This is a genomic window from Pseudomonas putida (assembly GCF_050989985.1).
In the GTDB taxonomy this organism is placed as follows: domain Bacteria; phylum Pseudomonadota; class Gammaproteobacteria; order Pseudomonadales; family Pseudomonadaceae; genus Aquipseudomonas; species Aquipseudomonas putida_AI.
In genome coordinates, this window is record NZ_CP158815.1 from 4215656 (window position 1) to 4273326 (window position 57671).

Sequence of the window (57671 nt, forward strand, 5' to 3'; positions counted from 1 at the left end):
GGCGGGACAACGCGCGACTCAATGCAACTCGGCAAAGTCGCTCAACACGTCATCGCGCAAGGCGATGAAACGGCTGTCGCTGCGATTGCGCGGACGTGGCAGATCGACGTCGACAATGCGCCGGATACGTCCCGGGTTGGGCTGCATCACCACCACCCGATCGCCGAGGAACACCGCCTCGTCCACATCGTGGGTGACCAGGATCATGGTGATTTTTTCCTTGGCCCAGATGTTCTGCAGCTCGCCCTGCAGGCGCGCGCGGGTCAAGGCGTCGAGGGCGCCCAGTGGTTCATCCAGCAGCAGCACGCTCGGCCGATTGACCAGGCCGCGGGCGATGGCCACGCGCTGCGCCATGCCACCGGAAATCTGATGCGGATAGGCCTCGATGAAGTCTTGCAGGCCGACCAGTTCGATGTGCTCACGCACGGTGTCGCGCTTCTGCCCGGCGCTCAGGGGCGAGTTTTTCAGGCCGACGGCGACGTTCTGCTCGACGTTGAGCCAGGGGAACAAACGGTGGTCCTGAAAAACGATGCCGCGTTCCAGGCCCGTGCCCTTGATGGGTTTGCCATCGAGCAGGATGCGCCCGTCGAACTCTTCGTCCAGGCCGAGGATCAGTCGCAGCAGCGTGGATTTGCCGCAGCCGCTGGCGCCGACGATGCTGATGAACTCACCAGGGGCGATGTCGAGGTGGATGTTGTCGAGCACCTGCAATTGCGTCGAACTGCCAGGTTGGGAGCTGAAGCGCTTGCTGATGTGTTCCAGGGTGAGGCTATTGCTCATGTCGCGATCCTTTTCAAAGTGGCAATCAATGCGCTAATCAATGGGCAGCAATGCCGTACAGGCGCTGCATCCGCCGCTCAAGGGTCCGGGCCAGGGCGTTGAGACCCCATCCCACCAGGCCGATCACCACCATTCCAAACAACACCAGATCCATCATGAAATGTTCGCTGCCATCGATCAGCGTGTTGCCGATCCCCTCCCCCGACACCAGCAGGTATTCGGCGCCGATGGTCGCCAGCCAGCTGTAGACCAGCGCCAGGTAGAGCCCGGTGAAAATCGACGGCAAGGCGGCGGGCAACATCACGCCGATAATGGTTTGCCAACGGGTGAAGCCGTAGACCCGCGCTACTTCCAGCAGGTTGGGCGGGACGTTGCGCAAGCCGTCGCAGGTGTTGACCACCACCGGCACCAGCGCGGCCAGTGACAGGAACACCACCTTGGCCACATCGCCCAGGCCGAACCACACCGAGATCAGCGGGATCCAGGCGAATAGGGAAATCTGCTTGAAGGTGTTGAAGCTCGGGCCAACCAGACGCTCGAAATGCCGCGAAAGTCCCAGCAGGCAACCCAGTACCAGGCCCAGCGCGGTACCGATGAAAAAGCCGCTGAGGTTGCGCGCAAGGCTCGCCGAAATCGCCCGCCAGAATTTGTCCGAGGTGATTTGATCCCAGGCGGTCGCCGCGACTTTTTCCGGCGAAACGAACAGTCCCGATTCGCTCCAGCCCAGGTTCGAAGCCAGCCACCACAGGGCAATCGCTGAGAGGGGCAAGACCCAACCGCGATAGCGGTGGCTACTGTTTGCTGATGACAAAGCTGCACTCATGACTGGCGCCCTCCAACCGTTGGCCGACCGCGATTGAGGCGTTTCTCCGCGTAGTCGAAACCGCGATCGATCAGCAGACCGAGAGCCCCCACTACCACGACAGCCGCCATCACCAGGTCCAGTTGAAACAGCTGGCGTCCATAGACGATCAGGTATCCCAGCCCTTCACTCGACGCCACCAACTCGACCACCACCAGCGACAGCCAGGCCTTGGTGAAGCCCAGGCGAAACCCGGTAAACAGCGTCGGGATCGCCGCCGGCAGGACGATGGAAGTGACGCTTTGCCGACGGCTGAAGCCGTAGGTCCGGCCGACTTCCAGCAAGCCTTTGGGCGCCTGGCGGAAAGCCTGCAAGGTACACAGGGTGATCGGCACCAGGGCGGCCTTGGCAATCAGCACATACTTGAGCGTCTCGCCAATGCCGAACAGCAGCAAGGCAAACGGCAGCCAGCCCAGTACCGGAATTTGCACCAGTGCGTTGAAGGTCGGCAGCAGGTAATCCTCCAGCGTCCGCGACAATCCCATGGCCAGGCCCAGCGCCACGCCGAGCAATGCACCCAGGCTGAAGCCGACGACCACCCGCTGCAGGCTGGCCGACGCGTTCATCCACAGATCGCCGCTGCTGACCAGGTCCGACAGCGCCTGGTAAACGTAGGCTGGCGGTGGCAGTACCTGCTCTGAAAGCCAGCCACGTTCCACCCCCAGGTACCACAAACCCAGCAACAGCAATGGCAACAGCCAGGGCAAGGCCTTGTCACCCAGACTCAAGGACCAGGCCGAAGTGCGCGGCACTTCGACCTTGCGCACCGGGCGAGCGGGTGCCGGTGGAAGACGTTTGACGTTGTCGCTCGGCAAGGCCGGCGCCCCATACTTCTCGAGTCTTGCGGTCTGTGCCCTGGCCATTTGCCTAGCTCCCTTGCTTGCTGGTCGTCGCGGCCGCTACCGCGTTACCCGCCGGTTGCTTGCCATCCGGGCCGTAGGGCGTCCAGTAGTTTTCCAGCCCCTTGGCCTTGAGGGATTTCTGCAAATAACTGGTCTCGAACCAGCCATCGAGACTGACCGGGCGCCGGATGAGTTTTTCTTCCTTGGCCTGATCCGCCACGGCCTGATAGCGGCTGATCAGGAAGTTGTCGACCAGGGGCGATGCCCTGTCCCTGAGGGGGACCCCGGTGAAGTCGGCACGCAGCGAGCTCGCAGGGTCATTGCTCTTGGCCCATTCGGTGAAGACTTCGTCGCGATGGCTGTCATCCGATGTCCATTTCGCTGCGTCCACCAGCGTGTCGACGACTTTTTGCACCTTGTCCGGATTCGCTTTTTCATAGTCCCCGCGAACCACCAGGGCGGTCTGCCGGGTGTAGCGCACGTCCTGTTGGGGATTGTCGTAAACGATGTCGATCAGCCCCTGGTCACGCAGCTTGAACAACTCGCGCCCACCGAATGCGGCATCCACGCCATTGGAAATCAATGCCGCCTGGGAGCTGCCGGTATCGAGGTTGATGGCCTTGATATCGCGCTCGGTCAGCCCGTGCTCCGCGAGCAGATTGATCATCACCAGATGGCCGTTGGTACCGCGGAAGATCGCGACTTTCTTGCCCTTGAGGTCCTCGATGGTTTTCAGGGGGGAGCCCTTGGGCACCGCCAGATACAGGTTGGCGCGTACACCCAGTGCCGCCAGCAATTTGGTGTCCAGTCCGTTGGAACGCCCGACGACCGCAGGCAGATCGCCCTGGTAGGCGAAGTCCAGTTGCTGGTTGGAAAAGGCCTCGTTGACCGCAGGCCCTGCCCCCTTGAAGAAGAACCACTGCACTTCGGTCCCGGTACCGGCGAAGGCTTTCTCCAGCAACTGCTGATTGCGCACGATGCCCAGGGTCGAACCGCTGAAGGTCACCGGGTCACCGCCACCGGCGGTTGCCACTCCGATGCGCAACACATCGGCCTCGGCTACGGGTATCGCAAGAATCGCAGCCAGTGCTGCAGCGATGCTGCCTGTTTTGAACAGGCGAATGCCATTGAGCTTCATGTCAGCCTTCCTTAGTACCAATGAGAGTCGCTCGTCAGGCGGCGAGGTGTTTTTTGTCGGCTTCGGTTTTCGGCGAGCGCGCGTCCGGGCTCGGCTTGAGTGCCTGGCTCAGGCGACCATCCACCCCGACCGGCACATCACCGTCGATGGTGGTGCGGCGCACGATGCGCTGGGCATCGCCGTAATCGTTGATCGCAATGTGCTGGGTGGCGCGGTTGTCCCAGATCACCACATCGCCCTCCTGCCAACGCCAGCGCACGGTGTTGTCGACATGGGTAATACGGTCGTGGAACAGGCGAATCAATTGTTTGGAATCGTTGGTACTTACACCCTGGATTTGTTTAACGAAGTGCCCCAACAACAAACTTCTTTCACCCGACTCCGGATGTACTCGAACTAATGGATGTTCGGTTTCGTAGATTTCGGCAGTGAACTGTTCGCGATAACGCTTGAGTCCCGATTCATCGGTATTACGCGGTGCTGCGTAGTCATATAAGTTGGTGTGCAACGCGCGAAGATTGTCTGCCAGTTGTTTTAACGGTTCGGGCAGATCGGCATAGGCCGCTGCCGTATTGGCCCATACCGTGTCGCCGCCAAAGGGCGGAATGACCACACCGCGCAAGATGGAAATCTTCGGGTAATTGGCGACGAAGGTCACATCGGTGTGCCAGGAATTGGCGCGGGTTTCCTTGGCGTCCAGATGCAGGATCGCGGCGCCTTGCTCGGCGGAACGCACGGTGGGGTGCGGGACCTGATCGCCAAAGCGGCGGGAAAAAGCCTCGTGTCCGGCGTCATCCAGATGTTGGTCGCGAAAGAACAGCACTTTATGTTTCAACAGTGCCTGATTAATGATTTCGAATTCCTCGGCGCTGATGTCACCCCCCAACTTCACGCCTTCCAGTTGTGCCCCAATTCGACCTGCAACGGGTTTGATTTGAATAGTCATCGAGCTACCTCCTGTCTCACGAGTTGTTGTGGGACAGATCATAAAGACATAAAAGCGACGATGACTAATCACAAATTATTCTAAAGATAGAATAAGCGTCATATAACTTTCGCGTTATCAAGTGCAACTAAAAGACATATGCCATCAGTTATTAGCTAATAACTTATATACAAATAACCAACTGTAGGGGCGAGCCTGCTCGTGATGGTCGTCAACGATCACGCAGGCATAACTGACACCCCGCGGCGCCTGCGCCTCCATCGCGAGCAGGCTCGCTCCTACAAGGTCCGTGTCGGCCACCAATCATCCAATCCACACAAAAACCTGTGGGAGCGAGCCTGCTCGCAATGGTCGTCAACGATCACGCAGGCATAACTGACACCCCGCGTTGCCTGTGCCTCCATCGCGAGCAGGCTCGCTCCTACAGGGTCCGTGTCGACCACCAATCATTCAATCCACACAAAAACCTGTGGGAGCGAGCCTGCTCGCGATGGTCGTCAACGATGACGCGGGCATAACTGATACCCCGCGGCGCCTGTGCCTCCATCGCGAGCAGGCTCGCTCCTACAGGGTCTGTGTCGACCACCAATCATTCAATCCACACAAAAACCCGGTGGGAGCGAGCCTGCTCGCGATGGTCGTCAACGATCACGCAGGCATAACTGATACCCCGCGGCGCCTGTGCCTCCATCGCGAGCAGGCTCGCTCCTACAGGGTCTGTGTCGACCACCAATCATTCAATCCACACAAAAACCTGTGGGAGCGAGCCTGCTCGCGATGGTCGTCAACGATCACGCGGGCATAACTGACACCCCGCAGTGCCTGTGCCTCCATCGCGAGCAGGCTCGCTCCTACAGTTGGCGGGTTTCACTTGAAGAAATGACTGGGCGTAGTCCCGAACTGTTTCTTGAACATGGTGCTGAACGCGCTCGGGCTGTCGTAACCCAACACCCCCGCCACATCGATGATTTTCTCTCCCTGCGCAATGCGCTCCAGCGCCGAGAGCAACCGCGCCTGCTGGCGCCATTGACCGAAGGTCATGCCGGTTTCCTTGTGGAACAGGCGCTGGATGGTCTTGGCGTCCAGGCTCAATCGATCGCTCCAGTCCGCCAGGGTCGAGCTGTCCCCCAGGTCCTGGCGCAGGGCCGCACAGATTTCCTGGATACGTTGATCGGCCGGTTGCGGCAGGTGCAGCGGCAAGGTCGGCAGCAGGGTCAGTTCGTCGACGATCAGACGCATGATCCGGGCTTCCCGGGAATCCTCGTCGACGGGACCTGAAATGCTCACCGAGGTTTTGATCAGCTCGCTCAACAGCGCCGAGATGCTCACCGCCCGGGTCTCATCCGGAAGCGTTGGAAAATACTCCGGGCGCACGAACACGCTGCGCATTTTCAGGGCCCCCACGCAGCGAATCGAGTGCACGTGGCCACAGGGCATCCAGATGCCGCGGCTGGGCGGCACCGTCCATTGGTTCAGGCCGGAATGCACCACCATCACGCCCTCGATGGCGTAGATCAGCTGATGCTTGGCGTGACTGTGGGGCTCGATGAACCAGTTCTCCGGGTAATCGGTGGCGCTGGTGCACACGGGCCAGTCCACTTCGTCCATGGCCAGCAGAAATTCTTCGAGTGATTTGTCCATGATGCCCTTTTTACGAAAGTCGTCGCCCGAATTGCGCGAGACAGGCAATTTTGCGAAATCTAGCATAGCGGCTGATCTACGCAATGCCCCTTTTCCCCTGCCTGGATGATGTGCGATGTCCTCACTGACAACCCCTTCGGCGACCGCTTCGGTGGCCAACCAGACGAGCCCACTGGTCATGCGCGTGATCGGTGCCTGCGCCCTGGCGCACCTGATCAACGACCTGATCCAGGCCGTGCTGCCTTCGATCTACCCGATGCTCAAGGCCAGCTACGGCCTGAGCTTCACCCAGGTGGGCCTGATCACCCTGACCTTCCAGCTCACCGCATCCCTGCTGCAACCCTGGGTCGGCTACCACACCGACCGCCACCCCAAGCCCTGGCTGTTGCCGGCGGGGATGGTCTGCACCCTGATCGGTATTTTGATGCTGGCGTTCGTCGGCAGCTTCCCGGCGATTCTCGTGGCCTCGGCGCTGGTGGGGATCGGCTCCTCGACCTTCCACCCGGAAACCTCGCGGGTCGCGCGCCTGGCCTCGGGCGGTCGCTATGGTCTGGCGCAATCGACCTTTCAGGTGGGCGGCAATGCCGGTACCGCCTTCGGCCCGTTGCTGGCCGCGGCGATCATCATTCCCTACGGCCAGGGACACGTGGCCTGGTTCGGCCTGTTCGCGGTGTTCGCCATCCTGATTCTCTTCGGCCTGAGCCGCTGGTACCGCTCGCACCTGAACCTGTTCAAGCTCAAGCAAGGCGGCAAGGCGACCCACGGCCTTTCCAAACAACGGGTGACCTTTGCCTTGGTGGTGCTGGCGCTGCTGGTGTTCTCCAAGTACTTCTACATGTCCAGCTTCACCAGCTACTTCACCTTCTACCTGATCGAGAAGTTCGACCTGTCGGTGGCCAGTTCCCAGTTGTACCTTTTCCTGTTCCTCGGCTCGGTCGCCGCGGGCACCTTCTTCGGCGGCCCCATCGGCGACAAGATCGGCCGTAAAAAGGTGATCTGGTTTTCCATTCTCGGCGCTGCGCCCTTCACCCTCGCCCTGCCCTACGTCGACCTGTTCTGGACCAGCGTGCTGAGCGTGATCATCGGCTTCATCCTCGCCTCGGCGTTCTCCGCCATCGTGGTGTTCGCCCAGGAACTGGTGCCGGGCAACGTCGGCATGATCGCCGGCGTGTTCTTCGGGCTGATGTTCGGTTTCGGCGGCATCGGCGCCGCGCTGCTGGGGCATCTGGCGGACATTCACGGCATCGAATACGTGTACAAGCTGTGCTCCTACCTGCCGCTGCTGGGCATCCTGACCATCCTGCTGCCGTCGACCAAAGGGGTGTGACACAGAGCGGTCAGACGAGGACGGGCCACCGGCAAGTGGCCTATCCTGTTGTCTAAACCCTTCACGTCGGTCGACACCATGCCCGCCCCCGAAACCAGCCTGCTGCAGAGTTGGCAGCACAACGCCCAAGCCTGGATCGAAGCCGTGCGCAGCGGCGCCATCGAAAGTCGCCAGCAAGTCACCGACCGGGCCATCCTGCTGGCCATCCAGAGCCGCCAACCCGAACGTGTGCTCGACCTGGGCTGTGGCGAAGGCTGGCTGTTGCGGGCACTGGCGGAGCGCGGCATCGAGGGGGTCGGGGTGGACGGCGACGCGACACTGGTCGAGGCCGCGCGCGCAGCGGGTGCCTCGAATGTGCATCTGGCGAGCTATGAAGCGCTGGCCGAAGCGCAGGTCGACATTGGCAGTCATTACGACGTGATCTGCGCCAACTTCGCCCTGCTGCACCAGGACATCATCCCCCTGCTCGCCGCCATGAACGCCCTGCTCGCCCCCGGTGGCGCGCTAGTGATCCAGACGCTGCATCCATGGACCGCGGCGGCGGGCGATTATCAGGATGGCTGGCGGGAAGAAACCTTCGCCGGGTTCAAGGGCCAGTGGCAGCCCATGCCGTGGTACATGCGCACCTTGTCCAGCTGGATCAGGGCGCTGGACATGGCCGGTTTGCAACTGGCCGAACTGCAAGAGCCCCAGCACCCGCAAAGCCCGGTGCCGCAGTCGTTGCTGCTGGTGGCCGAGGCCCACCCCCTGTAGGAGCGAGCCTGCTCGCGATGGTCGTCAACGATAACGCGGGCATAACTGACACCCCACGATGCCTGTGCCTCCATCGCGAGCAGGCTCGCTCCTACAGAGGCTCACACATCGGGAGAACACCATGCGCAAACTCATCGTTGCCGCGTTCATGTCTATCGATGGCGTCATGCAGGCCCCCGGCGGGCCTGAGGAAGACCGTAGCGACGGCTTCCACTTCGGCGGCTGGATCGTGCCCTACGCCGACCCGGTGTCCGGCGAGGCCGTGATGGATCTGTTTGCCCAGCCGTTCGAACTGCTGCTGGGGCGTCGGACCTACGACATCTTCGCCGGGTATTGGCCGCAGATTAAGGCCGAAGCCCAGAACGCCATTGCCGACCTGTTCAACGCCGTGCCCAAACACGTGGCCACCCATCGGCCGGATTCGCTCACGTGGCAGAACAGCCAGGCACTGGATGCCGACATCATTGGCGCGGTACGCGCGCTCAAATTGCAGAACGGCTCGCTGTTGCTGACCCAGGGCAGCGGCGATCTGGTGCGCCAACTGTTGGCGGCCGGGCTGGTGGATGAACTGCGCTTGATGATTCACCCCGTTCTGCTTGGGCGTGGCAAGCGCTTGTTTGGCGATGATGCGCAGGCGTCGGCTTTTACCCTGGAGCATTCCATCACCACACCTGGCGGTGTGCTGGTCACGCGTTACGTGCGTAGCGGCGAAGTGCAGACCGGCAGCTTCGGATAAATCTCCTTGCCCCAGGGGCAACCGTCAGGCCTGGGTATCGAGCAATGAGATCAGCCGCGGCTCAAGCGCCTGTGGATGCACCTCGATCAACGCCAGCGTCACCGGCAATTTGAATCGTCGCGGACCGGCGCTCCCCGGATTGAGGAACAACCGGTCACCGCGCCATTCGATGAGCGGCTTGTGCGAATGACCGGTGATCACCAGCCTCGTCCGCGCCTCCAGCAATGCCGGAACATCGGCCATGTCATGCACCAGCAACACCGGCCAGCCGTCGAGTTCGAAACGCAGATGATCGGCAATGGACTGCGCCCAGGGCAGGTTCAGATCGTTATTCCCGCGCACCACCTGCAACGGCGCGATGGCTGCCAATTGCTCGAGGATTTGCGGCTTGCCGATGTCACCGGCATGGATAATCCGCTCACAGCCTTGCAACGCCGCCAGGGCTTCGTCGCGGAGCAAACCATGGGTATCGGAAATCACGCCCACCTTCATGCAGCACTCCTGAGCGGATGCGGAAACATGCCCCCAAGTATTCGCGTCGACCACCAATCATTCAATCCACGCAAAAACCTGTGGGAGCGAGCCTGCTCGCGATGGTCGTCAACGATAACGCAGGCTGCCTGAGTGAACGCGTTGTCCGAGAGTTTTTCGCGAGCAGGCTCGCTCCCACAATCGAACCGCCAAAAGGAACGTGCTGCTGCACTCAACCCGAGGTACGCATCAAGATCGCCCAGGCCTCGGCAGTGAAGCGATAACTCTTGTCCGCCTGATAATCGATGACCCGCTCTTCGCACAATCGCTTGAGCACTTCGCGCACGCTGATGAACGAGCACTCCACCGCCGACGACTCCAGCCAGGCGTGGGTCCCGTTCACGCCTATGGCGCGACCCTCCCTGGCGGCGACCAGCAGGGCGTCGATCACCTTGAGGCGGATCAGGCTGGTGCGCAGGCCATAAAAGCCCAGCAACTCGCGGATCGGTTTATTGCTTTTGCGCTCCAGCGCACAGGGTTCCTGAACGGTCGTTGCCAGGCGGTCGTACATGCGAACAGTCCTTTTCGATTACGTTTTTGCAGATGAATTGGTGATGTTGTTTTTGACGTTTTTTTACCAATTGCTCCGTTAGAGTGCCGACTTCGGTCACACAGGTAACGGTTGATGAAACCTTCCAGCCCTCACGAAACAGACGACGAAATCCTCACCCAGGCCGCGCACTGGTGCCTGCGCCTGAACGACGAAACCTGCACCGCCGACGAACGTGCGGCGTTCGGGCAATGGGTCCAGGCCGATCCGCGTCACGCGTTCGAGTACGCGAAGATGCTGGAGATCTGGGACCTCAGCGAGGCGCTGCCGAACAATCCGCGCACCTCGAAAAAACTGCTGACCGATCCGTCCTCCCGCCAGGACGGTGTGCGCGAGATGTAATCCTCTTAGCGCACACCTTCCAGGGCGCTGACCGCCCGCCGCTGGCGCAGGCGCTCGGCCAGCGTCAGCACCGAAACGAAAAACACCGGCACGAACAACACCCCGAGCACCGTCGCCGCCAGCATCCCGCCGATCACCCCGGTGCCGATCGCCCGCTGGCTGGCTGCGCCCGCCCCGGTGGCCAGCGCCAACGGCACCACGCCCAGGATGAACGCCAACGAGGTCATGACAATTGGCCGAAAGCGCAGGCGCGCCGCCTGGGCCGCCGCCTCGGCCAGGCCCGTACCCTGAGCGTGCAGCGCCCGGGCGAACTCGACGATCAGAATCGCGTTCTTCGCCGCCAGACCGATGATGGTGATCAGCCCCACCTTGAAATACACGTCATTGGGCATGCCCATGACCGTCACCGCCGCCACCGAGCCGAGCATGCCGATGGGCACGATCAGCAACACGGCGAAGGGAATCGCCCAGCTCTCATACAGCGCCACCAGCACCAGCAACACCATGGTCAGCGACAGGCCCACCAGCATCGGCACCTGATCGCTGGCCTGCTGTTCCTGCAGCGACAGGCCAGACCACTCCAGACTGAAACCGGCCGGCAACTGGCGGGCGATTTTCTGCAATTCCTCCATGGCTTGCCCGCTGCTGTAGCCCGGCGCAGGTTCACCGGAAAAACGCAACGACGCCGAGCCGTTGTAGCGACCGATCTGCAACGGCCCGACCTGCCACTCGAACCGGCTGAAGGCTTCCAGCGGCACCAGGCGGTTCTGCCGGTTGGGCACTTGCAGGCGCAGCAACGCTTCGGGGGTCTGCCGGCTGCGGCCATCGGCCTGGACGATCACCCGTTGCATCCGCCCCTGATTGGCGAATTCGTTGATCTGTTCCGAACCCAGCGCCGAAGACAGTGCCGCGCTGATCACATCAAAACTCACGCCCAGGGCCTCGGCCTTTTCCCGGTCGATGCTGACCTTGATCTGCGGCGCATCGGCCAGGCCATCCTCGCTCAGATGACCGATCACCGGTGAGGCCTTGGCCGCCTCGAACAACTGGCTGCGAGCCGAAAGCAGCGCTTCGTGCCCCTGCCCCGCCAGATCCTGCAAACGCAGATCGAAACCGCTGGCGGTGCCCAGGCCATCCACCGGTGGCGGCACCACGCTGTACAGGGTGCCGTCGGCCACGTCCTCGAAGGCATCGTTCGCACGCCGCGCCACCGCCTTGCTCGACTCCCCGCTACCGCGCAGCGACCAATCCTTGAGGGTGACGTAGGACATGGCCGCGTTGGCGCCTTCCCCGGAAAAACTGAAGCCCATGATCGCCAGCACGTGATCGGTGGTCGGCTGCGCCAGGGCATAGCGCTCCCAGGCCTGCACCGTAACGTCGGTACGCGACGCCGAAGCCGCAGGCGGCAACTGGATGTCGGTGACGATGTAGCCCTGGTCTTCGGACGGCAGGAACGAAGTCGGCAGCCGCGCATAGGCAAAGGCCAGCACCAGCAGCAACAACAGGTACAAGCCCGTGCTGCGAGCACCGCGTCGAACCCAACTCGCCCCCAACCGTTCGTAGCGCTGCGCCAGGGCTTCGAATCGTCGGTTGAAGGCGTGCATCCAGCGATTGCCACGGACCTGATGTGCCGGGTCGAACGGCTTGATCAGCGTGGCGCACAGGGCCGGCGTCAGGGTCAGCGCGAGGAACCCGGAGAACAGGATCGACACCGACAGCGCCATGGCGAACTGCTGGTAGATAATGCCCACCGAACCGCCCATGAACGCCAGCGGCAGGAACACCGCCGACAGCACCAGCGTGATGCCGACAATCGCCCCGCTGATCTGCTGCATCGCCTTGCGGGTCGCGGCCTTGGGTGACAGCCGTTCCTCGCGGATCAGGCGTTCGACGTTTTCCACCACCACGATGGCGTCGTCCACCAGAATGCCGATGGCCAACACCATGCCGAACAAAGTCATCATGTTGATCGAGAAGCCCAGCGGCGCCATCACCGCGACGGTCCCCAGCAGGCAGACCGGCACCACCACCGCCGGAATCAGTGTGTAGCGCAGGTTCTGCAGGAACAGCAGCATCACCAGAAACACCAGGACCATGGCTTCGATCAGGGTGTAGATCACTTGCCGGATCGCCACGTCGACAAAGTACGAAGTGTCGTAGGGCACGCTCAGGGTCATGTTCGCCGGCAAGGTGCTCGACAGCTGTTCAAGGCGCAGCTTGATGGCCTTGGCCGTTTCCAGCGCGTTGGCCTGTGGTGCCAGTTGCACCGACATGGCCGCCGCCGGCTTGCCGTTCAGGCGCGCGTCGAAGCGGTAGTCCTGGCGCCCCAGCTCGACCCGTGCCACGTCGTGAATGCGCACGCTGGAGCCGTCGTCATTGGCCCGCAGCACGATGTTGCCGAACGCCTCCACCGATTCGAGCTGCCCCTGCACCATCACTGTCGCGGTGATTTGCTGGTCGGCCGGCCCCGGTCGTTCGCCCATGCTGCCGGCGGGCACCTGGGCGTTCTGCGCGGCAATGGCCTTGCCGACATCGGCCATCGACAGGTTGTAGCCCACCAGTCGCTGTGGATCGACCCAGATGCGCATGGCCCGTTCGGCGGTGTACATCTGCACCCGCCCGACCCCGTTCACCCGGCGTATCTCATTGTTCACGGCCCGGGCGGCATAGTCCGCAAGGCCGATGGAATCCTGCTGGTCGTCGGTGTAGGACAAGGCATACACCAACAGGAAATTGGAGCGCGACTGCTCCACATTCAGGCCTTGCTCGATTACCGCCCGGGGCATGCGACCGATCACCCGTTGCAGACGGTTCTGCACGTCGACCTGTGCCATGTCGGCATCGGTACCGGGCTTGAAGGTGATGGTGATGTCGGCCCCGCCGTTGGCGCTGTTGGACTCGTGATAGATCAGGCCTTTGAGGCCGTTGAGCTCTTCTTCGATCAGGCTGGTGACGTTCTGGCTGACGATCTGTGCCGATGCGCCCGGATAGCTGGCGCTGACCACAATCTGCGTCGGCGCCACGTCCGGGTACTGGTTGACCGCCAGGGTCCCCAGGGTCAGCAAGCCCGCAAGGGAAATGAACAGCGCGATGACCCAGGCGAAGTTCGGACGGTTGATGAAAAAATCGGGCATCGAAGGCTTCCGTCAGTTACGGGCTTGCTGCCCGACCAGAGTGTTGTCGTTGACCACGGCATCGGTCTTGACCTCTGCTTCGGCCTTGACCAGCGCACCGGCGCTGACCTTGTCGACGCGCTCGATCACCACCTGCTCGCCGGCCGCCAGCCCCTGGGTGATCTGCCAGTCTGAGCCGACCATCGCACCGGTGCTGACCACCCGCTCGCGCACCACGCCGCCGTCGTCCACCAGCATCAACCGCGCCTGGCCGTCGGCACCGCGCTGCACCGCCTGTTGCGGCACGAACAAGGCTTGCGGGTCGACACCGGCCGGCGCCACTACCCGCACGTACATGCCCGGCAGCAGCAGGTGGTCCGGGTTGCGAAACTCGCCGCGCAGCGTCACCTGCCCGGTGCCGCGGTCCACGGAGATATCGGAGAACATCAGGGTGCCACGGCGAACCTGCGCCGGGTTGCCCACCTGCAGCGTGACTTCGGCAGAACTGCTGTCGCCGCTGCCGTTTTCGCTGAGTGTCAGGCGCCCGCTGGACAACGCCTGCTGCAAGGCCACCACCTGTTCGGCGGGTTGGGTGAAGTCGGCGTAGATCGGGTCCAGTTGCTGGATCCGCGCCATCTGCGTCGCCTCGTCCTGCCCCACCAACGCGCCTTCGCTGACCAGGGCACGACCGACACGGCCACTGATCGGCGCGCGCACCTGGCAGTAACCGAGGTTGAGCCGGGCGGTGGTCAGGTCGGCCTGGGCAGCCAGGCGATTGGCCTGGGCGCTCTTGAGGTCGGACATGGCGTCGTCGAAGGCCTGCTGGCTGACGGCGTTGATTTGCACCAGTTGCTTGAAGCGCTGGACCTGGGCGTTGGCGCGGAAGGCATCCGCCTCGACCTTGGCCAGTGCGCCTTCGGCGCGCATCACGGCGGCCTTGAACGGCGCCGGGTCGATGCTGAAGAGCAACTGGCCGGCCTTGACGTCGCTGCCCTCCTGAAAGTGTCGGGTCAGCACCACGCCGGCCACCCGCGCGCGCACCTCGGCAATGCGCACCGGCTCGATCCGACCGGGCAAGTCCGTGGTCATGGCAAAGGAACGCGGCTGGACCGTCAGCGTCTTCACCTGCGGCACCGCTGCACTCTGTTCGGCAGGCGCCTTTGGCTCGCCACAAGCGCTCAATCCAAGCACCGTCAGCAACAGCCAGGTGGGTTTCATCGATGCAAACACCTTATGCATTACCACTCCCTACCCAAAAAATCTGCACCGCATCCCCCTACTGGATTACGCATTCCCCTGTGGGAGCGAGCCTGCTCGCGATGAGGCCGGCACATTTCAACATCAATGGCGCCTGACACGCCGCCATCGCGAGCAGGCTCGCTCCCACAGGTCCCGTGCCTGTACGCAAAATCACTGTAGGAGCTGTCGAGTGCAACGAGGCTGCGATCTTTCAAGCCAAATCAAAAGATCGCAGCCTGCGGCAACATTCCCCTGTGGGAGCGAGCTTGCTCGCGATGAGGCCGGCACATTCAACACCAATGGTGCCTGACACGCCGCCATCGCGAGCAAGCTCGCTCCTACAGAGAAGAACATTGGCGCTCATTGATCGCAGCGGCCGCGCGGAACAGGATTTGCGCGACGAAATCGATTTCCTGCTCGGTGATGATCAGCGGTGGCAGCAAGCGCACGGTGGCGCCGTGACGACCACCCAGTTCCACGATCAAACCGTGTTGCAGGCACGCCTGCTGGAAGGCCTTGGCCCGGGCGGTGTCCACCGGCGGATGGCCCTGGACATCGCGGGCACCCTGCGGGTCGACGATTTCCATGCCGAGCATCAGGCCACGGCCACGCACGTCGCCGATCCAGTTGAATTCACTCTGCAATGCCAGCAGCTGCTTGCGCAGATGCGCGCCAGCGCTTTCGGCGTGAGCCACCAGGCCCTGATCGCGGATAAAACGCAAGGTCGCGGTGCCGGCCGCCATCGCCAATTGGTTGCCACGGAAGGTGCCGGCGTGGGCACCCGGTTGCCACACATCCAGGGAGTCGTTGTAGACCATCACCGACAACGGCAGGCCGCCGCCGATGGCTTTAGACAAGGTAATCACGTCCGGGGTGATGCCCGAGTGCTCGAAGCCGAACATCCGCCCGCTGCGCGCGATGCCGCACTGGATTTCGTCGACGATCAACGGAATGCCGTGAGCCTGGGTCAGGCGCCGCAGTTCCTGCATCCAGCGATCGGGCGCGGTGATCACTCCGCCTTCGCCCTGGATCGGTTCGAGGATCATCGCCGCAGGCTGGGTCACACCGCTTTCCGGGTCGTTGAGCAGGTGCTCGAGGTAGCGCACGTTCAGGGTCACGCCCTGCTCGCCCGCCACGCCGAACGGGCAGCGGTAATCGTGGGGGAACGGCAGGCGTTGCACGCCGGCCATCAAGCCGCCCAGGGCATTTTTCGGCGACAGGTTGCCGCTGATCGACAGCGTGCCCAAGGTCATGCCGTGGTAGGCCCCTTCAAAGGCCAGTACCGAATGCCGGCCAGTGGCGGTGCGGGTCAGCTTCAGTGCCGCTTCCACCGCATCGGCGCCACTGGGGCCACAAAACTGGATGCGCGCGTTCCGCGCAAAGTCGGCTGGGAGGCAGCCGAAGATTTCCTGGACGAATGCGTCCTTCACCGGGGTCATGAGGTCCAGGGTGTGCATCGGCAAACCCGAGGCCAGCACCTGGGTGATGGCTTCGACGATCACCGGATGGTTGTGCCCCAGCGCCAGGGTGCCGGCACCGGCCAGGCAATCGACGAACACCTGGCCGCGACTGTCCTGCACATAGATGCCATGGGCCCGTTCCAGCACCAGCGGAATGCGCCGAGGGTAACTGCGGGCGTTGGATTCCTGCTGTTGCTGGCGCTCCAGCAGCGGCGTCGGATCAAGGCAGTACGGGTTCGACAGACCGGTGTGCGACAGGCGTAGCTGTTGCGCGCCACCCGATGTGGCATTCGAAAAAGCACTCATGATTTCCTCCACGGAGGCTGGATTTGGAAAGGAACGGGGCGCCTGAAATCGAACGTTCCAGGAAAAGAAAGCCGTGAAACCGGACGCGGGGAATCCTTTCCCCAGTCCAAGGGTTTACATGTCGTAGCGCAGAATCAGGCCTGCAGTGCGCGGGGCACCGACATCGATGATGTCGCCGCTGCGGTTGTTGGTGACGTATTCCTTGTCGAAGGCGTTTTTCACGTAACCGGATACCGAGACGTTCTTTGTCAGCTTGTACTCGGCGTTGAAGTTGGCCAGCCAGTAGTTGTCGGCCTTGCGTTCACCGATCACCTGACCTGCGTCATCGAACTCGTACTCCGACGGGGACGTGCTCTGCCAGACGACGTCGGTGTTGAGGGTCACGCGGTCGTTCCAGCGATAGGTAGCGCCCATGGTCATCTTGTACTTGGGCGAGAAAAGGAAATCTTCGCCGCTCATGTCGCGGCCGTCGCTGGTCACGAAGTCCTTGTACTTGCCATCAGTCACCGAGGCACCGGCGTTCAGGGTCAGCTGCTGGCCGAAGTCTTTTTCAACGGAAACTTCCAGGCCCTTGATGTCGCTACGACCGGCGTTGAACACGTCAAAGAATTCGGTTTGCGGGTTCACGACACTGACCTGCTGATCCTTCCAGTCGGTGTAGTAAAGGTTGGCGCGGGTACGCAGGGTCTGATCCATGAACGAACCACGGTACGACAGCTCGTAGTTGGTGGTGTATTCCGGATCGTAGGAGGTGTGGCCGCTACCGGCACGGACGTTGACGCCGCCGCCACGATAGCCGCGCTGCACCATGAAGCCGACGAACTGATTGTCGGCCAGCTCGTAGTCGATACCCAGTTTCGGCAGGACCGCATCGGAGGTCTGCTTGTCTTTGCCAGGCTGCGAGAAGTCATCGATCTTGACGTCGGTGTCGTTGGTCTCGTGGTCGTAGCGCAGACCGGTGATCAAGGTCCAGCGCGGGGCGAAGGTCCAGTTGATTTCACCGAACACGGCCTTGTTCTCGATCGTCGTATCGCCCTTGACCGTGCCGAACGGATCGCCTTCGAAAAACAGCCGGTCGTGGAAATTGTTGGTGTTGTGGCCGTAGTAGAGGCCGACAAAACTCTTCACCTCGTCCGAGGTGTAGTTCAGGCGCAGCTCCTGGCTGAACAGGTCGCCATACTGCTTGCGCAGCACCACCTGGTCGTCGACCGAGGTCTGGTCGAAGTCCAGGCGGGCGTCGTAGTCGGAGTCGGTGTTGGCCGTCAGGCTGGTGATCGACCAGTCGTCATTGAGGCGGTAGTCGACCTTGGCGCTGACGGTGTCCTGCTTGAGCTTGTCGTAGGCGTCGGTGTTGGAGTCGATCTTGTAGTAACGGATCCTGTCACCCTGGCGAACCACCGAGTTATCGCCCTTGCGGCTTTGATCGTGGGCATAGGTCAGCAGCACATCGAGATCGTCGTTGGGCAGGATCAGCAGCTTGCCGCGGTAGTTCGCGTTGCGGGTCTTGTTGGCATCGCTATCGTCGAAGAGGTTGTCGATGTAGCCATCGCCTTCCTGGTAATCCACAGCGATACGGCCGGCGATCTTGTCTTCGACAATCGCACCGCCACCGGCCACCGCGCCACCGCGCTCACCGTAGGTACCGCCGTTGGCCTGCGCCGAAAAGCTCGGTACAAAAGTCGGGTTCTTGGTCTGGATGACCACCGCACCGGCCAGGGAGTTACGGCCCTGGGTGGTGGATTGCGGGCCCAGGAACACTTCGACCTGCTCGACGTCCCACAGCGGCATCGGGCTCAGGGTCAGCGCACGGTTGGGCTGCACCGCGCCGTCGACGAATACCGAGACTGCGCCATTGAGCGCGGCCGGGCCCTGATCATCGAAACCGGAGACCGGCACGCCGCGGATACCCCAGTTTTCGTTGCCGGAGGTGTTGTAGACACCCGGTGTGCGGGCGAATACATCGACCAGGCTGTGGTCTTCCTTCTCGCGCAGTTGCTTATCCGTGACGACGGCTACACTCGACTGGGTTTTTTCCAGGGAACGGTTGATTTTTTCGCCCGTCACCGTGATCGGCGCGATCTCCATTGTGTTCGCCTGTTCGGCTGCCCATGCGCTGTTAGCCAGGCACACAGCCGACCCCACAGCCAACGCAATTGTATTCTTTTTGAAATTCACGCCCCGCTCCCCTGCGACAGATTTTGTAGATTTTTCGTACGCAAAAAACGCTCTATGCCTACGGCCGGCGGGAGTCTAATCCAAAAAAAAAATTAATGGAATAAGATTGATAACGACTCTCATTTGTAATAAAAATGCCGCACTGTACAAACGCCGATACATTTCAGGCGGATGCCAAGCCTAGCGACCTCTGCCCGGTTTTCCAGGTTCGCCAAGGCCCACTGCCTGACTGAAGAAGAAAAAAGGATGCGCAGGATGACTTCAATCGAACACTTGAGCGTTCGTTCCGAACCCTTGCCCAATGCTCGGACGCTCGACCAGGAATCGACGTTGCCCTTGCTGATTCAAGCGACACCCGGACAGTCGATCCATGATCTGCAAGCACAGATTCGCGACACTCTGGATCAGGCATTGAGCACCGTCGGCGGTGTCCTGTTTCGCGGTTTCAACGTCCCTACGCCCATCGATTTCAAGCGCTTCGCCGCCAGCTTCGGCGCACCGCTGGCCAGCTACGAATTCGGCTCCACGCCGCGCAGCAAAGTGTTCGCCGGGGTCTACAGCTCCACCGAATACCCGGCCCACCAATTCATTCCCCTGCACAACGAACAGGCCTACACCCGGCCCTGGCCGTCGCGCATCTGGTTCCACTGCATCAAGGCCAGCGAAACCGGTGGCGAAACGCCGATTGCCGACAGCCGCCTGATCTACCAGCGCATGCCGGCCGAGATCCGCGATCTGTTCGCCAGCCGCGAGCTGCTCTACGTGCGCAACTACAGCGGCGCGCTGGACCTGCCATGGCAAAAGGTCTTCAACACCGAGGATCGCGCCCAGGTCGAGCGTTACTGCCAGGACAACGACATCCAGTGGGAGTGGAAAGCCGATGGTGAACTGCGCACCCGCCAGCGTTGCACAGCGGTGCTTGAGCACCCCGAGACCGGCGAGTGGGTGTGGTTCAACCAGGCGCACCTGTTCCATGTCTCGGCGATCGAACCATCGGTGCGCGCCAGCCTGCTGGCTGCGGTGGGTGAAGAGAACCTGCCGCGCCACGTGTACTTCGGCGACGGCTCGGCCATCCCCGACGCGGTGCTCGACACTGTGCGCGAGGTCTATCGCGAGACCGCCATCAGTTTTCCATGGCAGCCCGGCGACATCCTGATGCTCGACAATCGACTGGTCGCACACGGCCGCAACCCTTACACCGGTGACCGCAAAGTCATCGTTGCCATGGCGTGAATTGCACATGTTTTCTTTCAAACACTGGATCGAAGTGCTGGAAACCAACGCCCGGCATTTTCCACAGCGCGCGGCCCTGCACTTTTTGCCGGACGGCGTCGAGATCGGCGAAACCCTGACCTTTGCCCAACTGCACGAACAGAGCCAGTCCCTGGCGGCGGCGCTGCAAGCGCGATATGCGCCGGGTGAGCGCGTGCTGTTGATGCTGCCCAGCAGCCTCGACTACGCCCGCGCCTTCTGCGCCTGCCAGTACGCCGGGCTGATCGCCGTGCCACTGTTTCCGCCGCCCTCGCGAAAACCGCGTCACCTGGACCGCGTGCGCAATGTGGTGGTGGATGCGGAACCGGCGTTGATCCTCGCCCCGGCCGAGCATTGCGAAAACCTGCGTGAGCTGGTCGAGGGCCGGGTCGATGTCGCGACGGTCGAAGACCTCGGCACCCCGCCCGCCAGCCAGTGGACGCGCCCGGATGTCGACGGCGCGACCGTGTCCTTCCTGCAATACACCTCCGGCTCCACCGGCACGCCCAAGGGCGTCGAAGTGCGCCAGCGCAACCTGATCGCCAACGTCGAGCTGATGCGCCAGGCCTACGGTTTCGACGAGCACGGCGCCATGGTCAACTGGCTGCCGCTGTACCACGACATGGGCCTGATCGGCGGGATGCTGGCGCCCTTGTACAGCGGCATGCCGTGCTATCTGATCGCCTCGCAGACGTTCGTCAACGCGCCATCCACCTGGCTGCAGGCGTTGAGCCGTTATCGCGCCACCGCCAGCTTCGCGCCCAATTTTGCCTATGCCCTGTGCAACCGCGTGGTCAGCGACAACCTGATCGCGCAGCTCGACCTGAGCGCCTGGCAACACGCGATCAACGGCGCCGAGCCGATTCACCCCGGCACCCTCGAAACCTTCGCCCAACGCTTCGCCGCCTGCGGCCTGAATCCGCTGGCGATCAGCCCCGGCTACGGCCAGGCCGAAGCGACGCTGTGCGTCAGCGCCACGCCGGCCGACGCCTTGCCGGTGGTGCTGCGCCTGGACAAGGCGGTGCTGGAAACCGGACGCGTGGCCCTGGCGGCAGACGAAGCCCCGGCGGTGGAGTTTGTCGCCTGCGGTTACCCGCAAGCCTTGCACGGCATCGCCATCGTCAATCCACACAACCATGAACGCTGCGCCGCCGACCGGATCGGCGAAGTCTGGCTGCAAGGCCCGAGCAACGCCGAAGCCTACTGGAAGAATCCCGAAGCGACCCGCGAGGCCTTCCAGGCCAGCATTCTTGGGGAAGAAGGCCATTACCTGCGCTCCGGCGACCTGGGTTTCATGCACGAAGGCCAGGTGGTGATTTGCGGTCGGGTCAAGGACTTGCTGATCCTCAACGGCCGCAACCTGTACCCCCACGACATCGAATTCGCCATCACCGATGCCGAGCCGGGCATCCGCACCGGGCGCATCGCCGCCTTCTCCGAGATGGACCCGGTGCTGGGCCGCGAGAAGCTGGTGATCGTCGCCGAACCCCAGCGCAAATTCGTTCACCCCTCGCGTCATCCGGAGCTGTTCGCTTCGATGCAGAACGCCGTGCGCGAAGCCGCCGACTGCGGCATCGACCAGATCGTGCTGGTGGAAGCCGGGACCATTCCCATGACCACCAGCGGCAAGATCGCCCGCCAGGGCGCGCGCAAGCAGTTGGCCGTGGGCACTTTGAGCATCATTGCCCAGTACGGTGGACAGGCCACGGCCGACGATGAACTGATCGAGCGTGGGCAACTGCTGGAGCAGGTTGCCCAGGGCGACGAAAGCGCCCTGCCCGCCTGCCGCCAATGGCTCAGGCAAACCCTGCGCGAGGTCAACCCGTACCTGAAGGTGGACTTCGACCTGAGCCTGATCAGCCTGGGCCTGGACTCCATCAGCGTCGCCGACTTCGCCGCCCGCCTGCATCAGGATCTGGGCCTCAATCTCGATACCCAGCGTCTGTTCGGCGAGCAGACCCTGGAGGAATGGGCGCAGGCGCTGCTGGATTTCCTCGGTGAAGCCGCTCCGCAGGCCACCGCCCCGAGCGAAGGTTCCAGCATCGATCTGGATCATGGCCGGCAGTCTTTCGCACAGAGCCGCCTGTGGTTCCTGCGTCAGCTGGACCCAACCGACACCCGCCACAACCTGGTGCTGCATCTGCGCCTGCACGGCGCGCTCGACAGCGAGGCGCTGGCACTGCGACTCAATCATCTGGTCGAGCGCCACAGCGTCCTGCGCACGGTCTACCACGATGGCGTCGACGGTCCGCAACAACGGATCCTGCCGACTGCGGACGTGCCGCTGACTTTGCATGACCTGCGCTATCACCCCATCGCCATGCAACAACAAGCGCTGGCTGATCACCTGGCCCGCGAGCACACGACACCGGTCGATCTGCAAAACGGTCCGCTGCTGCGCGCGCAATTGCTCAGCCGCGAAGACCAGCAACACGACCTGCTGCTGACCCTGCACCACATCGCTTTCGACGGACGCTCGACGCAATTGCTGCTGACGGAGCTGGCCGCTTCCAACGCCGGCGAACGCCCGCTGCAGTACCTGGATTTCGCCCGCTGGGAAGCCGCTCACTGGAGCGCCGAACGCATCGCCGCCGAACAACAGTTCTGGCGCGAGCATCTGGCAGGCGTGGCGCAAACCGTGGCGCTGGGTGGCAACGGCCAGATGGCGGGCGAACACAGCTTCAACTTCAACCTGCCCCAGGCCAACTGCGAAGCGCTGACGGCACTGGCCCGCGAACAAGGCATGACCCTGTTCATGCTGTTGCTGGCCAGCTATCAACTGGTGATCAAGCAACTGGGCGGCCAGCAGCAATTCCTGCTGGGCACCGACGTCAGCGGCCGGCCATTGGCCGCGCATAACGACGTGATCGGTTTCTTCGTCAACCAACTGACCCTGCGCTGCGACCTGCGCGGTGAACCGACCCTGGCCGGTTTCCTCGGGCAAGTGCGCGATCAGGCCCGGCTGGCCTATGCCCACCAGGGCCTGCCGTTCGATCTGGTGGTCTCGGCCCTGGCGCCGCAACGCCGCGCCGGTCACTCGCCGCTGTTCCAGGTCAAGCTCAACTACCAGCCATCGCGGGTGAACCCGACTGACATCGCCGGTGCGCAGATGACCTCGCTGGACGCGGCGCAGGCACCGGGGGATTTCCATCTGGTGCTGGACCTGACCCACGGCAGCGCCGGCATCGAAGCCAACCTGAAATTCCGTGGCGAGCATTTCGATCAGGACCGCGCGCTGCGCCTGCAACACCTGTGGACCCGCCTGCTGGGCGAGAGCCGCGATCTGCTCGACCAGTCGCTGCCCGCCGTGGCCGAACGCCTCGACGCCTGGGACCAGGCTTTCCAGCGTGAACGCCAGCAGTCCCAGGCTTCGGCCGGGCGCAGCCAGATGCTGCAAACCAAACGTCGCTCAATGCCCCTCTAACCGAGTTGAATACCTTTATGTCTATCGTGCCCCCACCGTCCCGCGCCCTTGGCGGCGTGCGTCGCAAAGCCATGAACGTCTCGGAACAGCAACTGGTCAGCGAGCGCCTGCTCAGCCCCGATCATGCCCTGCCACTGGTGATCGAGCCGGCGGTCAGCGGTGTCGACCTGGTCGCCTGGGCGGCCAGGGAACGTGAGAACCTTGAGCAGAAACTGCTGCAATACGGTGCGATCCTGTTTCGCGGGTTCTCCGTGCTGTCGGTGGAGCAGTTCGATCAGGTGATCGCCGCGCTCTCCCCCGGCGCCCTGGAATACATGTTCCGCGCCTCGCCGCGCACCCGGGTCGGCGGCAATATCTACACCTCGACCGACTACCCGGCCGACCAGATGATTTTCCCGCACAACGAGCACTCCTACTCGCCGCGCTTCCCGCTGCGGCTGTTCTTCTACTGCCACATCCCGTCCGAGACCGGCGGCGAAACCCCGATCGGTTCGACCCGCGCGGTGAAGGCAAAAATCAGCCCGCAGGTCGAAGCGCGCTTCCGCGAGAAAGGCGTGCTGTATGTGCGCAACTACGGCGACGGCTTCGGCCTGCCATGGCAGACGGTGTTCCAGTCCGAAGACCGCGCTGAAGTGGAAGCCTACTGCGCCAGCGTCGGCATCGAGGTGGAATGGAAAGCCAATAATCGCCTGCGCACCCGCCAGCGCGGTCCCGCCGTGGTCCGCCATCCGCGCACCGGCGAAGAGGTGTGGTTCAACCACGCCACCTTCTTCCACATCAGCACCCTGCCACCGGCCATCCGCGACTCGCTGCAAGGCAACTTCAGCGATCTCGACCTGCCCACCAACACCTTCTATGGCGACGGCGAACCGATCGAACCCGAGGTGCTGGAATCGCTGCGAGCGGCCTACCTCGATTCGCTGGTGCGCTTCAGTTGGCAGCAGGGCGACGTGTTGTTCATCGACAACATGCTCGCGGTGCACGGTCGCGAACCCTTTACCGGCAAGCGCGCCATCATGACCGGCATGGCTGAGGCCCTGCTGCAAAGTGACGTCGCCGTCTGATTTTTTCCACGGGCAAACAAGCTGATGTGCACAGGCTCACCTGATTTCGATCAGTGGGCCTGCGGGCCTCTGTCGCCCCGGTTTATCCCCATTTCCAGTCGAGTTGAACATGAGCGGACTCCAAGGTTTTCGTATTTCGCCACAGCAGGCGTCGGTTTATCAGCACACCCACGGCGCCGCCGAGCATCCATTGAGCTGCCGTTTGCAGTGGTCGGTGGCCTCACCCGTGAGCGCCGACCTGCTCAAGCAACGCCTGTGCGCCCTGATCGCCGACAGTGAAATCCTGCGCACCCGACTGGCGCCCGTACCGGGCCTGCGTTTTCCGGTGCAGGTGATTCACGACACCATCGAGCTGCCGGTCGCAGTGCAGGACTTGCGCGCACTCGACCAACACCAGCAAGACGCCGCCCTGAGCCTGCTGGCCTCGCAAACTCGCGACTGGACGCTGCCGCTGGCAGTGACCCTGGTGCAACTGTCGGATGAACAATCGGTGCTCGACCTGGCCGGGGCCAGCAGCCACTTCGACCTGGGCAGCCTGAAACTGCTGGCGGCAGCGTTGCTGCAAGACGCCAGCCCCGCGTCGACTGAGGCGCTGCAATACGCCGACTACGCCGAATGGCGCTGGAGCCTCACCGAAGACGAGCCCGACCATCCGGGGGTGACCTTCTGGAAAGCCCAGGCGCTGAGCGAACAACCGACCCTGCAGCTGTCGCTGGAGTCGGCTTCGGGCAAGGGTTTTGCCCCAGCGCGGGTGGACTTGGACCTGCCGCCAAACCTCGCTGCTCATCCGGGCCTGACCTCGAACCTGATGCTGACCGCCTGGGCCGCCCTGCTCGGCCGCCTCGCCGGGCAACAGCAGGTGGCGCTGACGGTGGTCCATGAAAGCCGTGGCCCGGAACTGGAAAACGCCCTGGGCCTGTTCGAACAATGCCTGCCGGTGCGCCTTGACCTGGACCTGCAAGCCAGCCTGCTGGAGCAAAGCAAGACCGTCGCCGCCAGCGTCGAACTCAGCGCCGGCTGGCAGGACTACTACACCCACGACCTCAATGGCGGCTATGGCTTCGCCTGGCGTCAGGCCGATGCCCGGGAACGCCATGCCAGCGCCGTGTTGAACCCGGTGAAGGCCTGCCTGAACGTGCACCAGACCCCGCACGCCGTGCAGGCCCATCTGATTTACGACCGCCACACCCTGAGCGCCAATGCCGCCGCTTGCCTGGGCGAGCAATGGCTGCAACTGCTGCAAGGCGCATTGGCCGAACCGCAACGCAGCTGGATGCAACTGCCGCTGACCGGCCCGCTGCAACTGCAAACCATCGACAACGCTCCCACCTCCCCTGCGATTGAAGCGGTGTCGCTGGTGGAGCTGATTGCCCGTCAGGTGCAGCAACAACCCGACGCCATCGCCCTGAGCGACAAGGATGGCGACCTGAGCTATGCCGCCCTCGATGCCTGCGCCACCCACCTGGCCCATCAACTGCGCGCTGCCGGAATCGGCGTCGGCGTGCCGGTGGGCATTCTGTTTGCCCGTGGCAATGCCGCCATTGTCGCCATGCTCGCGGTGTTGAAGGCCGGTGGCGCCTACGTGCCGGTCGACCCGACCTATCCGGCGGATCGCCGCGCCTACATGCTGGCCGACAGCGCCATCGCCCACATCGTGGTCAGCGCCGAACTGGCCGACAGCGTGCCGGACAGCCTGCAACGCTTCGTGCTGGATGACCTCAGCGTGCCCGACACGCGCGACCTGCCTGCGCTGCCGATACCCCGGGCGGACGATCTGGCCTACCTGATCTACACCTCCGGTTCCACCGGCGCGCCGAAAGCCGTGGAAATCAGCCACGGCGCCCTGAGCTTCTCGACCCAGGTGCGCATGGCCGCCTACGCCACGCCGGTTCGCGCTTACCTGCTGCTGTCGTCGTTCGCCTTCGACAGCTCGGTGGCGGGGATTTTCTGGACCCTGGCCCAGGGCGGGCGGCTGGTGCTGCCGGCCACCGGCGAAGAGCTTGAGATGCAGAAGCTGGCGCAGTTGATCGCGCAACACCGGGTCAGCCACGGCCTGTCGTTGCCATCGTTGTACCAGGCATTGCTCGACCAACTGCAACGCAACGCCGACACCGCCAGCCTAGAATGCTGGATCGTCGCCGGCGAAGCCTGCCCGCCGGCCTTGATCGCCCAGCACAGCCAGGCCTTGCCCAAGGCAAAACTGGTCAATGAATACGGCCCCACCGAAGCCACGGTCTGGGCCAGTTATGAAGTGTTGGAGCCAGGCCGTGCGCTGACCATCGGCCGGCCGATTGCCGGCATGGACCTGCGCGTTCTCAACGAACACGGGTTGGCCAGCGGTGTCGGCGAACCGGGAGAAATCGTCCTCGCCGGCCCGACCCTGGCCCGGGGCTACCGCAACAAGCCGGATGAAACCGCCAAGGCCTTCGTCACATTGGCCTGCGGCACCCGCGCCTACCGCACCGGCGACCTGGCCTGCTGGCTGGCGGACGGGCGCCTGGCGTTCCTCGGCCGCCGTGACCATCAGGTCAAGCTGCGCGGCTACCGCATCGAGCTGGGTGAAATCGAACGGCAACTGTGCAGCCACAGCGATGTGCGCGAAGCGGCGGTGATCGTGCAGGAACACGCCGCCGGCAAGCGTCTGCTGGCCTATGTGCTGGCGGCCCACGGCTACGCGCCGGACTCGGAAGCGATCAGGGGCTTCCTCGGCGAGCGCCTGCCGTCGTACATGGTGCCGGCCCGGGTGCTGACCCTGCCGAGCTTCCCGCGCACCCCCAACGGCAAGCTCGATCTGCGCCAGTTGCCAGACCCGGACCAGTTCGACGAAGGCGCCTTTGTCGCTCCGCGCAACGCCATGGAAAGCACCCTGCAAGCCATTGTCGCCAGGGTCCTGAAGCTTGAGACCGTGAGTGTCACCGAGAACTTCTTCGCCATCGGCGGCGACTCGATTCTCAGCCTGCAAGTGGTGGCCCAGGCCCATGAACAAGGCGTCGCCCTGTCCGCCAAGCACGTGTTCGAAGGCCAGACCATCGCCGCCATGGCCGAAGTCGCCCGGCCAGTGGCCCCGGACAGCGCCCAAGCGCAGGCCGAGAGCACCGCGTTCAGCGCCTCGGGCCTGTCCGATGACGAGCTGCAGGCGCTGATGGCCGAACTCGACGAAAACGAATTCTGACCGGCCGCGCAGCTATTCGCACAGATCAGCACGCCGTCACCCCTTTTTCCGCAGGACGTTTTTGATGACCACCGAAAAGAACAACAGCAATCCGATCGAAGACATTTACCCGCTGTCGCCGTTGCAGCAAGGCATGCTGTTCCACTCCCTGCTGCACGAAGATTCCGGCGTGTACCTGATGCAGGATCGCTACCGCATCGGCGGTGCCATCGACGAAGCCGCGTTCCTCGAATCCTGGCGTCAAGTGGTGGCGCTGCACCCCTCCCTGCGCGCCAGCTTCCAGTGGAAAACCCAGAAGCAACCGGTGCAGGTGATCCATCGCGAGGTCAAGGTACCGCTGGACACTATCGACCTGCGCGGCCTGGCACCCGCCGAGCAGGAAGCGCGGATTCGCACCCTGCTGGCGGACGAACAGAAGGTCGGCTTCAACCTGTCGAAGCCGCCGCTGATCCGCTTCCGCCTGGTACGCCTGGGCGATGAATCCTACGAATTCATCCGCAGCTTCCACCACATCCTGATGGACGCCTGGTGCATCTCGCTGGTGACCGTGGACTTCCTCAAGGTCTACGAAGCGCTGTGCAACGACCGCACCCCGGGGCTCAAGGCCCCACGCCCGTTCCGCGACTACATCCAGTGGCTGCAACGCCAGGACGCGAGCAAGGCCGAACAGTTCTGGCGCGGCCAGTTGCAGGGCCTCAATGCGCCGACGCCGCTGACCGTGGACAACGGCGTGACCCGCGACCGCTACACCGACGCGGTGCTGGTGGACGACCAGCTGGTTCGCCTGAGCGAAGAGGAAACCCAGGCGCTGGCGGCCTTCTGCCGCAGCCAGCGGATCACCCCGAACACCTTCTTCCAGGGTGCCTGGTCGCTGCTGCTGTCCCGCTACAGCGGGCAGCGCGACGTGCTGTTCGGTGTCACCGTGGCCGGGCGTCCGGCGGAGCTGACCGGCGTGGCGGAGATGATCGGCCTGTTCATCAACACCCTGCCGCTGCGGGTTTGCGTGGATCCGAAGGCGTCCCTCGGCCAGTGGCTGAGCGCGCTGCAAGGGCTGAACGTCGACATGCGCGACTATGAGCACACACCGCTGACCGACATTCAGGGCTGGAGCGATTTCCCCCGGGGCGAAACCCTGTTCGACAGCATCCTGGTGTTTGAAAACGCGCCGATCGACGAGCAGATCCTGGAGGGCGGTTTCCAGTTCAGCCTCGATGGCATGGACCACAGCGTGCACACCCACTACGGCCTGACCGTGGTGATCCTGCCGGAAGCGGAGCTGGGCATTCGCGTGTCCTACGACCGTGAGCGTTTCGACGCCGCCACCGTGCAGCGCCTGCTCGGCCACCTCGCCTGCCTGGTGCGCGGTATGCTCGGCGCGCCAGATGCAGTGCTCGGCAGTTTTGAACTACTGGCCGGCGACGAGCGCCAGCAACTGCTGGGGGAATGGGCGGTAAACCCCCATGAATTTCCGCTGGAGCAAAGCTACGCGCAGCTGTTCGCCGCACAGGTCGCCCAGCGCGGCGAGCAGGTCGCCGCTATCTGCGATGGCCAATCCCTGACTTACGCCGAACTGGATAAGCGCGCCACCCGCCTGGCCCACGCCCTGCGCGAAGCCGGTGCCGGCGAGGACCGACTGGTCGCGCTGGTCGCCCCTCGCGGCCTGCCCTTGCTGACCATGATGATCGCCGTGTTCAAGGCCGGCGCGGCGATGCTGCCGCTGGAAGTCAATCACCCGCCGGAGCGCCTGCGGGAGATTCTCAAGCTGTCCCGCGCGCCACTGCTCGTGGCCAGTGAAGCGTGTAGCGGGCTGCTCGATCAGTTGCTCAGCGGCCTGGAGCAGGCGCCGAACGCGCTGTTCGCCGAAGCCTGCTGGAACGCTGGCAACGATGCACCGCTGCCGCTCCTCGGTGGCCCGGACAGCCTGGCCTACGTGCTGTTCACCTCGGGTTCGACTGGGACGCCCAAGGGCGTGATGATCGAACAACGGGGCATGCTCAATAACATCTTCGGCAAGGTCCCGGCCCTGGGCCTGAACGCCGGTGACCGCATCCCGCAGACCGCCTCGGTGGCCTTCGACATTTCGGTGTGGCAGTTCCTCGCCGCGCCGGTGCTGGGCGCCACCGTGCAGATCCTCCCGGATGAAGTGGCCCACGACCCGCAGCGCCTGTTGCAGGTGCTGGCCAGCGAGCACCTGAGCGTGCTGGAAATCGTCCCGAGCCTGATGCGCACCTTGCTTGCGCTGTGCCCGTGCGAGCTGCAGTTGCCTGATCTGCGCTGGGTATTGCCCACCGGTGAAGCGCTGCCGCCGACCGTGGCCCGCGACTGGTTCGCGCGCTTCCCGGACATCGCCCTGATGAACGCCTACGGCCCCGCCGAGTGTGCGGACGACGTGGCCTTCCAGCCGATCTTCGAAGCCCCGGACGCCGATGTCAGCCACATGCCCATCGGCCAGCCGACCGCCAACAACCGCCTGTATGTGCTGGACGAAGCCCTGCGACCGGTGCCGGTCGGCGTGGCCGGTGAAATCTGTGTCGGTGGCGTTGGCGTCGGCCGTGGCTACCTGCACGATCCGCAACGCACCGCTGATGCTTTCATCGATCACCCGGCGCTCGAAGGGCGCATCTACCGCACCGGCGACCTGGGTCGCTGGCGCGCCGATGGCGTGATCGAATACCTCGGTCGCCGCGACCAGCAGGTCAAGCTGCGTGGGCACCGCATCGAACTGACGGAAATCGAACACCGCCTGGCCCAGCACCCGAACGTGCGCGAAGCCGCGGTGCTGCTGCGCGAGAACGGCGTCGGCGAAGCCTGGCTGGTGGCCTACTGGTCGGCGCATGACGAGCGCCTGGGCAGCGACGGCCTGAGCGAGCATCTGCGCACGCAATTGCCGCCCTACATGGTGCCGGCGGCGTTCGTCTGCCTGGAAAAGTTGCCGCTCAACGCCAACGGCAAGGTCGACCGCAAGGCCCTGGCCGCCCAGGAATTGAACTGGCAGGCCGACACCCGGGAAAGCATTGCCCCGCGCAATCCACTGGAAGCGGCCGTGGCCAACGTCTGGGCCGAGGTACTGGGCCGTGACAGTGTCGGTGTGGAAGACAACTTCTTCACCCTCGGCGGCCACTCGCTGCTGGCCACGCAAATCGTTGCGCGGCTGCGGGCGCACTTCAAACTCGACCTGCCATTGCGGGTGCTGTTCGAACAGCCGACCGTGGCACTGCTGGCGGTGGCCATCGCCGCACGCCAGGCCGAGGCCGCCGCGCCGAAATCGGCAACCAGCCAAGGGCCCAAAGCCCAACCACGTCCGGCACTGTTGCCGCTGTCGTTCTCGCAACAGCGCCTGTGGTTCATCGAGCAACTGACGCCGGGCACCACGCTGTTCAACATTCCCTTTGCCCTGCAATTGAAGGGTGAGCTGAATGTGCAAGCGCTGCACGCCAGCCTCAACGATCTGCTGGCGCGCCATGAAATCCTGCGCACCGGCATCCGCAGCACCGACGGCGTGCCGTGCCAGCACATCAGCGCGGCGCTGACTATCGAACTGCCCTTCGACGACCTGTCCGGCCTGGCCGCCACCGCCCGCGAAGGCGCGCAGTTCAGCGCCCTGCAAGCCACCTTCGAGCAACCGTTCGACCTGAGCAACCCGCCCCTGCTGCGCGCACGTTTGCTGCGCCTGGCGCCGAATGAACACGTACTGGGTATCGCCTTGCACCACCTGGTCTCCGACGCCTGGTCGGCAACCATCGCCCTGCGCGAACTGGCCCTGGGTTACGAGGCCCGTTGCAACGGCCAGGCGGCTGAACTGCCGGCCTTGCCGGTGCAATACGCCGACTTCGCCCTGTGGCAGCGCGAGCACCTGCAAGGCACGGAACTCAAGCGCCAGCTCGACTACTGGACCCAAACCCTGGACCGCAGCAACAGCGAAAGCAGCCCGTTGCTGGCGCTGCCGACCGATCTGGCGCGGCCGTCGGTGCAGACCTACCGCGCCGGCATCGTCCAGCGTGAACTCAGCGCCGACCTCAGCGCGCGGGTGCAGGCCTTTGCCAGTCGCCTCGGCACCACCCCGTTCACCGTGCTGTTCGCCGGTTTCGCCGTGCTCATGCACCGTTTGAGCGGCGATGCCACCGTGTTGATCGGTACGCCGGTCACCCATCGTGAACAACCGGGCACCGAAGGCTTGCTCGGCATCCTGCTGAACAATTTGGCGATCCGCGCCGACTTCGCCCCTCAGGCCGATTTCAGCGCACTGGTGGAGCAAGTGGCCAAGCGTCTGCGCGAGGGCCTGCAACATCAGGACCTGCCGTTCGAGCAATTGGTCGACAGCCTGCAATTGCCGCGCAGCCTCAGCCACGCCCCGCTGTATCAGGTGATGGTGGCCCAGCAATTGGCGATGGAATCACGGCTGCGCTTCCCTGGCCTTGAGTTCCAGGCCCTCGACACCCCGCTGAAGCAGTCCGAATGCGACCTGGACCTGCACGTGCTGTGCCCGGCCAATGCGCCGATCCAGCTGGAGTTGATGTACGCCCTCGATCTGTTTGTCGCCGACAGCGCACGGCAGACCCTGGCCCGCCTGGAACACCTGCTGGAGCAGATGCTCGCCGAACCGCAACGCCCGGTGGCCGCCCTGCCACTGCTGATGGCGACCGAATGGCAGCGCACCGTGGTCGAGTGGAACCGCACCGACATGGAAGTGCCGCAGCACCTGACCTTCGCCCAGCTGTTCGAACAGCAGGCCGCACGTACCCCGGATCGCGACGCCCTGAGTTTCGAAGGCCGCAGCCTGAGCTACGGCGAACTCAATCGCCGGGCCAACCAGCTCGCGCATTACCTGCGCGCGCAAGGCGTGGTGGCCAACCGTCCGGTGGCCCTGTGTGTCGAGCGTTCGCTGGATCTGCTGGTGGGCCTGCTGGGCATTCTCAAGTCCGGTGGCGCCTATGTGCCGCTCGACCCCACCTACCCGGTAGACCGCCTGGCCTACATGCTCGAAGACGCGCAACCGGCGCTGTTCCTCAGCCAGCAGGACTTGCTGGAACAGCTGGGTGCCGACCTGCCGCGCCTGCGCCTGGACAGCGACGCCGCCTTGTTCGCCGACCAGCCAGACGGCAACCTCGCGCCCCTGGCCGGGCCCGATGACCTGGCCTACATCATGTACACCTCCGGTTCCACCGGTAAGCCCAAGGGCACCCTGGTCACCAACGGTTCGGTGGTCAACCTGGCCTGGGCGCGTATCCATGGCCTGTACCGTCGCTACACCGACCAGCCGATGCGCACCAGTTTCAACTACTCGTTCGCCTTCGACAGTTCGGTGGCCGAACTCATCCTGCTGCTCGACGGCCATAGCCTGTACCTCACACCGGAAGACGTGCGCTACGACCCAGAGGCTCTGGCGCAATTCTTCGCCGAGACCCGCCTGGACGCCTTCGAGTGCACCCCGGCGCAGCTCAAGGCCCTGCTCGAAAGCGACGGCGTGCGCCGTGGCGAGGTGTACTTGCCGCGCTTCGTGCTGTTCGGCGGCGATGCGGTGGACGCGCAACTCTGGCAGCGCCTGCCGTCGATTGCCGGCAGCCGTTTCTTCAATACCTACGGCCCGACCGAATGCACCGTGGACGCCACCGGTTGCGCGGTGAACGACTTCCCGGCGCGGCCGATCATTGGCCGCCCGATTGCCAACGTGCGCACCTACGTGCTCGACGCCTGGCTGAACCCGATGCCGGTAGGCGTGCCAGGAGAACTGCACATCGGCGGTGCCGGCGTGACCCTGGGCTACCTCAACCGGGCCGAACAGACCGCCAAGGTTTTCATCGACGATCCGTTCTCGGCGCAGCCCGGCGCGCGCATGTACAAGTCCGGCGACCTGGTGCGCTGGCTGCCCGACGGCCAGCTCGAATACCTGGGCCGCATGGACCATCAGGTGAAAATCCGTGGTTTCCGCGTGGAGCTGGGGGAAATCGAAGCGCTGATCGGCGCCCAGCCCGGCGTGCGCCAATCGGTGGTGCTGGCCCGTGAAGACGTGCCCGGCGACAAGCGCCTGGTGGCTTACGTCACCTGCGACGCCCAGGCCGATATCGACGGCTGGCGCAAGGCAATCGGCGCCGCCCTGCCCGACTACATGGTGCCTTCGGCGTTCGTGGTGCTCGACGAGTTGCCGCTGACCGACAACGGCAAACTCAATCGCAAGGCCCTGCCGCCCCCGGACATCCAGGCCGCGCCGGACGCCCAGGACCCGCCACGCACGCTTGCCGAACAGCAGCTGGCGGCGCTCTGGTCGGAACTGTTGAACGTGCCGCTGACGCAGATCGGTCGCGACAGTCACTTCTTCTATCTGGGCGGTCATTCGCTGCTGGCAGCGGTGCTATTTGCCCGCCTGCGCCAACAATTCGCGACGGTGCCGGCGCTGCGTTCGGTGTTCGAACAGCCGACTCTGGAAGCCCTGGCCGCCTTGCTCGGTGAACCGCTGCAAGCCCCGGCCGCGACCTTGACGGCGGCGGCTCGTCCGACGCGCCTGCCGCTTTCGTTCGAACAGCAACGCTTGTGGTTCCTCGAACAACTGAGCGCCGGTGGCGGTGAGTACAACGTGGTCAGCGCCGTGCAGTTCGACGGTGAGCTGAACGTGCCGGTCTTGCAGTCGGCTTTGAATGCCGTCATCGCCCGCCATGAAAGCTTGCGCAGCCGCATCGTGCGTGATGCTGACGGCGAACTGGCGCTGGTCATCGATCAGCAAGCCGAGATCCAGCTGCACCTGACCACGCTGGATGCCGACAGCGACGAGGCATGGCAGCAACTGACCGACGCGGCGATCCACGCCGAGACCGGTCACCGTTTCGATCTGGCCACGCAAGTGCCGGTTCGCGCCACATTGATGCAACGTAACGCTCAGGCCCAGGCACTGCTCCTGCTGAACGTGCACCACTGCGCCACCGATGATGCCTCCAGCCAGAACCTGCTGGATGAACTGGCCCGGCTTTACGCCGCCCAGTGCGAAGGTGCTGTCGCCTCCTTGCCGGCGCTGGCCCTGCAATACCCGGACTACGCGCTGTGGCAGCGTGAACCGGCGCAGCAGGCGCTGTTCCGCAAGCAGCTGGATTACTGGCGCACACAACTGGAGGACGGCGACTACCTGCTGGACCTGCCAACCCGGCAGGCGCGCCCGAACCAGCTCGAACCGGCGGCCGGCGCGGTGCAATTGCAACTGCCCCGGGAGCTGGCGGCACGCTTGCGCCAGTTCGCCCAGCAGCGCGGCGCCACCCTGTACATGCTGATGCTCAGCGCCGCGCAGTTGCTGCTGGGGCGTCATGCCAACCAGCGGGACGTGCGCTTCGGCAGCCCGGTGGCCCAGCGTCCACGGGCCGAGTTGCAGCCGCTGATCGGTTGCTTCGTCAACACCGTGGTGATGCGCAGCGACCTCGACCCGGCCCTGGATTTCGAAGGCTTGCTCAGCCAGGTTTGCGACCGCGTGCTGGATGCCCAGCAACATCAGGACGTGCCGTTCGACCAGGTGGTCGAAGCCTTGAACCCGTCGCGCAGCCTTTCGCAGACGCCGCTGTTCCAGGTGCTGTTCGTCATGCAGAACGCCGACGCCGCCGCCAGCCAGTGGCCGCAGTTGCAGGTGCATGAGCGAGCGGTGACCGCACAATCCACCAAGTACGATCTGAACTGGGAAGTGCATGACGGCGAGGTGCTGTCGGTGCTTCTGGAATACCGCGCCGCGCTGTTCAGCGAAAGCACGGTCAAGGCCTGGCTGGGGCAATGGCAACAGCTGCTGGAAGCCATGCTCGACGCGCCCCGGACTCGCATCGCCGACTGGTCGCCCTTGACGCAAGCCGAGCGTCGCCAGCAACTGATCGAGTGGAACGCCACCGAGCGTCACTACCCAGGCCCGACCAATCTGCACACCGCCCTCAGCCAGCAGGCGGCCCTGACACCAGACGCCCCGGCACTGGTGTTCGAAGGCCAGCGCCTGAGCTATGCCGAGCTGGATCAGCGTGCGCAGCATTTGGCCTGTGCCCTGCGCGCCAACGGTATCGGCCGCGAATCCATCGTGCCGGTGTGCATGGAGCGTTCGGTGGAGATGGTTGTCGCCCTGCTCGGTATCGTGCATGCCGGCGCGGCCTGGTTGCCGCTGGATCCTGAACTGCCGGCGGCGCGCCTGGCGTTCCTGATCGAAGACGCCGATGCACGCCTCACACTGACCCAGCCGCAGTGGCTGGCGCGCCTGCCGACTGACCACAACACCTGGACCCTCGACGCCCTTCCACAGGCGCCGGCGGCGGAACCGCTAAGCGTTGAGGCGGGTGATCTGGCCTACGTGCTCTACACCTCCGGCTCCACCGGCCAGCCCAAGGGCGTGATGAACGAACACGGCGCCCTGATGAACCGCATCCATTGGATGCAGGACGCCTTCCCGATTGGCCCGAATGACCGCGTATTGCAGAAGACGCCGTACAGCTTCGACGTGTCGGTGTGGGAGTTCTTCTGGCCGCTGATCACCGGCGCCACGCTGGTGGTCGCCCGTCCGGACGGTCACCGCGACCCGGCGTATCTCAGCCAGTTGGTCCAGCAGGAACAGGTCACCACCCTGCACTTCGTGCCGTCGATGCTGCGCGCCTTTGTCGAAGAGCCGAGCCTTGCCCAGTGCCACAGCCTGCGCCAGGTGTTCGCCAGCGGCGAAGCGCTGCCGGCGGATCTGGTGCGGCGCTTCATGGGCCAACACCCGGCGGCGCTGGTCAACCTGTACGGCCCGACCGAAGCGGCCATCGACGTCTCGGTCTGGCGTTGCTCGGTCAATGACCTGATCGTGCCCATCGGCAAACCGATCGCCAACCTGCGCCTGTACATCCTCGACGCGGCCATGCAACCGCTGCCCATCGGCAGTATCGGTGAGCTGTACATCGGCGGTGTCGGCGTGGCCCGGGGTTACCTGAAGCGCGCGGACCTGACCGAGGAACGCTTCCTCGCCAGCCCGTTCATCAAGGGTGATCGCCTGTACCGCACCGGCGACCGTTGCCGCTTCCTCGCCGATGGCAACATTGAATACCTCGGCCGCCTCGACCATCAGGTGAAACTGCGTGGCCAGCGTATCGAGCTGGGCGAGATCGATGCCGAATTGCTGAACCAGTCCGGCGTTCGCGAGGCCGCGAACCTGTTGCTCGACCAGCGTCTGGTGAGCTTCTGGTGCGGTGACGCCGACGAAGCCGCACTGCGCGCGGCGCTCAGCGACAACCTGCCGTCGCACATGGTGCCGAGCCTGTTGGTGCAACTGGACAGCCTGCCGCTCAACAGCAACGGCAAGCTCGACCGCAAGGCACTGGCCGCCACGGCGCTGCCGGACACCGGGGGCGAGCGCCCGCAAGTCGCACCGCGCAATGCCACGGAAACTGTGCTCTGCGAGTTGTTCAGCGAACTGCTGGAGCGTCCTTCGGTGGGCATCGAAGATCACTTCTTCCAGCTTGGCGGTCACTCGTTGCTGGCGACCCGTCTGGTGGCCCGCATCCGTGAACGCCTGGGCGCGACACTGCCGCTGGCACTGGTGTTCGCCCAACCTACGGTGGCGGCTTTGGCCGACCATTTGCGCGCGGCGACCCCAGGCGAACTGATGACTGCACAACCGCGTCCGGCACAGTTGCCACTGGGCCTGGCACAGCGACGGTTCTGGATGCTCAGCCGGCTGGTACCGGAGTCCCGCGAATACCACATGCCGTTTGCCCTGACCCTGCGCGGCGAGCTGAACGTTCAAGCGTTGCGCGAGGCCTTCGAACAGGTCAGTGAGCGCCACTTGGTGCTGCGCAGCCGCATCCATGAAATCGAAGGTGAACCGCAACTGCTGATCGACGATCAGGGGCCGGCGCTGGCGGTCACTGGCGTCACTCAACAGGACTGGACCGCGGCCTGCCTTGATGCCGAAGACGCCTTGATGGCGCCGTTCGATCTCGCAGCCGCCGCCCCTTGGCGCGCACAACTGCTGCAACGCCAGGACAGCGACGAAAGCCGCCTGCTGGTGTGCCTGCACCACAGCGCCACCGACGGCTGGGCCATGCAGTTGTTGATCGACGAGCTGAGCCAGGCCTACAGCGCCAACTTGCGCGGACAAGCGCCGGACTGGGCGACACTTGAGATCGACTACATCGATTTCGCCCTGTGGCAACAGCATCCGGACACCCAGGCCCGTCGCAGCGCCAGCCTGGACTACTGGAAAAACCATCTGGGCCAGGACGACTACCAGCTCGACCTGCCGCTGGACCGCCCGCGCGGTGCCGAAGTGGATCGTCGCGCCGGACAACTGACCCTCAGCCTCGGCGCACAACGTGTCGAAGCGATTCGCCAATTCGCCCGCCAACGCGGCACCACTGCTTACGTGGTACTGGCCAGTGCCTTGAGCGCCCTGCTCGCCCGCTACAGCGGCCAGCGCGAGATTCGCCTCGGCACCCCGGCGGACCAGCGTGACCAGCCGCAAACCCAGGCGTTGCTGGCTTGCCTGGTGAACACCCTGGTGATTCGCAGCGAGATCGACCAACAGGCACCGGCCGAGCAGCTGCTGGCCAGTCTCGAAGCCGATCTGCGTGCGGCCCAGGCCCATGCCGACCTGCCCTTCGCCACCTTGGTCGGTGCCGTGGCCCAGCGCCGCGACCTGAACCGCACGCCGCTGTTCCAGGTGCTGTTCTCCCTCAACCACGGGCGCATGGACAGCCGCCAGTGGCCGGGCCTGAGCCTCTCGGAGCAGACATTGCCAGCCATCGACGCCAAGTTCGAACAGAGCTGGGAAATCCAGGACGACGGCAGCGACATGATCCTCGCCCTCGAATACCAGGCGGCGCTGTTTGACCCGCGCACCATGCAGCGCTGGAGCGAGCAATGGTGCGCCCTGCTCGACGCGCTGGTGGCGGCACCGCAGCACGCGCTGGTGGAGCTGTTCCCGCAACGGCAAGACCAGCAGCAACTGGATCACTGGAACGCCACCGAGCGTCGCTACCCAGGCCCGACCAACCTGCACACCGCCCTGAGCCAGCAGGCAGCCCTGACGCCAGACGCGCAGGCTTTGGTGTTCGAAGACCGGCGCCTGAGCTATGCCGAGCTGGATCAGCGTGCGCAACAACTGGCCCGTGCCCTGCGCGCCAATGGCATCGGCCGCGAGTCCATCGTGCCGGTGTGCATGGAGCGTTCGGTGGAGATGGTCGTCGCCCTGCTCGGCATCGTGCATGCCGGCGCGGCGTGGCTGCCACTGGATCCGGAACTGCCGGCAGCGCGCCTGGCGTTCCTGATCGAAGACGCCGACGCACGAATCACCCTGACCCAAGCGCAGTGGCTGGCGCGCCTGCCGACTGACCACAACGCCTGGACCCTCGACGCCCTGCCACAGGCGCCGGCGGCGGAACCGCTAAGCGTTGACGCGGGTGATCTGGCCTACGTGCTCTACACCTCCGGCTCCACCGGCCAGCCCAAGGGCGTGATGAACGAACACGGCGCCCTGATGAACCGCATCCACTGGATGCAGGACGCCTTCCCGATCGGCCCGAACGACCGCGTATTGCAAAAGACCCCATACAGCTTCGACGTCTCGGTGTGGGAGTTCTTCTGGCCGCTGATCACTGGCGCGACCCTGGTGGTCGCCCGACCGGACGGCCATCGCGACCCGGCATACCTCAGCCAGTTGATCCAGCAGGAACAGGTCACCACCCTGCACTTCGTACCGTCGATGTTGCGCGCCTTTGTCGAAGAGCCGAGCCTTGCCCAGTGCCGCAGCCTGCGCCAGGTGTTCGCCAGCGGCGAAGCGCTGCCGGCGGATCTGGTGCGACGCTTCATGGGCCAACACCCGGCGGCGCTGGTCAACCTGTACGGCCCGACCGAAGCGGCCATCGACGTCTCGGTCTGGCGTTGCTCGGTCAATGACCTGATCGTGCCGATTGGCAAACCGATCGCCAACCTGCGCCTGTACATCCTCGACGCGGCCATGCAGCCACTGCCCATCGGCAGCATCGGCGAGCTGTACATCGGTGGCGTCGGTGTGGCCCGGGGTTACCTGAAACGGGCGGACCTGACCGAGGAACGTTTCCTCGCCAGCCCGTTCGTCAAAGGTGATCGCCTGTACCGCACCGGCGACCGTTGCCGCTTCCTTGCCGATGGCAACATCGAATACCTCGGCCGTCTCGACCATCAGGTGAAACTGCGTGGCCAGCGTATCGAGCTGGGCGAGATCGATGCCGCGCTGCTCGACCAGCCAGGCATCACCGGCGCCTGCACCCTGGTGCTCGACAACCGGTTGATCGCGTTCTACAGCAGCCACTTACCGCAAGCGGATCTGGGCGCACGGCTCAGCGCCCAATTGCCGGCCTACATGGTGCCGGCGGTGTGGGTCGAAGTACCGGCCCTGCCGCTGACCACCAACGGCAAGATCGACCGCAAGGCCCTCGCGGCCCTGCCCTTGCCGCAAAGCCAGGAAGCCCGCGTCGCTCCGCGCAACGAACTGGAAGCCTTGTTCTGCCAGCTGTTCGCTGAGTTGCTGGGCGACATGCTGAACGGCGACCGCGAAGTCGGCACCAGCGACAGTTTCTTCGCCTTGGGCGGTGATTCGATCCTCGGCCTGAAGCTGATTTCACGCCTGCGGGAACAGGGTTATTCGCTCACGCCAAAAGACCTGTTCCGCTCGCCGACCCCGGCAGCCCTGGCGCAGGTGGCCAGCCCGTTGCTGACTTTGGCGGAACAAGGCGAAGTCACCGGCGCGATGCCGTTGATGCCGCTGCACCAGTGGTTCTTCGACCAGCAGCAGCCACACGCCGCGTACTGGAACCAGTCGGTGTTGGCAGACAGTGACCGCCGTCTGGAACCGTCGCTGGTTCAGGCAACGCTGGATCGACTGGTGGCCCATCACGACGCCCTGCGCCTGCGCTTCACCGAGGTTGGCGGGCAATGGCAGGCGCACATCACGCCGGTCGAAGCAGCGCGATTGACCCTGTGCGATCAGCCCGAACAATTGCAGCAAGTCGCCCAGAGCCTGAACCTGCAGGACGGTCCGCTGTTCGCCGCCGCGCTGCTGCAAGGCGAGCCGCAACGCCTGTATCTGGTCGCGCATCACCTGGTCGTCGATGCCGTGTCCTGGACACCGTTGCTGGAAGATTTTCAGCAGCTGTACCAAGGCCTGGAGCGTGGCGAAAACCCGACGCTGCCGGCGAAAACCACCTCCTACCGGCAATGGGCCGAGCACATGCGCACCCACGGCGACAAAGTCGGCGCCGAACAGCGCTACTGGAATGCTCAGACGGCGCAGAACACAGCCCCCGTGGCCACAGTCGCCGAGCGCCAGACCCTATCCGCCCGTTGGGATGCCGCGCGCACCCAGCAATGGCTGACCGAGTCCCACGCGGCCTATCGCACGCAACCGGAAGAACTGCTGATCGCCGCCCTCGCCGCGACCCTGGCGCAAGCGGAAAATCGCGCCGAGATCGTCGTCGATCTGGAGCGCCATGGCCGCGATGCGCCGTTCGAAGGCCTGGACGTCAGCCGCACCGTCGGCTGGTTCACCACCCTGTTCCCGCTGCGGGTGAAATCCAGCGGCGCCCCGGCCGAGCGCGTGCGCGACGCCAAGGAAGCCCTGCGCGCCGTGCCGGGCAATGGCCTCGGCCACGGGCTGTTGCGTCAACGGGGCGAGCTGCCTCCGAGCCGTGGCGATGTGCTGTTCAACTACCTGGGGCACGAACAGACGCCCGAGGGCTGGTTGCGCGCCAGCAGCCTCAAGGCCCCGGCCGAAGTGGCCCAGGCCAACCGGGTGAGCCACGGCCGTGAAGTGGTGGCCTGGCTGGAAGACGGCGTGCTGCATGTCGAATGGCACAGCGTCACGCCGGACGCCGACAGCCGCCTGCCCGCTCGCCTGCTGGAGCACCTGCAAGCGCTGGTCGCCCACTGCCTCGATCCGCAGGCCGGGGCGCTGATGCCATCGGACTTCCCGCTGGCCAAGGGCATGAACCAGGCAACCCTCGACACCCTGCTCAAGCGCCTGGGGCCGAAGAAGTGAGCCCCGCCAGCGCCCTGTACCTGACTTCGGAGTGCGCCGTTCGCGGCGCACGTGCCCCTTCGTTTTTCTGGATTGAACACTGCTGCCATGCATGACCAAATCGAAAACATCTATTCGCTGACTCCCCTGCAAAAAGGCCTGCTGTACCACGAGGCCTATGCCCCCGAATCACGGGTGTACTACCAGCAGATGAACATCGGCCTGGCCGGTGAACTGGATATCGACGCCTTCCGCCAGGCCTGGATTTCCCTGATGCAGCGCCATGGGGTGCTGCGCACGGCGTTCCTCTGGGAAGAGCTGGACGACGCCTTCCAGGTCATCCTCAAGGAAGTCGAACTGCCGCTTCGCGAAGTCGATCTGCGCGGCAATCCGCAAGGGCTCGCCGCACTGGCGGCGCAGGATCACGCCCAGGCATTCGAACTGAGCGCCGCGCCCTTGATGCGCCTGACCCTGGCTCGCCTGGACGATCAGAACGGCCAGGCCCACTGGTCGCTGCTGTGGACCCACCATCACCTGTTGCTCGATGGCTGGAGCGTCGGCTCGCTGCTGGCGGAGTGGCGCGACCTGTATCGCGCGGCACGTCGTGGCGAACAACCGCTGCTGGAGGTTGTACGGCCGTTCCAGGACTACGTGGCCTACCTCGACGAGCGCCCTTCGGCCGACGAGTTCTGGCGCAGCCGCCTGGCGGACTTCGCCAACACCACCCGCGTTCCCGAACTCGACCCGCGCGGCCTGCTGGCCGCCCCGGTCGACGCGCACCTGCCTTGCACCGAGCACCAGCACGCGCTGGACGCCGCGACCACCGCGCGCCTGAGCGGTTTCGCCCGGGAGCACAACCTCACCCTCAACACCTTGCTGCAAGCGGCTTACGCTTATCTGCTGGGTCGCCACAACGGAAGCGATGAAGCCCTGATCGGCGTCACCGTGGCCGGGCGTCCGCAACGCTTGAGCGGCGTCGAGCGCATGGTCGGACTGTTCATCAACACCTTGCCGTTGCGGGTGCGCTGGGACGATGCCCCGACCGTGGGCCAATGGCTGGCGGGCATCCAGGACTGGAACGCCGAGATGCGCGAGCATGAGCACACGCCGCTGGCCGGCTTGCGTGCACTGACCGCACTGCCGCCCGGTGGCGAGCTGTTCGAAGCGATCATGGTCTTCGAGAACTTCCCGTTCCCCCAGGAGCTGGACCGGATCGACGACAACCTGTTCGGCCTGCCGGATACCGGGCACGCAGCGCCGATGCGCCATACCGGCGGGCGCAACAACTACCCGCTGTCGTTGATCGCCTCGCTGGAAGGCGACTGCCTGCAACTGCATCTGGTGCATCAGCGCAAACGCCTGTCCGATGCCGGCGGCGCACGCCTGTTGCAGCAACTGCTCGCGCTGCTCGACGAACTGAGCCACGACGCGGCCCGGCCATTGGCTGAAGTGCCGCTGTGCCCGGTGCAGGAACTGAGCCTCACGCGCACCTGGGGCAATGGTGCCCCCCTTGAGCTGCCGGCGGCCCCGCTGCATGAACTGATCGCCGCCCAGGCTCGCCGCCATCCCGAGCGAGAAGCCGTGCGCGACGCCAACGCCGCGCTGAGCTACGGCGAACTGCTCGAAGCCTCCAGCGCACTGGCCGGCGCCTTGATCCAGCGCGGCCTGCAAACCGGCGCTCGCGTGGCCCTGGCCCTGCCCCGTGGCAACGACGCCGTGGTCTCGGTGCTGGCGGTGATGCAGGCCGGCGGCTGCTTCCTGCCGCTGGACCTGGGCCAGCCGGCCTCGCGCCTGGGTGCGCTGATGGCCAGTGCCGACGTGGACTTCATTATCGGTGCACCGACCTTCGACATCGCCTGCGCACAAGTGATCGACGCCTCGGCCCGTGTCGCCGGCATCGACCTGCCGGTGGTGGATCAACAGGCCTGCGCCTATGTGATCTACACCTCCGGCTCCACCGGCACGCCAAAAGGTGTGCGCCTGTCCCACCGCGCCATCGTCGCCTATGTCAGCGGCATTCTGGCGGAGCTTGGCTGTGCCGAGGCGGAACAACCCTGGCGTCATGCACTGCTCTCGACTCTCGCGGCCGACCTGGGCTACACCCAGTTGTTCGGCGCATTGGCCAGCGGTGGCAGCCTGTTGCTGGTGGACGACGACACCCGCGCCGACCCGAATGCCCTGGCGCAACTGTTCAGCGAATTCACCCCGGATCTGGTCAAGCTCACGCCCAACCACCTGCATGGCCTGCTGGCGGCCCATCCGCACGCCAGCCTGCTGCCCCGTCGTGCCCTGCTGCTCGGTGGCGAAGCGCTGCAAGGCGCCTTGCTGGAGACGGTCCGCGCACTGCGTCCGGACCTCGCGGTCTACAACCACTACGGCCCCACCGAAAGCGCCGTGGGCATTTGCCTGTCGCGCATTGACCAGGCCCTGCCCGGCGTGCAGCCGCTGGGCTATCCGCAACCCAACCGCCAATTGCGCGTCATCGACAGCCAGGGCCAGGCCCTGCCGGTCGGTATCCCCGGCGAGCTGTGGGTCGGCGGTGAAGGCCTGGCCATCGATTACCTGGGCGATCCGGCACAAACCGCCGCCCGTTTCACCGCCATCGCTGACCTGCCTCGCGCCTACCGCACCGGCGACCGCGTACGCTGGCTGGAGTCCGGCGAACTGGCGTTCCTCGGCCGCGTCGACAACCAGATCAAGCTGCGCGGCTACCGCATCGAGCTGGGCGAAGTCGAAGCGCAGATCAAGCGCCTGTCGAGCAACATCGAGCAGGTGCTGGTGCGCGTGGTACAACCGGCCAACGAAACGCCACGGCTGATTGCCTGGCTGGTGGCAAGCACTTCCCTGTCCACCGACAAGCTGCGCTCCGACCTGGCCCTGCGCGTGCCGGACTACATGGTGCCGGCGGACTTCATCGCCCTCGACGCCATCCCGCTCAACGCCAACGGCAAGCCGGACATCGCCCGCCTGCCCCTGCCCGACGCACCGGTCAGCCAGGACAGTTACGTGGCGCCGCGCGATGCGGTGGAAACCGCCTTCGCCGAGATCTGGCAGGACGTGCTGCAAGTCGAGCGCGTCGGCATTCACGACAACTTCTTCGCCCTGGGCGGCGACTCGATTCTCAACCTGCAAATCATCGCCCGCGCCCACCAGCGCGGGATGAAGCTGACGCCCAAGCAGCTGTTCGAAAACCGCACCATCGCCGAAATCTCGGCGGTGCTCAGCCAAGGGGCGAACTACAGCCGCGACACCGCCGCTGTCGCACGCCAAGTGCCGCTGACAGCGGGCCAACATGCCCGTCTCGAAGCCGGTCCCCTGACGGCCGACTGGCGTTGCGTGGCACTGCATTCGCCGATCAGCGTCGAGGTGCTGGACCGCGCGGTGCTGGCCCTGCAAAAGCAGCACCGGGCGCTGCAACTCGGTTTGGCCGAGCAGGCCGATGGCAGCTGGAAACAGACACTGCCGGGCACGCCGAAACCGGCCGGCGCCAGCCGCCAGCCGCTGAACATCAATGATTCGAAGGCACTGACCGAGCTGGCCGAAACCACGCTGGCCTCGCTGGATCTCGCCGCCGGCGAAGGCTGGCACGCCTGCCTGTCGGAACAGGGCGATGCCGTGTTGCTGGTGACCCATGCCCTGCGCCTGGACTGCGCGTCCTGGGCATTGCTGATGACTGACCTGGCGCTGGCCGTGGCGCAGGCGCAATACGACCGTGCAATCGAGCTGCCCCATCATGGCGGGCACCTGGATGAATGGGCCGAACACCAAAACGCCCGCGCCGGCGATGAAGACGGCCTGGAGTCGGCCTGGGAATACTGGTTGCAGTACGCCGGCGAAAACCTCTCGCCGGCCCCGCACATGGACGCCCCGGTCTCGACCAGCCGGGTGCGGATTGCCGATGCGCTCAACGCTCGCCTGAGCCTGCTGCAACGCCGCAGCCATGCGCCGTGGTCGTCGCTGGTGGCGACCGCCGTGGCGGTGGAACTGGCAGAGCATACAGCCGCTGAAGACGTGTGGCTGACCCTGGATCGCGGTCGTTGCGAGCGCGCACGCTTGCCGCTGACCAGTACGCTGAGCCGCACCGACTTCGACCCGGCCACGGTGATCGGCGCGCTGAGCCACGCCGTTCCCCTGCGCCTGAGCGTTGCACCGGCCGCCAGCGCCGCCGGATGGCTGGCACAGGTCGACGCGCAACTGGCCGCCGCGCCACACGCCGGCGACGATTATGGCGTGCTGCGTTACCTGGCCGACAACGACTACCTGCGTGAACCGCTGCTGAGTCTGCCGCAGCCGGCGGTGCATATCGTCATGGCCGGCGAATGGCTGGCCCATGAAGGCCCGTTGGGCGAGGTCATCGCCGGCAGCGCGCCGGTCGATGCCCGTGGCCTGACCCTGTCGGTCAGCCTGCAACAGGGCCACCTGCAAATCGATTGCCGTGGCCCGGGCGCCGAACAGTGGGCCCTGACGTTGGAACAGCGTCTGAAGCAACTGGCCGACGCCGCCGAACACGCCAGCCCCGGTGCCCACGCGTTCCCGCTGTGCCGGGCCGCCGGGCATGACCTGACCGCCCTGGGTGCTAATTTCGACTGGGCCGGCATCGACGACCTGCTGCCCCTGTCGCCGATGCAGGAAGGCATGCTGCTGCACACCCTGCTGCGCCCCAACAGCGGCATTTACCTGATGCAGCAACGCTATCGCTGGGACGGCGAGCTGGACCGCAGCGCGATTGAATATGCCTGGGCGCAACAACTGGCCCGCCACCCGATGTTGCGTACCGGTTTCTGGTGGCAGGACGGCAAGGCCGCGCTGCAATGCGTCTACCGCGATACCGACCCGGCCTTCGCCTGGTACGACTGGCGCGGCCTCGACGAAGCGAGCCGCCAGCGCCAGATGAATGCGGTGCTGGACGCCGAATGCCGTCAGGGCTTCGACATGCGTCGCCCGCCGCTGACCTTCCTGCGGGTGTTCCAGGTCGCCGATCAGGAATTCCTCATCGTGCGCAGCTTCCATCACATCCTCACCGATGCCTGGTGCTTCGGCCTGTTGATGGCCGACCTGTTCGCCCACTATCAGGCGCGAGTACTCGACCAACCGGCGGCGCGTCCATTGCTGCCGTCGTTCAGCAACTACATCCACTGGCTGCAGTGCCAGGACAGCCGCATTACCGAGCAATTCTGGACCCGCGAACTCGCCGGCTTCAGTGCGCCGACGCCGTTGGTGGTGGACCGTCCGGCAGCAGCCGAGCAAGCGGTCGAAGCGGTGGCCAACCTCGACGTCACCCTGTCGATTGCCGACACCCGCGCGTTGACCGCGCTGTGCCAACAGCATCAGCTCACGCCCAACACCTGGATTCAGGGGGCCTGGGCCTTGCTGCTGTCGCGCTACAGCGGCAGCGATGACGTGCTGTTCGGCGTCACGGTGTCGGGTCGTCCGACCGAATTGCCCGGTGTGGAAGACATCGTCGGCCTGTTCATCAACAGCCTGCCGCTGCGGGTCAAGGTCGATGATTCGCAAGCCGTGGTGCCTTGGTTGCAGGCCCTGTTCGCGCACAACTTCGAGCTGCGCGCCTACGAGCACGCGCCGCTGGTGGACATCCAGCGCTGGAGCGAAGTCGAGCACGGCCGTTCGCTGTTCGACAGCCTGGTGGTGTTTGAGAACGCGCCGTTCGATGCCGGCCTGTCGGACCGTCAGGTGGACTTCAACGTCGACATCTACGAAGACCGCGTGCACACCAACTACCCGATGACTGTGGTGCTGTACCCCGGCGACCGCCTGGGCATCCGCCTGACCTACGATGCCGCGCGTTTCGACACCGACACCGTGCAGCGCATGCTCGGCCACTTGCGTCAGTTGCTCACGCAAATGGTCGCCGAGCCTCAGGCCCCCCTGGGCTCGTTGTCGCTGCTCACGCCCGAGGAACGCCAGACCCTGTTGCTGGACTGGAACCGCAGCGAGCTGGACTTCCCGCTGGACCAGACCTACGCGCAACTGTTCGCCGGGCAAGTGGCGGCGCATCCGCAGCGCATCGCCGCCGTGTGTGGCGACGACAGCCTGACCTACGCCGAACTGGACCAGCGCTCCAACCGCCTGGCCCGTGCGCTGGTCGAGACCGGCGCCGGTCGCGACACCCTGGTGGCACTTGCCGGCGAGCGCGGCCTGCCGTTGCTGAGCATGATGATTGCCGTGCTCAAGGCCGGTGCCGCCTACCTGCCGCTGGACATCAAGCATCCGCCACAGCGGTTGAGTGAGATTCTCGAACTGTCCGGCGCGCGGATCCTCATGACCAGTGCCAGCGCCGATCCGGTGATCGAACCGGCGCTGGCCGCCAGCACCGCCAAACCGCTGCGCCTGCGCACCGAAGCCCTGTGGCTGGCGGGCGACGCCTCGCCGCTGAACGTAGCGGGCAGCCCCGACGACCTGGCCTACGTGATCTTCACCTCGGGCTCCACCGGCACGCCGAAAGGCGCCATGGTCGAGCAACGGGGCATGCTCAACAACATCTTCGGCAAAGTCCCGACCCTGGGCCTGTCGGGGGCCGATCGCATCGCCCAGACCGCCTCGCCGGCGTTCGACATTTCGGTCTGGCAGTTCCTCGCCGCGCCGATCCTCGGTGCCACGGTGCATATCCTGCCGGACCTGATCGCCCACGATCCGGAGCGCCTGTTGCAGGCACTGGAGCAGCAGCAACTGTCGGTGCTCGAAGCCGTGCCGACCATGATCCGCGCGCTGCTCGACCTGGCCGATAGCGACACCCGGCTGTCCGCCCTGCGCTGGCTGCTGCCCACCGGCGAAGCCCTGCCGCCGGCCTTGGCCCAGGCGTGGTTGAGCCGCTTTGCCCATGTACCGCTGATGAACGCCTACGGCCCGGCGGAATGCTCGGACGACGTGGCGTTCCATCCGTTGACCGAAGTGCCGAGTGAAGCGGGCAACGCTATGCCGATCGGTCGCCCGACCGCCAACAACCATTTGTATCTGGTGGACGCGGCACTGCGCCCGGTGCCGGTGGGCGTGCCGGGGGAAATCTGTGCCGGTGGTGTCGGCGTCGGTCGCGGTTACCTCAACGACCCGGAAAAAACCCGCACGGCCTTTGTCGACCATCCATTCGAACCCGGCGCCCGCTTCTATCGCACCGGTGACCTGGGACGCTGGCGTGCCGACGGGGTGCTGGAATTCCTCGGGCGTCGCGATCAGCAGGTGAAGATTCGCGGTCACCGCATCGAGCTGGGCGAGATCGAAGACCACCTGGGTCGTCACCCTGCCGTGCAAGCGGTGGCGGTGATCGTCAACGCCGACCAGCGCGGCGACCTGCAACTGGTGGCCTACTGGGTCGGCGGCGCCACCCCGGTCGCGGTGCTGCGCGACTGGCTGGGCCAACGCCTGCCGTCGTACATGGTGCCCGCGCACTGGCAACAGCTGGAGGCGCTGCCGCAAAACGCCAACGGCAAGGTCGACCGCAAGCAGCTGAGCGCACGCCAACTGGACCATCAGGACCTGTGCGAACAACGGCCGCTGGACAGTGAAACCGAACTACAACTAGGCGCGATCTGGGCGCAGATCCTCAACCTGAACGCCATCGGTGCCGACGACAACTTCTTCGCCCTGGGCGGCCATTCGTTGCTGGCAACCCTGGTGGTGTCGCGGATTCGCAGCCAATTGGCGGTCGAATTGCCACTGCGCGCGGTGTTCGATCATCCGGTGCTGGCAAACCTCGCCCTAGCCATCGACAAGGCACGCCTGCAAGCGGCCCCGGTCACCCTGCCGGCCATCACCCAGGCGTCGCGCGCCAATCCGCTGCCGTTGTCGTTCGCCCAGCAACGGCTGTGGTTCCTCGAACAACTGAACCCTGGCTCCAGCGGTTTCAACATTCCGTTCGCCCTGACCCTGACCGGGGCGCTGAATGTCGAAGCGTTACGCCTGGCGTTCGAACAGTTGATCGCCCGTCATGAAGTGCTGCGCAGCACCGTGCACAGCGATCACGGCGAACCCTGGCAGCGCATCGAAGCGCCACAGCCGTTCGCCCTGCCGATCACCGACCTGCAACAAATCGAGGCCACCGAATCGGCCATTGAAGCGCAACTGGCAGAGGTCTTCGGCCAACCGTTCGACCTGACCCGTGCGCCGTTGATTCGTGCACGCCTGCTGCAACTGGACGGGCAGACCCACGTGCTGGCCATCGCCATGCACCACATCGCCGTGGATGCCTGGTCCATCGCGCAACTGGTGGAGCAACTGGCCACCGACTATGGGGCATTCGGCACAGGTTCCGCCGGCATCGAAACCCCGGCGCTGCAATATGCCGACTTCGCCGTGTGGCAACGTACCCACCTGCCCGGCCCGGTCTGGCAGCAACAGCTGGGTTACTGGCGCCAGCAGTTGCAAGCCAGTCCCGGGCCGTTGCTGTTGCCGGGTGCCCTGTCTCAACCCCAGGTGCAGGCTCAGGGTTGCGCCCGTCATCGCCGACGCCTGCCGGTTGCCCTGGCCAGGGCCATCGGTGAGTTGGCCACGGCGCGCGAGGCGTCGCCGTTCATGGTGTTGCACAGCGCGCTGAACGTGCTGCTGCACCAGCAGACCGGGCGCGACGACCTGCTGGTCGGCACCGACATTGCCAACCGCCATCAACAGCAGACCGAAGACATGGTCGGCTTCTTCGTCAACCAGTTGGTGCTGCGCTGCCGAGTGACACACCAGCAGACCTTCGCCGAGCTGCTCGGCGCGGCCCGCCGTGTCGCGCTGGACGCCTTTGCCCATCAGGACTTGCCGTTCGATGCGCTGGTGGCCGACCTGCTGCCACAGCGCGACGCCCGCTACACGCCGTTCTTCCAGGTCAAGCTGGTGGTGCAGAACACCCGGCAGCAGGACTTGCAGTTGCCGGGGCTGGCGATCAGCGAACGGGAGCTGGAACCGCAGGCCGCGGATGTCGACCTGCTGATCAACGTGGTGGATGACGGCGACGGCTGGCTGGTGGTCTACGACTACGACACCAGCCGCTATGCCGGCGCCTACATCGAACTGCTCGACAGCCTGTTCGTGTGCCTGCTCGAACAACTTGCGCAGAACGCCGATCTCAACGTTGCGCAGCTGCTTGAGCCACTCAATCAACTGCAACAGGCCCGCCGCGACCAGGCCCAGGCAGCGTTGCGCGAGGCCGGCAACGCCCGCCAGAGCACCCTGGGACAGGCCCGTCGCCGCAGTGTCGTGAAGGATGCCGAGCAATGATTGCCGTCGACCGCGCGACCCTCGCCCTGATGTCCAACTTTTTTGTACAGGTCTCAGCATGACTCAGACGCACGAAGACACGCCCTTCGAAGGCTTCGAACTGTCGCCGCAACAGGCGAAACTGTGGCGCCAGCAACAAGCCCGCCTGACGGCCAATGCGCAACGGGCCACCTTGCGAATTCGCAGCGAGCAGCCACTGGACCGCAGCCGGCTGGACAGTGCCTTGCAACAGCTGGTGCAACGCCACGAGATCCTGCGCACCCGTTACCAGCACCTGCCGGGGCTGTCGTTGCCGATGCAGGTGATCGACGACGCCAGCGCGGACTTGGCTTCGCTGGCCATCGAATTGCACCTCGACACCGATGGCCGCGGGGCGACACTGCAGCTGCCGGCACTGCACCTGGACAGCTCCAGCCTGGGTTTCCTCGGTGAAGAATGGGCCCTGGGCTACTTGCAGGCAGCGCCCCAGGACCCGCCACTGCAATACGCCGACTACGCGGCCTGGCGCCAGGAGTGCGCGGACGACGAGCACAGCCGGCAGTTCTGGAACGAACAGCTGGGTGAGATAGTCGCCGACGTGCCATTGCCATGGCACCGGCAGAACCCGTCCCTCTCCGGGGCCTTCGAACCGGGCCACTTGCAACTGGCGCTGGACGGAGCAACTGCGCAGCGCCTCGATGAACGGGCGGGCAGCCTCGGCGTCAGCGTCGGCATCGTCGTGCTCGCCGCCTGGGTCACACTGTGGCAACGCTACAGCGAAGCCGAACGCCTGACCCTGGCCTACGACCATCAGCTGCGCCCGGATGCGCTGGGCGATGCCCTCGGTCTGTTTTCCGAAGCGCTGCCGCTGACCCTCGATACCGCGCCTGAACTGGCGTTTTCCGCGCTGTGCCAGCAACTGAGCGAACGCGTCGGCCTGCTCGACGACGCCCGGGACAGCTACCCGAGCCATCTGGGCAACACGCCGTCGTTGTCGGGCGTGGGTTTCCGCGAACTCTCCGTGGCGCCCCGCAGTGCCCTGAACGATGCCGGCTGGCAGATCGACCTGGCCGACAGTGTCACTGCCAGTTGCGCCCTGCTGTTGCAGTACCGGCCGCAGTCGGCCAGTGCCTTGGCGCTGCATTTCGACGCGTCGCTCTACCAGGCGGCCCATGTCGACATCCTCGCCGGGCAACTGCTGAGCGTGCTCGAACACAGCCTGCGCGAGCCTTCGGCCAACCTGGGCCAGCTGGCCACCTGCAACGCCGACGAGCTGCAGCGCGTGACCGGCGCACTGAGCGCCTCGCCGTGTCTGACACCAGCCGAGGAACAGCTGTACAACGCGACCTTCGCCCTGCCGAACCTGGCCGCCTGCTTCTCCCTCGGCTCGGCGGCCAACGCCCAGCGTCCGGCGGTGACCGGGCCGAGCGGCACCTTGAGCCATGCCGAGCTGGAACAACGGGTCAGCGCCCTGACCCAGCATCTGCTGGCGCAAGACCTGCAGCCCGGCGCACGGATCGCGCATTTCCTGCCGCGCGACATTGATGCCGTGGTGGCCCTGGTGGCGATCCTGCGCGCAGGCGCCTGCTACGTGCCGATCGATCCGTCCTACCCCGCCGAACGCATCGAACACATCCTGCGCGACAGCCAGGCGCGCCTGGTGCTCACGCTCAAGGCGCGGGTGCAAGACCTGCCGACCGACTGGCAAGCGAACGCACTGGCCATCGATCAAGCACTGCCGGTGTCGGCATTGCGGCCGGAGCCGCAAGTAGCGCGGGAGCAGCCGGCCTACCTGATCTATACCTCCGGCAGCACCGGCCAACCCAAGGGCGTGGTGATCAGTCACGCCAACGCCCTGCACTCGCTGGCGGCGCGGCTGGCCGGCTACCCGCAGTCGGTGCAGCGCTTCCTGCTGCTGTCGTCGTTCGCCTTCGACAGCTCCATCGCCGGGCTGTTCTGGAGCCTGGCCCAGGGTGGCTGCCTGCATCTGGCCAGCGAAAGCGAACAGAAAGACCCGATGCAACTGGCGCGCCTGATCCGCGCTCACGGCGTATCGCACCTGTTGGCGCTGCCGTCGCTGTATGCCCTGTTGCTGGATGAACTGGGGGACAGCCCGAGCCCGCTGAACACCGCGATTGTCGCCGGCGAAAGCTGCCCTCCCGCCCTGGTCGCCAGCCACTATCGCCGGCAACCCCAGGCCCGGCTGTACAACGAATACGGCCCGACGGAAGCGTCGGTCTGGAGCACCGTTGCCCTGTGCCAGCCTGACCAGGGCGCCGGGTCGGTGCCAATCGGCCACGCCATTGCCCACACGCGGGTGTACCTGCTCGACAGCGATGGCGCGCCAGTGGCACGCGGGCTCAAGGGGGAAATCCACATTGCCGGGCCGGGCCTGTCCGAAGGCTATCTGGGGCTGGCGCAGATGAGCGCGGAAAAATTCATCCGCGCCAGCCACCCCGCACTCGATGGCCAGCGCCTGTACCGCACCGGCGATTTCGCCTGGCAGGACCTGGACGGGCAGTTGATGTTCCTCGGGCGCACCGACTCGCAAATCAAGCTGCGCGGCTACCGCATCGAGCTGGGGGAAATTGAAACCGCGCTGGTGAATGTCACCGGCGCCAAACTGGTGGTGGTGCTGCTGGACAACACCCAGGCCGAACCGAGCCTGCGCGCCTTCGTCGAGTCGGCCGCGCCCTTGCAGGCCAGTGCCGTGCGCGAATCCCTGGGCGCCCTGTTGCCGGCGCACATGATTCCCTCCGACATCCAGTGGCTGGCGCAACTGCCGCGCACCGCCAACGGCAAAGTCGACCACCGCGCCCTTCTGGCCCGCGTGCCGAACCGCAGCCTGGCGGCGTACGCGGCGCCCGAAGGGCATATCGAGCAAGTGCTCGCGGCCATCTGGCAAGAGTTGCTGCAAGTCGAAGTGATCGGTCGGCATGACGACTTCTTCGCCCTCGGCGGACATTCCTTGCTGGTGGTGCGCATGACCGCGCGCCTGCGCGCCACCCTGGGCATCGAAGTACCGGTCAGCGTGATTTTCCAGCACCCGACGCTCATCGATCTCGCCAAACAGGTTGCCCGCCCCGACGACCGTGCCGCCGTCATCACCTTGCAGGCCGGAAACGAAGGCGAGACACCTCTGTTCTGCCTGCACCAGCCGGCGGGCGGCGTTCATCACTACTTGCCGATGCTTGACGGCTTGCCCGACGAACTGCCGGTGTATGGCATCACGCTGCCCGAATCCCTGCGCGAGCGGAGTCTCGCGGCGCTGGCCAGCGAATATCTGCCCCACATCCGCAATATTCAGGCGCAAGGTCCGTACCGCCTGGGGGGCTGGTCCATGGGCGGCTTGCTCGCCCTGGAACTGACGCGGCAACTGGAGGCACAAGGACAAACCGTCGAGTGGCTGGGCCTGTTCGACAGCACCTTCCATGCCGAGGACGACGCACTGGAGTGGGATGCGCTATATGCCATCGTTCGTGAGGAACTGAGCAGCGACAGCAGCCAGCGCCTGAATTCGCTCGATGGGCAATGCCTGGCGCAACTGCAAACGGCCACCGCCGGTGTGGGCCGTGTCGATCAATTGCGCTTTGCCTATCTGCACTGGGCCAGCGCCAACGGCCTGACCCTCAATGCCCCCCTGGCCTATGTTGAGCAGACCTTGAACGTGATGGCCGACGCCCGGCGCTGGGTCACTGGCTACAGTGTGCCGAAGGTCGCTGCCACCCTGCGGTTGTGGTGGGCCGATCAAACCCTCGCCGAGCGCCCGGCGCTGCCGGCACAGTGGGACGCGGTCAGTCAGCGAACCTGTCATTATCAGGTGCCGGCCGATCACGAGACGATTCTCGGGCAGCCTGCCTTCCAAGAACAATTGAACAAGTCGCTGGCCACGGCCTCGACGGAAACCTGCGCATGAATCTGATTCTCTATCTCTACCGCCAATCGGCGCGCCTGCTGGCCCTGGCCTCGATCACCGGTGCATTGGGCGGCTTGGCCAGTGCCGGGCTGGTGATCCTGATCAACCGCGGGCTGGCCGACCCACAACAGCTGCCGGAGCTGGCCCTGGGTTTTTTCGGGCTCTGCGCCGGCATGTTGCTGAGCAAGCTGTGCTCGGAACTGTCGCTGCTGCACCTGACCCAGAGCGCGATCTTCCAGATGCGCATCGACCTGTCGCGCAAGCTGCTGGCCACGCCGCTCAAACGCCTGCAAGGCATGGGTAAACACCGCTTGCTGGTGATCCTCACCGAAGACGTCCACACCTTCACGGCGGCCTTCGAGTGGGTGCCGCTGCTGTTCGTGAACGCCGTGGTGACCCTGGCCTGCTTCGCCTATCTGGCCTGGCTGTCGTGGTCGTTGCTGGCGATCCTGGCGCTGTTCCTGCTGGTGGGCCTGGTGGCGTTCCACCTCGCCGAACGCGGGCCGCTGGGCCACCTGGAAAAGGTCCGTCAGCAAAAGGACGTGCTGTACCAGCACTTTCGCAGCCTGATCGAAGGCAGCAAGGAGCTGCAACTGAACAATGCCCGGGGCGAGGCCTTTGTCGAGCGGGTCATCCGTCCGGGTGCCGACGAGTTTCGCCTGCGTTTCCTGCGCGGCATGGCCGGGTATTCAGTGGTGGCCAACCTCGGCACGCTGCTGTTCTACCTCAACCTTGGCGTGCTGTTGTTCGTCGTGCCGTTTTGGCTGCCGCAATCGCCGACCGTGCTGGTCAGTTTCACCGTGACCTTGCTGTACCTGGTGCGGCCGATTTCCGACCTGATGATCGCCCTGCCCTCGCTGCGCCAGGCCAGCATTGCGCTGACCCGTATTCGCCAGCTGGATGCTGAACTGAGCGCCGAAGAAAAAGTGACCGCTCCGATTGGTAATCCGTTTTCCAGCGAAGGGCCGATGCGCCTTTTGCTTAATGGCGTGTGCCACCGCTATCCGGGTGAGCACGAAGACCACCCGTTCATGCTTGGCCCGGTGGACCTGAGCTTGGAACAGGGCGAGCTGGTGTTCGTGGTCGGTGGCAACGGCAGTGGCAAGACCACCCTGTCGATGCTGCTGCTCGGACTCTATGCACCGGAATCCGGCTGCGTGCTGTTCAATGGCGTGGAAGTCAACGACGACAACCGCGAGCAATACCGTCAGCACTTCGCTGCCGTGTTCGCCGATTTCCACCTGTTCGAGCACCTGCTGGGAGATGAAGGACCGGATGCCGAACACCGCACCGCCGAGGCTACCCGTTATGTGAAAGCCCTGGGGCTGGGGCATAAGGTCAGCATCGTCGACGACCGTTTCTCCACCGTGGACCTGTCCACCGGGCAGCGCAAACGGCTGGCACTGGTGTCGGCGTATCTGGACGACAAGCCCTTCTACCTGTTCGACGAATGGGCCGCCGACCAGGACCCGACCTTCAAGCGCGTGTTCTACATGGAGCTGCTGCCGGAGCTCAAGGCCCGGGGCAAAACCGTGATCGTGATCACCCACGACGACGCGTACTTCCAGCAGGCCGACCGGGTACTGAAAGTCGAGAACGGTCGCCTGACCCAGGTCGAAGCCCACGCGGCGTATGCCTGATGAGAGGGTGAGCGGATACCCCCAATCCCCTGTGGGAGCGAGCCTGCTCGCGATTGCGGAGTGTCATTCAGCATAAATGTTGACTGACACGGCGCTATCGCGAGCAGGCTCGCTCCCACAAGTTCGTAAGTGAATTTGAGAACTGTTAACCTGCCGCGCCGCTTGAGTTGCGAGACGCGACGCAGTCAGTCGACGGGGTACCGGTGGTACTGCCGTGCAGTTTTGAGGAGTCAATGTCGACTACAGTTCAGGGAGCGATCCATTACTGAACGATAAACGCCTGGCCTTGTGCAGGTCAGGCGTGACGATCGGAAACCGCAATGGAGGATTGCATATGCACGGCTATGGAATGGTTGGAGACTTACTCCATCTGGCCCTTTATTTACTGAGCATTGGATTTTGGGCGCTGTTCTTTATCGTCTGTATTTTCAATGCCAAGTACCGTTTGAAAAGACTGCTGGGCACACATGCACTGCTGATCGGCCTGCTGTTTTTTCCGGTGCTGCCCGCGACAGTCGTCGGTGGCGGGTTGATCGCCTTCGGTATCGAAAGCCTGGTCTGGAGCCTGTGCATCGCCGGCGTGGGAATACCGCTGGCCGGTCTGGAGTTTGTCCGTCGTCACACCTGAATCGGCAGACACTGGCCGGGCGACCGGGATGGCGCTGATTTCCCCCAATCCCTGTAGGAGCGAGCCTGCTCGCGATGGCCTTCAGGGCACCGCGTTCAGCCGGCAAGCATGCGTAATCGTTAACGACCATCGCGAGCAGGCTCGCTCCTACAAGTGCTGCACAGACAAAGAAGGGAATCAACCCTCCTCATAGATGTAATGCAGGTAACTCACCTGTTCCGCCACCGGCAGGCGGTGCAGTTTGGGGCAGGACTCGCACAAAACGGGCGGCTCGCCTTCGACCGGCTCGTGCAACTGGTAATGCAGGCAGCAATGCCGACGCAAGGGTAGCTGGGGAACAATCTGTGGCGCAGGCGATTCGACCATGCGTTGCAGGCCCCGCAACTTCAGGCGCCCGTCGTTCACTATCGCCCGCTCCAGCCACTGGTGTGCCTCGGCGAATCCGTCCCTGGACAAGCTGGCATCCATTCTTGCGAAAGCACCGTCCCAGATGGCGACCATGTTGCCCCACAGTATTTTCGGGGCCAGGCCACCGGCGGCGGCCAGGGTAGTGAACAACGGCGTCAGATGCTCGTGAATCAATCGCGACCAGTAGGCCGCACGGTCCTGCCGGGCCAGTGTTGCGGGTTGGACAGCCAATCCGACGGACTGGGGCGAACCGT

At 64.6% G+C, this 57671-nt stretch carries 26 protein-coding genes (1 of these 26 cut by a window edge); 13 read left to right on the plus strand and 13 right to left on the minus strand.

Going from position 1 to position 57671, the window contains the following annotated elements; translation table 11 throughout:
• Positions 1-18: 18 nt before the first annotated feature.
• The 6 genes from ABTV29_RS19335 to ABTV29_RS19360 form a co-directional block, all read right to left on the minus strand.
• Positions 19-780 carry an ABC transporter ATP-binding protein gene (locus tag ABTV29_RS19335; RefSeq protein WP_433766290.1) on the minus strand — a complete coding sequence of 254 codons (762 nt, stop codon included), beginning with the start codon at positions 778-780 and terminating at the stop codon, positions 19-21.
• Between the two features lie 37 nt (positions 781-817).
• On the minus strand, positions 818-1603 hold the full coding sequence (locus tag ABTV29_RS19340; RefSeq protein WP_433766291.1) for an ABC transporter permease: 786 nt from the start codon (positions 1601-1603) through the stop codon (positions 818-820).
• Positions 1600-2505: an ABC transporter permease gene (locus tag ABTV29_RS19345; protein ID WP_433766292.1), complete on the minus strand. Its 906-nt coding sequence runs from the start codon at positions 2503-2505 to the stop codon at positions 1600-1602. Before ABTV29_RS19345 ends, ABTV29_RS19340 begins: the two co-directional genes overlap by 4 nt.
• A gap of 4 nt (positions 2506-2509) precedes the next feature.
• The gene (locus tag ABTV29_RS19350; RefSeq protein WP_433766293.1) at positions 2510-3622 is read right to left on the minus strand and encodes an ABC transporter substrate-binding protein; all 1113 of its coding nucleotides are present in this window, start codon (positions 3620-3622) and stop codon (positions 2510-2512) included.
• 34 nt (positions 3623-3656) lie between these two features.
• Positions 3657-4568, minus strand: a complete 912-nt coding sequence (locus ABTV29_RS19355) for a TauD/TfdA dioxygenase family protein (RefSeq protein ID WP_433766294.1) — start codon at positions 4566-4568, stop codon at positions 3657-3659.
• Positions 4569-5435: 867 nt separating this feature from the next.
• A complete protein-coding gene (locus ABTV29_RS19360) occupies positions 5436-6209 on the minus strand; it encodes an AraC family transcriptional regulator (protein WP_433766295.1) in 774 nt (257 codons plus the stop codon).
• A 115-nt stretch (positions 6210-6324) separates the two neighbouring features.
• On the opposite strand from ABTV29_RS19360, the gene ABTV29_RS19365 reads away from it, so the two are divergent.
• From ABTV29_RS19365 to ABTV29_RS19375, 3 genes are all read left to right on the plus strand, one after another.
• Positions 6325-7536, plus strand: a complete 1212-nt coding sequence (locus tag ABTV29_RS19365) for an MFS transporter (protein WP_433766296.1) — start codon at positions 6325-6327, stop codon at positions 7534-7536.
• A 78-nt stretch (positions 7537-7614) separates the two neighbouring features.
• Positions 7615-8289: a class I SAM-dependent methyltransferase gene (locus ABTV29_RS19370; protein WP_433766297.1), complete on the plus strand. Its 675-nt coding sequence runs from the start codon at positions 7615-7617 to the stop codon at positions 8287-8289.
• A gap of 121 nt (positions 8290-8410) precedes the next feature.
• Positions 8411-9025 (plus strand): dihydrofolate reductase family protein, encoded by a 615-nt coding sequence (locus tag ABTV29_RS19375; RefSeq protein ID WP_433766298.1) that lies wholly within the window; start codon positions 8411-8413, stop codon positions 9023-9025.
• 24 nt (positions 9026-9049) lie between these two features.
• Here ABTV29_RS19375 and ABTV29_RS19380 read toward each other — a convergent pair whose 3' ends face one another.
• A complete protein-coding gene (locus tag ABTV29_RS19380; RefSeq protein ID WP_433766299.1) occupies positions 9050-9517 on the minus strand; it encodes a metallophosphoesterase family protein in 468 nt (155 codons plus the stop codon).
• Between the two features lie 211 nt (positions 9518-9728).
• Complete coding sequence (locus tag ABTV29_RS19385; protein ID WP_433766300.1) at positions 9729-10067, minus strand: fe2+ zn2+ uptake regulation protein; 339 nt, start codon at positions 10065-10067, stop codon at positions 9729-9731.
• 114 nt (positions 10068-10181) lie between these two features.
• On the opposite strand from ABTV29_RS19385, the gene ABTV29_RS19390 reads away from it, so the two are divergent.
• Positions 10182-10448 (plus strand): FecR/PupR family sigma factor regulator, encoded by a 267-nt coding sequence (locus ABTV29_RS19390; protein ID WP_433766301.1) that lies wholly within the window; start codon positions 10182-10184, stop codon positions 10446-10448.
• Between the two features lie 5 nt (positions 10449-10453).
• Here the strand turns inward: ABTV29_RS19390 and ABTV29_RS19395 are convergent, their stop codons facing one another.
• From ABTV29_RS19395 to ABTV29_RS19410, 4 genes are all read right to left on the minus strand, one after another.
• Positions 10454-13582, minus strand: coding sequence for a multidrug efflux RND transporter permease subunit (locus ABTV29_RS19395; RefSeq protein ID WP_433766302.1), 3129 nt, complete (start codon positions 13580-13582; stop codon positions 10454-10456).
• A 12-nt stretch (positions 13583-13594) separates the two neighbouring features.
• The gene (locus tag ABTV29_RS19400) at positions 13595-14779 is read right to left on the minus strand and encodes an efflux RND transporter periplasmic adaptor subunit (protein WP_433766303.1); all 1185 of its coding nucleotides are present in this window, start codon (positions 14777-14779) and stop codon (positions 13595-13597) included.
• 359 nt (positions 14780-15138) lie between these two features.
• Positions 15139-16566, minus strand: a complete 1428-nt coding sequence (locus ABTV29_RS19405) for a diaminobutyrate--2-oxoglutarate transaminase (protein ID WP_433766304.1) — start codon at positions 16564-16566, stop codon at positions 15139-15141.
• A gap of 114 nt (positions 16567-16680) precedes the next feature.
• A complete protein-coding gene (locus tag ABTV29_RS19410; protein ID WP_433766305.1) occupies positions 16681-18741 on the minus strand; it encodes a TonB-dependent receptor in 2061 nt (686 codons plus the stop codon).
• Positions 18742-18996: 255 nt separating this feature from the next.
• On the opposite strand from ABTV29_RS19410, the gene ABTV29_RS19415 reads away from it, so the two are divergent.
• From ABTV29_RS19415 to ABTV29_RS19455, 9 genes are all read left to right on the plus strand, one after another.
• Positions 18997-19974 (plus strand): TauD/TfdA family dioxygenase, encoded by a 978-nt coding sequence (locus tag ABTV29_RS19415; RefSeq protein ID WP_433766306.1) that lies wholly within the window; start codon positions 18997-18999, stop codon positions 19972-19974.
• Between the two features lie 7 nt (positions 19975-19981).
• Positions 19982-23416: a condensation domain-containing protein gene (locus tag ABTV29_RS19420; RefSeq protein WP_433766307.1), complete on the plus strand. Its 3435-nt coding sequence runs from the start codon at positions 19982-19984 to the stop codon at positions 23414-23416.
• Positions 23417-23433: 17 nt separating this feature from the next.
• Positions 23434-24480, plus strand: coding sequence for a TauD/TfdA family dioxygenase (locus ABTV29_RS19425; protein ID WP_433766308.1), 1047 nt, complete (start codon positions 23434-23436; stop codon positions 24478-24480).
• Between the two features lie 109 nt (positions 24481-24589).
• A complete protein-coding gene (locus tag ABTV29_RS19430; protein ID WP_433766309.1) occupies positions 24590-27652 on the plus strand; it encodes a non-ribosomal peptide synthetase in 3063 nt (1020 codons plus the stop codon).
• 64 nt (positions 27653-27716) lie between these two features.
• Positions 27717-41651, plus strand: a complete 13935-nt coding sequence (locus ABTV29_RS19435) for a non-ribosomal peptide synthase/polyketide synthase (RefSeq protein WP_433766310.1) — start codon at positions 27717-27719, stop codon at positions 41649-41651.
• An 87-nt stretch (positions 41652-41738) separates the two neighbouring features.
• The gene (locus tag ABTV29_RS19440) at positions 41739-50846 is read left to right on the plus strand and encodes an amino acid adenylation domain-containing protein (RefSeq protein WP_433766311.1); all 9108 of its coding nucleotides are present in this window, start codon (positions 41739-41741) and stop codon (positions 50844-50846) included.
• A 58-nt stretch (positions 50847-50904) separates the two neighbouring features.
• Positions 50905-54741 carry a non-ribosomal peptide synthetase gene (locus ABTV29_RS19445; protein WP_433766312.1) on the plus strand — a complete coding sequence of 1279 codons (3837 nt, stop codon included), beginning with the start codon at positions 50905-50907 and terminating at the stop codon, positions 54739-54741.
• Positions 54738-56381, plus strand: coding sequence for a cyclic peptide export ABC transporter (locus ABTV29_RS19450; RefSeq protein ID WP_433766313.1), 1644 nt, complete (start codon positions 54738-54740; stop codon positions 56379-56381). The genes ABTV29_RS19445 and ABTV29_RS19450 overlap by 4 nt, the downstream gene beginning before the upstream one ends.
• A gap of 334 nt (positions 56382-56715) precedes the next feature.
• Positions 56716-57009 carry a hypothetical protein gene (locus ABTV29_RS19455; protein WP_433766314.1) on the plus strand — a complete coding sequence of 98 codons (294 nt, stop codon included), beginning with the start codon at positions 56716-56718 and terminating at the stop codon, positions 57007-57009.
• Between the two features lie 177 nt (positions 57010-57186).
• Here ABTV29_RS19455 and fhuF read toward each other — a convergent pair whose 3' ends face one another.
• On the minus strand, positions 57187-57671 hold the 3' portion of the coding sequence (fhuF, locus tag ABTV29_RS19460) for a siderophore-iron reductase FhuF (RefSeq protein ID WP_433766315.1). The gene runs 208 nt beyond the window's last position; the window shows 485 of its 693 coding nt (coding positions 209-693); its start codon lies beyond the right edge, outside the window; it ends in the stop codon at positions 57187-57189.

Coding starts and splice junctions, on each gene's coding strand:
- ABTV29_RS19340 (WP_433766291.1), bottom strand. CDS start 1,603: ATGAGTGCAGCTTTGTCATCAGCAAACAGTAGCCACCGCTATCGCGGT.
- ABTV29_RS19375 (WP_433766298.1), top strand. CDS start 8,411: ATGCGCAAACTCATCGTTGCCGCGTTCATGTCTATCGATGGCGTCATG.
- ABTV29_RS19345 (WP_433766292.1), bottom strand. CDS start 2,505: ATGGCCAGGGCACAGACCGCAAGACTCGAGAAGTATGGGGCGCCGGCC.
- ABTV29_RS19405 (WP_433766304.1), bottom strand. CDS start 16,566: ATGAGTGCTTTTTCGAATGCCACATCGGGTGGCGCGCAACAGCTACGC.
- ABTV29_RS19435 (WP_433766310.1), top strand. CDS start 27,717: ATGACCACCGAAAAGAACAACAGCAATCCGATCGAAGACATTTACCCG.
- ABTV29_RS19400 (WP_433766303.1), bottom strand. CDS start 14,779: ATGAAACCCACCTGGCTGTTGCTGACGGTGCTTGGATTGAGCGCTTGT.
- ABTV29_RS19350 (WP_433766293.1), bottom strand. CDS start 3,622: ATGAAGCTCAATGGCATTCGCCTGTTCAAAACAGGCAGCATCGCTGCA.
- ABTV29_RS19390 (WP_433766301.1), top strand. CDS start 10,182: ATGAAACCTTCCAGCCCTCACGAAACAGACGACGAAATCCTCACCCAG.
- ABTV29_RS19455 (WP_433766314.1), top strand. CDS start 56,716: ATGCACGGCTATGGAATGGTTGGAGACTTACTCCATCTGGCCCTTTAT.
- ABTV29_RS19440 (WP_433766311.1), top strand. CDS start 41,739: ATGCATGACCAAATCGAAAACATCTATTCGCTGACTCCCCTGCAAAAA.
- ABTV29_RS19355 (WP_433766294.1), bottom strand. CDS start 4,568: ATGACTATTCAAATCAAACCCGTTGCAGGTCGAATTGGGGCACAACTG.
- ABTV29_RS19395 (WP_433766302.1), bottom strand. CDS start 13,582: ATGCCCGATTTTTTCATCAACCGTCCGAACTTCGCCTGGGTCATCGCG.
- ABTV29_RS19380 (WP_433766299.1), bottom strand. CDS start 9,517: ATGAAGGTGGGCGTGATTTCCGATACCCATGGTTTGCTCCGCGACGAA.
- ABTV29_RS19385 (WP_433766300.1), bottom strand. CDS start 10,067: ATGTACGACCGCCTGGCAACGACCGTTCAGGAACCCTGTGCGCTGGAG.
- ABTV29_RS19445 (WP_433766312.1), top strand. CDS start 50,905: ATGACTCAGACGCACGAAGACACGCCCTTCGAAGGCTTCGAACTGTCG.
- ABTV29_RS19365 (WP_433766296.1), top strand. CDS start 6,325: ATGTCCTCACTGACAACCCCTTCGGCGACCGCTTCGGTGGCCAACCAG.
- ABTV29_RS19370 (WP_433766297.1), top strand. CDS start 7,615: ATGCCCGCCCCCGAAACCAGCCTGCTGCAGAGTTGGCAGCACAACGCC.
- ABTV29_RS19450 (WP_433766313.1), top strand. CDS start 54,738: ATGAATCTGATTCTCTATCTCTACCGCCAATCGGCGCGCCTGCTGGCC.
- ABTV29_RS19430 (WP_433766309.1), top strand. CDS start 24,590: ATGAGCGGACTCCAAGGTTTTCGTATTTCGCCACAGCAGGCGTCGGTT.
- ABTV29_RS19420 (WP_433766307.1), top strand. CDS start 19,982: ATGTTTTCTTTCAAACACTGGATCGAAGTGCTGGAAACCAACGCCCGG.
- ABTV29_RS19335 (WP_433766290.1), bottom strand. CDS start 780: ATGAGCAATAGCCTCACCCTGGAACACATCAGCAAGCGCTTCAGCTCC.
- ABTV29_RS19415 (WP_433766306.1), top strand. CDS start 18,997: ATGACTTCAATCGAACACTTGAGCGTTCGTTCCGAACCCTTGCCCAAT.
- ABTV29_RS19360 (WP_433766295.1), bottom strand. CDS start 6,209: ATGGACAAATCACTCGAAGAATTTCTGCTGGCCATGGACGAAGTGGAC.
- ABTV29_RS19425 (WP_433766308.1), top strand. CDS start 23,434: ATGTCTATCGTGCCCCCACCGTCCCGCGCCCTTGGCGGCGTGCGTCGC.